The sequence below is a fragment of the Kitasatospora sp. NPDC001603 genome (genome assembly GCF_040298365.1).
Classification (GTDB): Bacteria; Actinomycetota; Actinomycetes; order Streptomycetales; family Streptomycetaceae; genus Kitasatospora.
The window spans coordinates 54754-112424 of the sequence record NZ_JBEPAA010000019.1; the positions used below are offsets into that span (position 1 = coordinate 54754).

Genomic DNA, 57671 nt, shown 5'->3' on the forward strand with positions numbered 1-57671 from the left:
CCGGCGCGAGGGCCGGCGACCCGCTGGTCGTCGGCCCTCGCGCCGTCACGCCGGGGGCGGGACGGGGACCGGGGTCACGGCAGCTGGACGGCGTTCCTGCCCCAGCCGGCGTTGGCGGGGACGGTGGAGGGGCCGGCCTGGAAGGCGGTGATGTGGCCGGTGGTGTCGGCGAGGCCGGGGGAGAGGCCGATGGCGCCCTCGTTGCGGTGGTAGAGCACGCCGAGGTCGCACCGTTCTCGCGCCGGCGGTGGGTCAGGGGACCAGGACGAGCCGGCCGCGCAGGCCGCCGCCGGCCAGTCGGCGGTGGGCGTCGGCGGCCCGGGCCAGCGGGTGGGTGGCGGCCACCCGGAGGGTGAGCCGGCCCGCGGCGGCGAGGGCGGACAGCTCGGCGAGCGCCGGGCCGTCGGCGGCGATCCAGACGTTGGCGACCCGGATGCCGCGCAGGCCCTGGGGCGCGCCCCCGGACACGGTGACGAAGCTGCCACGGTTGCGGACGGCGCCGAGTGCGACCACCCCGAGCAGGGCGGCGTCCAGGGCGCCGTCCACCCCGCCCGGGACGAGCGCCCGGACGGCGGCGGCCGGATCGGCGCTGCCGCGCGGCACGAACCACTCGGCCCCCAGACCCCGGACCAGCGCCTCGTCCGCCGCACCGGCCAGGGCCACGACCCGTAGGCCGCGCAGGGCGGCGAGTTCGACGGCGAAGCCGCCCACCGCGCCGGCCGCGCCGGTCACCAGCAGCGAGGCGCCGGCCGGGAGGCCGAGCAGGTCCAGTGCCTGGGCGGCGGTCAGTCCGTTCAACGGCAGCGTCGCCGCCTCGACGGCCGGCACCCCCGCCGGGGCCGGGGCGAGCGCCGAGGCGTCCAGCACCACGTACTCGGCGTAGGTGCCGAGCGGGACGTCCAGACGGTCGCGCAGACCGATCACCGGGTCGCCCGGGCCGAAGCCGGACACTCCCGGGCCCACCCGGTCGACCGTGCCCGCCACGTCCCAGCCCAGCCCGGTCACCTCGCGCGGTGCCATCAGCCCCGCCGCCACCAGGGCCCCGGAGCGGGTCACGGCGTCCACCGGATTGACCCCGGCGGCGGACACCCGGACCCGCACCTGGCCAGGGCCGGCCTCGGGGACGGGCACCTCGACCAGCTCCAGGGCTTCCGGACCGGCATGGCTGCGGACGACGACGGCGCGCACGGGGCACTCCTCGGGGAGGGGACGGCGGGACCCGGCGGTCCCGGGGCGATCGGACTTGCCAACGGCACCCACGCTAGGGAGAGTTGCTCTCCGGTCGGAAGCACGCACCGCGAAGTGCGTACCGTACGGGGAGGGAAGCCCATGGCCACCATGACCGCCGCCCAGCGCCGCTCGGCCGAGCGCGCGAGCTTCGACGCCTACCTCGCGCAGTGCCCGGCGCGGCAGTTGCTCGACCGGATCGGCGACAAGTGGGTCAGCCTCCTCGTCAACGCACTGGCCGACGGCCCGCAGCGGTACAGCGAGCTGCGCCGCCGACTGGCCGGGGTCAGCGAGAAGATGCTCACCCAGACCCTGCGCGCCCTGGAGCGGGACGGCCTGCTCACCCGCACCGTCACGCCCTCGGTGCCCGCCCGGGTCGACTACGCGCTGACGCCGCTGGGGACCGGACTGCTGCCGGTGGTGCGGGCGATCAAGGCCTGGGCGGAGGAGAACATGCCCGAGGTGCTCGCCGCCCGGGACGCCTACGACACCCGGCCGGACGTACGAGGCGCGGGGGGCTGAGGGCCCGGCCGGCCCGAGGGAGTGCGGAGCGCCTCGTCGAGGCGGACCGCGAGGGTGTCCCAGGGGCGGCAGTCGACCACCGGGAGGCCGTACCGGTCCGCCTGCTCGGCGAGCCAGTGCGAGTACCGGGCGCCGACCTCGGCCCGCCGCACCTGCGGGCCGCACCCGGGCTCGCGGGCGGCGTAGTTGGCGGTGATCCGGGCCGCGTCCGGCTCGTGCAGGAACACCGCCCGGACGCGGCGCCCGGCCGCCCGCCCCGCCTCGACGGCCCGGGCGGCGGCGGCCGGGGTGAGGTAGTCGCCCTCGACGACGGCGGGCACGTCCACCGTCAGGCGGTTGCGGACGACACCGAGGACGGCGGGCTCCAGCGCCCGGGCGGTCGCGATCTGCAGCTCCAACTCCTGCTCCGCTGTGCGGGGTTCGGCAGGGTCAGGGCCGTCGAAGTGGTGCAGCCCCGGGTGCTGGGCGGCTGTGGTGATCTCCTGGACGGCGCTGACCACGTCGTCGAACTCCACCACGAACGCGCCCGTCTCCCGGGCCAGTCGCGCGGCTGCCCGGCTCTTCCCGATGCCCGAGGCTCCGCCGATCAGCACGATGTCCCACCACAAGGTCGCCATGCGCCGGACCGTATCGCGGGCCGAGGGGCGGGATCACCCGCATTCCACCGGGCCGGCCCGCCGCCGCACCGCGGCGGTGCCCGGCGGGCTCGGGCGGCGTCCACTAGCGTGGGGTGGATGACAGGCAGTGAGCACACCGTGCTGATCGTCCTGCGGGGCAACAGCGGATCCGGCAAGTCGAGCATCGCGGCCGAGCTGCGGGCCCGGTGCGGGCGGGGGAAGCTCGCGCTGGTCGGCCAGGACAACCTGCGCCGGACCGTGCTGCAGGAGCGGGACACGGACGGTTGCGCCTCGATCGGCCTGATCGACACCGTCGCCCGTTACGCCCTCGACCACGGCTTCCACGTCGTCGTCGAAGGCATCCTGACCGCCGCGCGGTACGGCCCGATGCTCGGGCGGCTGGCCGCGGACCACCGCGGCCGCACCCTGCTGTACTACCTCGACGTCGACCTGGCGGAGACTCTGCGCCGGCACTCGCTGCGGCCGCAGGCCGCCGAGTTCGGCTCCGAGGAGATGACCGGCTGGTACGTCGGGGGCGATCTGCTGCCCGGTGGTGCGGAGCAGGTCATCGGCGAGGACAGCACCCTGGAGCAGACCGTGGCGCGGATCCTGGCGGACGCCGGTCTGACGCCGGTCTGACGCCGCCGGCGTCCGGAGCCGGCGGGCCCTGAGCTGCCGATTCCTCGGCTGCCGAGCCCTGGACCGTCGGAGTTCTGGCCCGTCGCGGCTTCCCGGGGAGGGCGGGCGGATCCTCGTCAGGCCTCGGTGGACTTCGGGGGGTGGTCCAGGCGGTACTGCCAGCTGGTCAGCAGGCCCTCCAGGGCGGTGGCCTCCTGGGGAGTGAGCAGCTCCAGCAGGCGGTGCTCGTTGCGCATGTGGGCGGTGAACGCCTCGTCGATCAATCGCCGGCCGGCCGGGGTGAGTGCGACGACGCGCCCGCGCCCGTCCTCGTCGCTGCGACGGCGGGTGACCAGCCCGGCCCGCTCCAGGCGATCGACCCGCTTCGTCATGGCGCCGGTGGTGACCATCGTGTGGGCGGCGAGTTCACCGGGGGCCCGTTCGAAGGGGGTGCCGGCGCGGCGCAGCGCGGCGAGCACGTCGAACTCGCCCTCGCCGAGGCCGTAGCGGGCGTACACCAGGCCGAGCTCGTCGGTGAGGCGGGCGGCGAGGCGGTGCAGCCGGCCGATCACCGCCTGCGGCGAGACGTCGAGATCGGGCCGCTCCCGCCGCCATTCGGCCTGGATGGCGGCCACGTGGTCCGGGGCTCCGGGCGGCGGTCCGAGCGGGTCGCGCTGCTGTTCCATGGCGCCATCCTAGCCGGGTAGCTTCCTCGGAAGCTATATTGCTTCCATGGAAGCGAATATTCGGTGGATCCTGGTGACCGCCGTCGCGCCGGTCGCCTGGGGTGCCAACTACTACGTCACCCGCGAGTTCCTCCCGGCGGACCGCCCGCTCTGGGGCGCCGCCCTGCGGGCCCTGCCGGCCGGCCTGATCCTGCTCGCCCTCGGCCGGCGGCTGCCGCGCGGGGCCTGGTGGTGGCGCTCGGCGGTGCTCGGACTGCTCAACACAGGGGTCTTCTTCGTCCTGCTCTACGTCGCCTCGCAACTGCTCGCCACCAGCGTCGCCTCGACCGTCATGGCGGCCTCCCCGCTGGCGATGATCCTGATCGCCTGGGCCCTGGTGGCCGAGCGGCCGGCCCGCGCGCACCTGGTCGGCGCGCTGGTGGGGCTGGGCGGGGTCGGGCTGATGGTGCTCGGCCGGGCGGGTGCGGTGAGCCCGGCCGGGCTGGCCGCCTCGATGGCCGCCATGCTGGTCTCCTCCTTCGGGTACGTCCTGGCCGGCCGCTGGCGCGACGGTGCGGACGTCCTGGCCTCGACCTCCTGGCAGCTGATCGCGGGCGGGCTCGTCCTGCTCCCGGTGGCCGCGGTCGCCGAGGGGGCGCCGCCGGTGCCCGCCCTGGCGGAGCTGCTGGCGTTCGGGTACGTCGCCGTGGTGGCCACGGCGCTGGCGTTCGTCGCGTGGTTCGCCGGTCTGCGGCACCTTCCGGCCGGGACGGTCGGCCTGGTCGGCCTGCTCAACCCGATGACCGGTGTCCTGCTCGGTACGGCGGTGGCGGGAGAGGAGCTGGGGCCGGTCCAGGCGGGCGGGTTGCTGCTGGTGCTGGTGGGTGTGCTGCTCGGGCGGCCGCGTGCGGCGGGGCGGCGTGCGGAACGTCCGCGGCCGGGGGCGCCGGTGGAGGGGGTCGCGGCGGTCGAGACGGTCGAGGGTGGGGCCCGCCGGGGTGCGGGGCGCGGTGCGGGCGGGGCGTTCCGGGCCCGGCGACGTGGGTGAGCCGGCTCAGCTGGATCACCCCGGCGGCCGGGTGCGGCAGACCCGTTCTGGCCTGCGCGTCCTGCCCCGGCCGGGGTGGCCCGGCGGGCTACCGTGGCCGGGCGGCCGCACCCGGGTCGCGGCGGGTGCGACGGACGGAGGGACATGCAGTTCGACGAGCAGGGGGACCTCGACACCTCGCAGGTGGACGACCGGCGCGGCCGCCCGGGTGGCCGGGTCGCCATCGGCGGTGGCGCGGCGGGCCTGCTGATCGCGCTGGTCGCGGTGCTCTTCGGGGTCGACCCGAGCCTGCTCGGTCTCTCCGAAGGAGGCGGTCCCGGTGCGGACGCGCGCCCCAGTACCGCCGGCGAGGTGCAGCAGGTCTGCCGGAGCGGCGCGGACGCGAACCGCCGTCAGGACTGCCGGATCGTCGCCGTCACCAACAGCCTCCAGGAGTACTGGCGGGGCGAACTGCCCCGGCACGGCACGCCCTACCGCCCCGCCGAGACCGTCCTGTTCACCGACCGCGTCTCCACCGCCTGTGGCGCGGCGACGTCCGCCGTCGGCCCGTTCTACTGTCCGGGCGATCGTCAGGCCTACTTCGACCTCGGCTTCTTCGACGAGCTCTCCACCCGCTTCGGCGCCCGCGGCGGCCCCTTCGCCGAGGCGTACGTGGTGGCCCATGAGTACGGGCACCACATCCAGAACCTGACCGGCACGACCCAGCGGGTCGGCGGGGACCGGCAGGGCCGGAACAGCGCCTCGGTGAAGCTCGAACTCCAGGCGGACTGCTACGCGGGGGTGTGGGCGCACCACGCCACCACCACCCCGCAGGCCTCCACCGGCCGGCCACTGATCAGCACCCTCACCGACCAGGACATCGCCCAGGGTCTGGACGCCGCGGCCGCCGTCGGCGACGACCGGATCCAGCAGCAGGCGACCGGCCGGATCGACCCGGAGGTCTGGACGCACGGCTCCTCGGCGCAGCGCCAGGCCTGGTTCACCGCCGGCTACCGCACGGGCTCGATGAGCGACTGCGACACCTTCGCGACCCCGCGCTGACCCTGTTCGGACTTCACGCCGACCGGTACTCGTATCGGCCGCCCGGCTGCTCCCGGGGCTGCTCGGTGGGTGTCGTTCCGCGCGCCCCGCCGCCCGCCACACCCTGTCATCCGTCAGGGACCGTGGCCGCCGCACCGCTCCTACGCTGCTGATCAGTGGCCGGATCACTCACCGCCGGCCCCGCGACCCCAGAGGGAGAACCACATGCGCAGGATCCTGCACGCCGCCGCCGCGCTCGCCCTGGCGACCGCCGCCGTCACCACCCTGGGTGCCACCGGCGCCCGGGCCGCCGGCAGCTGGGACGGCTGCCCGTCCGGAGCGGTCTGCATCTACGGCGAGGGCGCCCCCACCTCCACCCCGCCGACCGATGTCTTCTACAGCTACGGAGCCCACAACCTGAGCAACAAGACGGGCTGGCACTGGGTCCTCAACAACCAGACCGGTGGCGCCCACGCCCGCCTGTGCCTCGGTTACAACGGCACCAACTGCAACTACGACATGGCCGCCCAGAACGGCGTCTGGGCCGACCTGGGACCGGTCAACTCCATCACCCTCGACCGCCCCTGAGCTCCGCCGGCTCCGATCCGCCGAGGATGCGGGGGTGGCCACCGGGCCCGGCGGCCACCCCCGTACTCCCGGCAGGCCGGGGCCACCACCCGTCCGGCCGGACCGCACCCGGCGCCGGGGGGCGCCTGGGCGCCGGTCAACCCGACTGCGGGGAGGGGCAGCTGAGATCAGGGGCAGCTGAGATCACGGGCGGGGACGCGGCCGTCGAGCAGGTAGGACTCGACCACCTCGCGGACGCAGGCGTTGGACCCCGGGTACTGGCCGTGGTCGCCGCTGCCGGTCACCGTCACCAGCCGGGAGCCGCGCAAGGCCCGGTGGGCCGAGCGGGCCGCCTCGTAGTAGGTGGCCGGGTCGTGCACCGAGTTGAGCATCAGCGTGGGCGGCAGGCCCGCCCCCGTCACCCGCACCCGGGGGGCGGTCGGCGCCGGCCAGGTGGCGCAGACGGCGGCGAAGGCCAGCGTCCGGGCGCCCGCCAGCGGCCAACGGGCGGTGAGTTCGCGGCCCCGCGCGACCCAGGTGTCCAGATCACCCGTCCAGGGCGTGTCGTTGCAGGTCACGGCGAAGTACTCGGCGAGGAACCCGGGGCTCAGGTACTGGCCGAAGACCTGTCGCGCCGTCTCCCGGGCGGTCGGGCTCGCGCCCGGCCAGTCGTCCAGTGCGGTCAGGGCGGTGGCCAGCGCGGGGAATCCGTCGCTCGCCCGGTAGACGGCCTGGACGGTGCCGTTGTCCAGCTGGTTGGGGCCGACCGTCAGGGCGCCGTCGACGAGCGGGCCGTCGTGCAGGGCCGCGCGCCGCCGCTCCCAGTGGGCCCCGGCCTCGGCGACGGTGGCGCCGTAGTGGTACGTGTCGTCCCGGGCCGCCAACCAGGGCAGGAAGTCCTCCTCGAAGCGGCGCTGGAAGCTCATCGGCTGCCCCAGCTGGAACCGCTCCCAGCTGCCGTCGAAGCCGACGTTGCTGTCCAGCACCATCCGCTCCACCCGCCGCGGGAAGAGCGTCGCGTAGTACGCGCCGATCATGGTCGCGTAGGACGGGCCGTAGTAGGTGATCCGCCGCTCGCCGAGCAGGGCGCGGAAGAGGTCGAGGTCGCGGACGGTCTGCTCGGTGGTCAGGAACGGCAGCAGACCGCCGCTGCGCCGCGCGCAGTCGGCGCCGAGGCGACGGGAGTCGTCGATCACGCGGGCGCGGGCGGCCGGGTCGTCGTCGCGGAAGTCCCCGGCGAAGAAGTCCTGGAACTCCTCCGGTGTCTGGCAGACGGGCCGGGTGCTCCGGCCCACCCCGCGCTGGTCGAAGCCCACCACGTCGTACGCGGCTCCGACGGCCGGCGCCGCGCGCACGAAGCTGCCCGGCCGCAGCAGCCCCGCCCCGCCGGGGCCGCCGGCGGCCATCAGCAGGGTGCCGCGCCGCTTCGCCGGGTCGTCCGCCCGGTGCCGGGACACCGCGACGGAGAGGTCCGGACCGCGCTTCGGGTGGTGCCAGTCGCGCGGGACGGCCATCGTGGCGCACTCCAGCTCGGGCGCCTCCGCACAGGGCTGCCAGGCGAGTCGCTGCTGGGTGTAGCGGGAGGGGACGGGCGGTACCGGGGTGCCGGTGGCCGCGGCGGCCCCGGTGACGGGCAGGGACAGGGCGGCGAGGAGCGTGGCCACCGCGGTGGCGAGCGCCCCCCGGCGCCGGCGGGTGCTGGGTACGGATTCGTTCACGTCTTGATCCTCGGGGCCCGGAGCGGGTGCGGTCGATCCGGCACGCACCACTTTTCGGGGTGGTGCGGACGACACCCGCCGAACGGCGGGGGCGCCGAGGGCGCAGGGCTCCTCCGGGTCGCCCGGGCAGCACTGTTGACGGGCCGTCGGCCGGGCGACCGGCGGGCGCGCGAGGGGGACGGCCGGTCGCGTGTCGGGGTCGCGCCGCCCGGAGGAGCGATTGTCGGTGCGGGTCGTTAGGCTGCGGTCCGCAGTGATCGGAACGGAACCAGCACGGGCACGGGGCAGGCGGTAGCGGTATGACGACGACGGACGACGGGGTGGGCGGGGCCCGCGAGGCGCTGGCCGCGCTGCGCGCACTGGCGCAGGAACCGTCCGGTGGGATCGAGCTGCTGGGCGGCTTCACGGACGAACAGATGGACGCCTGGCCGGTCTTCGTGCCGGCGGCCTGCCGCGCGGTGCTGCGCGAGGTCGGCGGGGTCGAGAGCGAGGAGTGGGGCACCTACGCCTTCGGTCCGGTCGGCGGGGAGGCACCGGGCGAGGGCTACCTGGTCGTCGGTGAGACCGGCTACGAGGGCGGGCAGCTGGTGGTCGGTGTCGGGGCGGCGGCGCGTGCCGACTGGGGCCCGGTGCTGCGCCTCGAACCCTGGGGTGACGAGGAGAGCGTCGTCGAGGCGCCCGGATTCGTCGGCTGGCTGCCGGAGTTCGCCGGCCGGCTGGCCGAGGGCGAGGACGCCTGGCAGCAGCCGGCCGGTGCCTCGACGGTGCTCGCCGTGCCCTCGCTGCGGGCGGCGGCCGCCGATCCCGGGCTCGCCCGGCTGGCGGGCCCCGGCGACAGTCTGACCGACGTCGTCGACCTGCGGGAACTGCCCGGCTACCCGTGCACGCTCGGCTGGGAGCCGTACTACTCGACCGCGCACGCCACCGCGGACACCAGCGGCAGCGAGGTCTCGTTCACCCTGGTCGGCGACGGGCGGGCGCTGCTGGTCCGGAGCCTGGTCAGCGGGGACTTCCTGGGCCGCCCGGTCGAGCGGCCCGCCGTCCCCGCCGACGCTCCCGAGCGGGCGGTGGCCGAACTGCGCGCCCTGGCGGCGGAGCTGCCCGGCCTGGTGGTCCTGGAGGGGGGCTGCACCGAGGCGGAGCTGGACGACTGGCCGGTGCCGCTGCCCGGCGAGGTGCGCGCCGTGCTGCGGGAGCTCACCGGCGTCCGGATCGCCGGTCTGGAGCCGGTCGAACTGCGCCCCGGTGCGGTGGCCGACCGGCACTCGCCGACGCTGGTGGACATGGTCGGCGGCCCGGGCTCGTTCTGGCCGGTGGCCTGGCTGGACCGGGGCCGCGACCCGGTCTCCGTGCAGGTGCGGATCGACCGGGAGACGGGGGAGTGGGGCCATGTCGTCTCCGTCCCGGGGGACGCGGAGCGGCTCGCCGAATGGCCGGAGGTGTCCCTGCTCGCCGAATCGCTGCCGCACCTGCTGCTCGTCCTCGCCCGGGCCGCCCGCGGTGCGGCGCGCCGGGCGGCGACGGCGGACGGCGGTGTGGACGGCGCCCGGTTCGCGAGCCGGGTGCGGTCCGCCCTCCACCACTTCCTGCCCAACACGGGCGAGCCCTGGGTCTTCTCGGCCCCGGCGCGGGAGTGGGCCGCGGCCGGCGACGCACTGCGGGCCGCGGCGGCGGCCGCGCTCCCCGGGGACGCCCTGGTGGCGGACCTGCGGGAGGCGCCGATACCGGCCGACCTCTGCTTCCACCGGGTGCGGGCCTGGGGCTACCGGACCCGGGCCGAGCGGCTGTGCTTCCTGGCGGGCGGCCGGATCGTCGCCGTCGTCCCGGTCACCTAGTCGTGGAACGTCGTGGTCGCCGTCAGTGCCACGCGTCCGGTGCTGACGCGGTTCACCGGTGCGGCGGCTTCGGCGTAGCCGAACGAGACCCCGACGAGCAGCTTCCCTCCGCTGACGCCGAGTTCGCCGCGCACGGTGTCGGCTGTTCGCGGACCAGGGGATCACCGCGACCGGCATGGAGCGGATCGCGGAAGCGGCGCCGGTGTCCAAGCGCACCCTCTACGCCCACTTCCGGGCCAAGAGCGACCTCGTGATCGCCTACCTGCGGGCGCTCGCGGGGTCGGGGAACACGCTGGAGAGCGTGCTCACCCGTGAGACCTCGATCCCCGGGAGCGGATCCTTCGACTGTTCGACCCACCCGCGGCGGCGGCGGCCCCTGGTCGGGGCTGCCCGTTCATCGGTGCCGCGGCGGAGTTCCCCGACCCCCTGAGTCCGATCCACGCCTACGCCCGGGAACGGAAACTGCTGATGGCGCAGCTGGTCACCACGCTCGTGGCGGAGCTGGGGTGCGCCGAGCCCGCCGCGCTCGCCGAGCAGTTGGTGACCCTCGCGGACGGCGCGGCCAGTCGCGCCATGGTGTTGAACGAGGCGGACTACGGCCGGCACGCGCGCGCGGCCGCGGAGACCCTCCTCGCCCACGCCTTCGTGCCTCCCCTCCGCTGATCGCGCCCGGACGCGTTCCCCGGGCGCGGCGGGCGGGTCGACGGGTCGGGCTCGGGGGCCTCTGGGGCGGGACGGCGGTTCGAGGGGGCGGGCGGGTTCAGTAGCGTGGCGGGCATGACTACGCACAAGGCCGCACCGGTGAACGTCGACGAGATGCTCAAGGACCTCAGGACACTCGTCGAGGTCGAGTCCCCGTCACGTGACCTCGACGCGCTGAAGGCTTCGGCCGAGGCCGTGGCGGGTGTGATCGAGAGCCGCCTCGGCGGCCGCGCGGTGCTGGTCGGGACCGACGCCGGGCCGCACGTCCACTGGTCGGGCGGCGGCGAGCCCAAGGTCCTGATCCTCGGCCACCACGACACGGTGTTCCCGTTGGGCACCCTCCGGCGCCGCCCGTTCGCGGTCGAGGGCGGGCGCGCGACCGGTCCCGGGGTCTTCGACATGCTCGGCGGCCTGGTCCAGGCCGTGCACGGGCTGGCGGCCCTCGACGACCTGTCGGGCGTGGAGATCCTGGTGACCGCCGACGAGGAGGTCGGCTCGGGCTCGTCCCGGGCCCTCATCGAGGAACGTGCGCGGGCCTGCGGCGCCGTGCTGGTCTTCGAGGGGGCGGCCGACGGCGGGGCGCTGAAGACCGGCCGCAAGGGCTGCGGCACGTTCGAGGTCTCCGTCGTGGGCCGGGCCTCGCACGCGGGCCTCGAACCGGAGGCGGGCGTCAACGCGTTGGTCGAGGCGGCGCACCAGGTGCTCGACATCGCGGCGCTCGGCCGGCCGGAGGTCGGCACGACCGTGGTCCCGACCGTGGCCTCGGCGGGCACCCTGGACAACGTCGTGCCGGCCGGGGCGACCGTCACCGTCGACGTCCGGGTCGAGTCGGCCGGGGAGAAGGAGCGGATCGAGGCCGCCTTCGCGGCGCTCGCCCCGCATCTCGACGGGGCGCGGATCACGGTGCGGGGGAGCGTCGGCAGGCCGCCGATGCCCGCGTCGGCGTCGGCCGAACTCTTCGCGCTGGCGGAGCGGTTGCTGCCCGGTGTCGGGAGCATGAGGGTCGGCGGCGGGAGCGACGGCAACTTCACGGCCGCCCTGGGGATCCCGACACTCGACGGACTCGGAGCGGTCGGCGGGGGTGCCCACGCGGACCACGAGTACCTGGAGGTCGCGTCGATGGCCGAGCGGGCGGATCTCGTCGCCGGTCTGGTGACGGCGATCCGGAACGCGTAGGACGCCCCCGCGGCCGGCCCCGCCACCGACCCGCCCCCGCGGCCGCCCCGCCGCCCGCCACCGACCCGCCCGCGACGTGCGGGTGCCCGGTGCCGAGGGCACCGGGCACTCCCGGGGGCGGTGACGGCGGGGCTCAGTAGGCGACGGTGAAGCGGGTGCGGTGGTGGGCCGGCCGAGCGGCCTCGTCGAGGAGGGCGACGGCGAGGTCCTCCATGGAGATCGCCGAGACACCGGCCTCGTCGACCAGCAGCTCGTCGCGCCCGAGGCGGTAGTGGCCGGTGCGCCGGCCCGGTTCGAGCAGCGCGGCGGGGCTGAGGTAGGCCCAGTCGACCTCGGTCTCGGCGCGGTAGAGGGCGAGCTGCTCGCCGCAGGCGAGGGCGATGGGGAGCCAGGCGGCCGGGAAGTCGGGGTCGTCGATGACGGTGGCGCCGTCGCCGCCGGGCAGCGTCAGGCTGCCCGCGCCGCCGACGACGAGCAGGCGGACGTCCGTCCCGGCCAGGCCGGCCAGCAGGCCCTTGGTGGCGAGCGCCAGGTCGGGCTCGCTGCCGGGGGCGGGGCGGGTGGCGCTGATCACCACGGACCGGCCGGCGGCGAGACGGGCGACGTCCTCCGGGTTGCGGGCGTCGCCGGTGGCGATCGTGGCGGCGGTCGGCAGGGCGTGCGGCCGGGACGGGTCGCGGAGGACGGCGGTGACCTCGTGGCCCCGGGCGAGGGCCTCGGTCACCACCCGGCTGCCGACGTTGCCGGTCGCGCCGAAGACGGTGATGCGCATGGGATGGCTCCGGTTCTCTGGTGGTGTTGGTGAGGGGTGGCGTGGGTGAGGGGTTCTGCGGGAGTGCCTGACGACGGTTCAGGCGCGTGCGGCGGCGGACTCGTTCGCGGGCCGCTCACCGTGCGGCGCGGGTTCCGGGCCGGTCGGGGCCGCCGGGTCGGCGGGCTCGGCCGGGGCCGCGGCGGTGCGGGGCCGCTGGGTCTGGGCGGCGACCAGCGAGCCGAGCACGATCACCGCGCCGAGCCCCTGGACGGGGGTGAGGTTCTGTCCGAGGACGAGCCAGCCGAGGGCGGTGGCGACCACCGGGCTGAGCAGTCCCAGGAAGGTGACCGAGGTGGCGGGCAGCGCCCGGATGCCGCGGAGCCAGAGCGCGTACGACAGGGCCGCGCCGATCAGGCCGAGGTAGCCGTAGCCGAGCAGGTTGTCGCCGGTGAGGTGGGACGGCGGGGCGCCCTCGACGACGAGGGCGACGGGCAGCAGCAGCAGTCCGCCCGCGGTGAGCTGCCATCCGGTGGTGGCGAGCAGTGGTGCCGGTGAGGTCCAGCGCTTGGACAGGACGACGCCGGTGGCCATCACGACCGCGCCGCCGAGCGCGGCCGCGACCCCGAGGGCGTCGAGCTGTGCGCCGGCGCGCAGGACCAGCAGGCTGACGCCGGCGATCCCGGCGATGCCGGAGAGGAGGGTGCGCAGTGAGAGCCGGTCACCGAGCAGACCGGCCGAGAGCCCGGCGGCGATCAGCGGCTGGACGGCGCCGACGGTGGCCGCGACCCCGCCCGGCAGTCGGTAGGCGGCGATGAAGAGCAGGGCGAAGAACGCGCCGATGTTGAGCGCGCCCAGGACCAGTGAGCGCCACCACCAACTGCCCTTCGGGAGCCGGCGGGTGAGGGCGATGAGCAGCAGTCCGGCGGGCAGGGCGCGGATCACCCCGGCGAGCAGCGGGCGGCCGGGCGGGAGCAGTTCGGTGGTGACGAGGTAGGTCGAACCCCAGATGGCGGGGGCCAGCGCGGTCAGCAGGACGATTCCGAGTCGTCGATTCCTTAGCACTAAGCCAATGTATCTCATCGCTAAGGCATCTCGGGTCGGCGTCGGCCGTTCGGTCGTGTGAGGTATCTCACCGCTAAGGCATCGTTTAGGCTGGGGGCGTGGCAGATCATGTGGACCGGCTGGTCAAGCAGTGGGGCGCCGAGCGTCCCGACCTCGACGTCTCCCCGATGGAGGTGATCGGCCGGCTGAAACGACTCACCTACCTGGTGGAGGCCGAGCTCAAGCGGAACTTCGCCACCCACGGCCTGGACGCCCCCTCCTTCGACGTCCTCGCCACCCTGCGCCGCAGCGGCCCGCCCTACCGCCTCACCCCGACCGGCCTGATGCGGACCGCGATGGTCACCTCCGGTGCCATCAGCCAGCGGCTCGACCGGCTGGAGGCCCGCGGTCTGGTCACCCGCACCCCCAGCGGCTCCGACGGGCGGAGCCGGGACGTCGAACTGACCCCCGAGGGCCGCGCCCTGGTCGACCGGGCGCTCCCGGACCACCTGGTCACCGAACGGCGGCTGCTGGCCGGCCTGGACGAGCCGCAGACCGAGGCGCTGATCGACGCCCTGCGCACCCTCCTCGCCTCCCTCGGGGACAGCCCGGAGTAGCACAACCGAGGCCGGGGCGGGACCGGGACGGGGTGGGACCGGGGCGCCACCGGCCCCGGGCGGCAACGGCAGCCGGACGGTCAGGGGTTGACGGCCACCGCCTTGAAGAAGGTGTAGTGGAACGTCCCGCCCTCCTCCGCCGTGCGACGCAGGTCGGCGATGCCGCGGTCGAACGCGGCCGCGGTGCTGAGCCCCGCGGCGAGGGCGTCGGCGCGCACGGACTCGACCATCGCGACGAAGGTCCGCCGGGTGAACCCCTCCACCAGCGCCGGCCGGCTGTCGTCCACCGAGACGGTGAGCGGGCGGACGGCGATGTCCCGGAAGCCCGCGGCCGCCAGGACGGGGTGCAGCCGGCGGCCGAGGAGCGCGTCGCCGCCCGCGTCGGCCTGGAGCCGGACCAGGTGGTCCACGGTCGCCCGGGCGGCGGCGCTGTCCGGGTGGAAGAACGTCGACCCGTGGTCCCCCTCGATCACCGTGACGGTGCCGCCGGGACGCAGCACCCGCCGCAGCGCGGTCAGCGCGGCCGACGGATCCGCCAGGTGCTCCAGCACGAAGCAGACGAAGAGGTGGTCGAACGAGTCGTCCGGGAAGGGCAGTTCGTGCAGATCCCCGTGGTGCCAGGTCACCTGCGCGCCGGGCGCCTGCGCCGCCACCCGGGCGCGGGCCTGGGCGAGCGAGTCGGCCGAGATGTCGGCGGCCGTCAGCTCCGCGCCCGGGCTGGACGCCAGCAGGTGCACGGTCTGCGCCCCGACGCCGCAGCCCGCCTCCAGGACCCGGCTGCCCGCCGGGTAGGCCGTACCGGCGTGCAGCAGTTCGGCGAGGGTGTCCGCCTGGTCGCCCAGCCGCAGCGCCTCGGTGGGCGAGTAGCCGTGGACGTAGGAGTGCTCGCCGGCCTGTTCACCGCCCCGCTCGTGGGCGTGCGCGTGGGGCTGGAGGTCGTCGTGCGGGAGCGGGGTGCTCGCCGGTCCGGCGGTGGGGGCTGCTGCGGTGTCCGTCGTCTCCGTGGTCATGACCCCACCCTGGCCCGCACAATGGCCCGGTGAACAGGTCCAAAGTGACGCCCGCTCAGGGGTCCATAACCGCCGGTGCGGACTTCCTCCAGCTCGACGCCGCCGACGCGCCGCCCGGCGGCCTCGGCGACTGGCTGGCCCACCGCCTGCGCGAGGCGATCTCGGACGGCCGGCTCCCGGCGGGCAGCCGCGTGCCCGCGACCCGGGTGCTGGCGGCGGAGCTGCGGATCTCCCGGGGGGTCGTCACCGACGCGTACCGGCGCCTCACCGAGGAGGGCCGGCTCGCCGGTCGGGGGCGCGGCGGCACGGTCGTCCTCGCCGCGGCCGTCTCCGTACCACCGCCGCCGTTCGTGACCCCGGTGCCGGCCGCGCCGGAGCCCGCCCTGTTCGCGGCCGACCCCGTCCCCGCCAGCTTCGACGCGCTGCGGGCCGCGCCCGCCCGGATCGACCTCTCGCCCGGCGTGCCCGACCTCGCCGCCTTCCCCCGGGCCGCCTGGCTCCGGGCCGAACGCGCCGTCCTCGACGCCCTCCCCGCCCACGAGTTCGGCTACGGCGACCCGCGGGGCAGCGCCGCGCTGCGCCGGGCCGTCGCCCGCTGGCTGGCCCGCAACCGCGGCATCGGCGCCGACCCCGACGAGGTGCTGATCGTCGCGGGCGCCGCCCAGGCCCTCGCCCTGCTCGGCCAGGTCTTCGGCCGGGCGGGCATCAGCGAGGTCGCCGTCGAGGACCCGGGCTCGCTCGGCACCCGCCAGCACCTCGGCCACTGGCTCCGTGCCACCCCGCCCGTCCCGGTCGACGCGGAGGGCATCCGGGTCGACGCACTGCGCGCCACCGGCGCCCCGGCCGTGCTGCTCACCCCCGCCCACCAGTTCCCGACCGGCGTGGTGCTCGGTGGCCGGCGCCGCCGCGAGCTGCTGCACTGGGCCGGTGAGGGCGGCCTGGTGATCGAGGACGACTACGACGCCGAGCACCGGTACGACCGGCCGCCGGTGCCCGCCCTGCGCGCGGTCCTCCCCGAGCAGGTCTGCTACATGGGCAGCGTCTCCAAGCTGCTCGCCCCCGCGCTGCGGACGGGGTGGCTGCTCGTCCCGCCCCGCTACCGCGAGGCCGCCCTCGCGGCCAAGCGCTTCGCCGACCTCGGCAATCCCGTGCTGCCCCAGCTGGTGCTGGCCCGGCTGATGGACTCCGGCGAGCTGGAGCGGCACCTGCGCCTGCTGCGGCCCCGGCACCGGCGCCGCCGGGACGCGATGATCGCCGCGATCGGCGCGCACCTGCCGGGGGCCGTCGTGCACGGCGCCGCGGCCGGGCTGCACCTGACGGTCACCTTCCCGGCCGGGCTCGGCTGCGGGGACGCCGAACTCGCCACCGCGGCGCTCGCGCACGGCGTCAAGGTGCAGCCGCTCTCCTGGCACGCCCGGCTGCCGCACCCGCCCGGGCTCGTCCTCGGCTACGCGGCGGGCACGCCGGGCGGGATCGAGGAGGGCATCGCCGTCCTGGGCCGGCTGCTGCGCGGGCAGGGGTGACGGGCCGGGGTGACGGGCCGTGGAGGCGCCCGGGGCCGGGGGAGGGCGGGTGCCGTCCGCCGTGCCGGTCGGCCGCCGTCCCGGTAGCGTGGCGGACCGGGCGGGCACCTCGCCCGGTCCGCTCGAACCCGTCCGCCCGTACCCGTCCGCACTCGTCCCAGTCCCGGGGAGGCCCGATGCCGTCGCTGCCGCGGACCGCCGGTGCCGTGCTCCCGGTGCTGCTGCTGACCGCGGCGGCCCTGGTGCCGGCCTGTTCGGCGCAGGGCGGGCAGCGACCGCCGTCCGCGGCGGAGAGGACCTCGTCGATGGCCACCGGTCCGGATGCCGCGTCGCCCAGCACCGCGGGCTCCCCCTCGCCCACCGACCGGACAGCCGGCCTGGACTCCCGGCAGCTCGCCGGCCGGCGGATCGTCTACTCCTACCCCGGCCCGACGCCGTCGCCCACCGTGCTCCGGGCGATCCGCGAGGGCCGGGCGGCCGGTGTCATCCTGTTCGGCGAGAACGTCCTCTCGCCGGAGCAACTCAAGTCAGCCGTAGGCGAGTTGCGGCAGGCCGCGGCCGAGGCGCCGGACCCCCGCCCGCTCCTGCTGCTGACCGACCAGGAGGGCGGTCAGGTGCGCCGCCTGCCCGGCGCGCCCGTACTCTCCGCGCGCCGCACCGGGGCGTCGGCCGATCCCGTCGGCGAGGCCGCCCGGTCGGGAGCCGGGGCGGCCCGCACGGTCGCGGACGCCGGCCTGAACGTCAACCTCGCCCCCGTCCTCGACGTCTACGACGCCCCGGACAACTTCATCGACCACCGTGAGCGCTCCTACGGCCAGGACCCGGCTTATGTGGCCCGGCTGGGGAGCGCCTTCCTCACTGCCCAGCAGGACCTCGGCGTCGCCGCCACCGCCAAGCACTTCCCCGGCCTCGGCTCCGCCCCCGGGGGTCTGGACACCGACGAGGGCCCCGTCACCCTGCCCGTCCCCCTCGCGGACCTCCGGGCCCGGGGCGAGGAGCCGTACCGGGCCGCCATCGCCGCCGGGGTCCGGCTGGTGATGGCCTCCTGGGCGGTCTACCCCGCCCTCGACCCCGACCGTCCGGCGGGCTTCTCCCCGGCCGTGGTCCAGGGCGAACTCCGCGACCGGCTGGGCTTCCGGGGCGTCACCGTCACCGACGCCCTGGAGGCCGGGGCCCTCGCCCCCTACGGCGACACCGGCGCCCGCGCCCTGGCCTCCGCCGGGGCGGGCATGGACCTGTTGCTCTGCTCCGCCCGCGACGCCGAGCAGGGCGAGGCCGCCGCCACCGCTCTCGCGACCGCCCTCGATGCCGGCGGCCTGGACCGGACGGCCTTCCTGGAGTCCGTCCGGCGGATAGACGCCCTCCGGGACTCCGTCGGCGGGGGCTGAGCGGGAGCCGGGGGAGGACGGCTCAGCCGGCAAGGAGGGTGCGCAGGTCCAGGATGCGGTAGCCGCGGTCGCGGACGGCGTCGATGATCAGGGGGAGCGCCTCGGCGTCCAGGCAGCGCCGTTCGGCGCTCGCGTCGGACGCGCCGACGTGGAGTTGGAGGATGGCGCCGGGGGCGAGGGCGGCGAGGGCGCGGTCGACGGCCTTGGCGGTGGTCATGCCGCCGGCGGTGCCGAGGTAGCCGTTGGTGTCGGTGGTGAACTCGAGGTCGGCGAAGCCGAGCGCGTTGACGTCGGCGATCCGCTGCGGCGTCGTCTCGCTGTAGGGGAAGCGGAAGAACGGCAGGGGGTCCGTCCCGGCGGCCTCGCGGATCGCCGTGTCGGCGCGCAGCACCTCGGCCCCGGCCTGCCGGGCGTCGAGCTCGGTGAACAGTGGGTGGCTGTACGAGTGGTTGCCGAGCCCGTGCCCTGCGGCCGCCATCGCGCGGACCGCGTCCGGGTGCCGCTCGGCGTACTGGCCGGTGGGGAAGAAGGTGGCCGGCGCCCCGCGTTCCCGCAGGGTGCTCAGCACGGTGTCCAGACCGGTCTCGTCCCAGGCGGCGTTGAAGGTCAGGGCCAGGACGCGATCCCCGGTGGGGAGCAGGCGCACCTCCGCACCCATCAGCGGTGCGGGCACCGGCCGGGCGGCGACGAGGGCGAGGGCGGCGAGCACGGCGGCGAAGGTCGTGCGGAAGGGCTTCACGCCTGCCCAACGCGTCCGGACCGGGCGGGGCACGCGGCGCACCGCCGACCGGGTGTCCCGTGCGCAGGGACCCCGGGCGGCTCGGCCGGTCATGGTCGGGACGGGCGGGGCGGCACTGATCGCGCCATCGAAGGTCGATTTCTGGTCTGTTCAGGTTTTCCGGGGTGGATCACCACTCAGGCGTTCGAATCCCATGCCAGGGTTGAGGCATGGCACATGTGAAATGTCACATGTGAATGAGTCGATGTTTGAGAAGACGGAGAATCCGATGAACCGAATCGCTCTGCTCGCCGCCGGGGTCGCCGGTGCGGCGACCCTGCTGGCTGTTCCGGCCCAGGCCGGTGCCGCCACCACGACCGCCACCGGCACCGTCACCACCTGCGGTGCCTCCGGGCTGCAGGCCGGCCTGGCGACCAAGGTGTGCGTCGAGGTGACCGGTGACCAGGTCCAGCTGTACGGACAGGTCTCGCTGGCCGGTCCGCCGACCCCGGGCGGTCCCGCTCCGCAGACCAAGGAGCTGCTGACCACGCTGTCCGGTGAGGTCGTGGGCGGTGCCTCGCTCGGCTCGTCGAACGGGCGCACGCTGTTCACCGCCAGCACGGTGCAGGTCCGTGGCGTCGGCGGCACGGTGCCCTGCGGGTCCACCGTCCACGGCAGCTTCGGCGTGGCGTCCTTCCCGTGGAACCCGGCTCCGGTGACCGTGAACGTGGTCGTGGCCTGCTAGGCGACGCGTGCGCGGCGGCCGGGCCCGGGGGTGGTGCGAACCCCCGGGCCCGGCCACCGCGTTTCCCGGGGGCGCCCCGGGCTCGGCCCGGCGCGATCCCCGGGGTGCTCGGGCTCCGGATGATGATGACTTGAAGAAATCTTCATCTGCCAGGATGATGCTTCCCGGTCGTGGCGGCCGGGGCACGGCCCCGCCGGCGCGGGCGTGCACACCGGCACCACCGAGCAGCAGGGAGCGAGCGGACGATGGCGGTCCCGCTGTACCAGGCCAAGGCGGAGTTCTTCCGCACCCTCGGGCACCCCGTCCGGATCCGGGTCCTGGAGCTGCTCCAGGACGGGCCGCGGCCGGTGCGCGAACTGCTGGCCGAGATCGGGATCGAGCCGTCCAACCTCTCCCAGCAGCTCGCCGTGCTGCGCCGCACCCGGCTGGTCACGGCCACCCGTGAGGGCAACACCGTGGTGTACGCGCTGAGCACGCCGGACGTCGCCGAACTCCTGCGGGCCGCCCGGCGGATCCTCACCGACCTGATCACCGACCAGGGCGCGCTGCTCACGGAGCTCCGGGGGCCGGACGCCGCCGGGGCGCCGGGCCCCCGCGCCGAGCGGGTGACGAGCGGATGACGGCCGTCCGGCCCGACGCCGCCACCCGGCCGTCCGATCGCGCACCCGGCCCCCGACCGAAGGAGAACCCGGCCATGGCCAGCGGCACCAGCGACGAGAAGAGCAGGCGCAGGGCGATGCTGATCCGCGCGGGCATCTACATCTTCGCCACCCACCTCTTCGCCGGGTTCGTGCTCCTGCTGTTCACCCTCGGCGACCGTCACTGAGGTAGCGGCGACTGGTGCTGGTCCACGCGTAGACGCCGTCGACCAACTCCCGGCTGCCGTCGAGGTACCAGTGCCCGGCGGGGTGGCGGCGCCGCAGCCGGCGGCGCAGCGTCCGGCTCTCCTCCCGCAGCCGCGCGATCCGGGCGCGCACCGACAGCTCCGCCCGGCGGCGGGTGCAGCCGCGGACCCGCTGCAGGGTCAGCACGGTGTTGAAGGCGGCGGCCGGCTGGCGCTCCTCCCGCTCCAGCGAGTAGAGGTCGTTGATCAGCGTCGCGGCGTCGGCCGTGTGGGCGCGCAGCCGGTGCAGTTCGGGATCGGCGTGCAGCCCGGCGGGCGCGTCGGCGCCGTGGACGCGCTCCAGTATGTTCATGAACGGGTAGAGGCAGCTGGCGTGGCGGCGCAGCCGCATCGTCTCGGGGAGGCCGGGGGAGGTGCCCCGCGACCGGTGCACCGCCTCGGCGATGAAGGTGTCCAGGCAGGACCGCCACTCGGTGGCGCCGCGCGCGCGCCAGGCCGGTGACATGCCCTCGTTCTGCCGCAGCCACAGCTCCCGCCAGGCGCCCAGGAGCCGGTCGTCGCCGGGGGCCGGTCCGGCGGGCGCGGTCGCGCGGTCGGGGCCGGTGAGGACGGCGAGCAGCGGATCGACGAGGGCGCGGGCCCGGTCGGGGTGGCGGCCGGGAGCACCGTCGAAGCGGTCGTCGAGGATGGTGAACCAGCCCAGGACGTCGACGAGCAGGTCGAGTTCGGCGCCGCGGGCCCGGGGGTAGGCGTGGCCGATCAGCTCGGGGAGCGCGTAGGCCTGGTAGCGCGGCAGGTCGGCCGGGGTGAGCAGGCCGTGGCCGACCACCCAGTCGGCGTGCCGGGCGGTGGAGGCGCGCAGTTCGGCGGGCCGGCGCGGGCCTCCGGGGGCGGGCGGCCGGGCGGCGGGGTAGGCGGGCGGAGCCGGCCGGGGGCCGAGCGCGGCCCGGGCGGCGACCGCGGCGGGGCGGGGCGGCACCTCGTGCGGCGCCCGGTCGTCGGGCCGGCCGGCCGGTCGGTCCGGGGTGGGGGCGGTGCGCGGGGCGAGGCGGACGCGCAGGTCCTGGGCCTGGACGGTCGTCCAGACCACCTCGCGGGCCCGGGATCCGGCCACCGCCGTCGGCCGCCAGCGGCGCAGGATCGCGGCGGCGGCCACGGTCAGCTCCGCCCAGGCGAACGCCTCGCCGATGCACTTGTGCTTGCCCGCGCCGAACGGCAGGAACGCCTGCCGCCCGGCGGTCGCGGCCGCGCCGCCCTCGCGCCAGCGGCCGGGGTGGAAGCGCAGCGGCTCCGGGTAGAGGTGCGGGTCGCGGTGCAGCGCGGTGAGGCTGTACAGCAGCTCGGTGCCGGCCGGGATCCGGTACGGGCCGAGCTCGACCGGGACGGTCGCCGTCCGCATCAGGAAGGCGTTCGGCGCGTGCAGCCGGACCACCTCCTGGATGACGCTGCGGGTATAGCCGAGCCGGGCGAGCGCCTCGGGGGTCGGGACGGTGCCCGCCGGGAGGTGTTCGTCCAGCTCGGCCAGCACGCGGGCCTCCACCCCGGGGTGGCGCAGCAGTTCGTCGAGCAGCCAGGTGAGCGTGGTGGAGACGGTCTCGGTGCCCGCGCCGAACATGGTGATCGCCTCCGACCGGACGTCGGCCTCGGTGAGCGGCCGGCCGGTGGCGGGGTCGGTGGCCGCGCGCAGCAGCGCGGGGAGGGTGCGGTCCGCCGGGCCGGAGGGCCGCCCGCCGCCCGCGGAACCGCCGCCCGCGGAACCGCCGACCGGGCAGCCGCCCGCCGGCGCGCCGCCGGGCCGGGTACTGCCGTCGACGGCCTGGTCGACGACCTTGTTCAGCACCCGGACGGCGGCGTCGAACCGCCGGTTGACCGGCAGCGGCAGCCGGGCGAACGCCGGGTGCGGGTACAGCGACTGGACGATCTGGCCCTTCACCATGTCGGGCAGCGCCCGGTGGAAGGCGAGCGTGGCGTCCTCGCTCAGCCGGGCGTCGAACAGCGTGCTGGTGACGATCTCCAGCGCGAGGTGGTTCATCTCCTTCGCGACGTCGAGGACCTGGCCCTCCCGCCAGCTCCCGGCCCGCTCCTCGGCGACCCGGTGCATCACCGCGAGGTACTCGGCCGTCCGCTCCGGGCCGAAGGCGGGCTGGACGGTCCGGCGGCGGTCGCGGTGCGCCTGGCCCTCGGACATCAGCAGGCCGTCGCCGAACGCCGTCCTGAGGGTGTCCTGGACGGCGCCGCGCGGGCAGTCGTACGCGCGCGCGACCAGCAGGGTGTGGACCAGGCCGGCGTCGGTGACGACGCAGACGGTGCGCGGGCCGAGCCGGATCCGCACCACGCCGCCGTGGCGGGCGAGCGAGCCGAGGAAGCCGAGCGGGTCGCGCAGCAGGGCGGGGGCGTGGCCGAGGCCGGGCAGCGCGCCCGGCGCGAGCGGGGGAGGGGCCGCGGGGGTTCTCCGTGGGGTGCTTCTGGGGGGAACGGTCGATCTCCGGGTCTCAGTCGTCAGGACCATGACATTACCTCTCACCAGATGAACCGTCGCGGCGGCACCGCCGGTGTCGTCGCCGCGACCGGGGGGGAAACCGGGGGCTCCGCGGAGCGGACCCCGCGCGCACCACTGCCAGAGGGCGCACGACATGGGAAACGCGCCGGTCCGGCGGGCGTTGCGCCGTACTCCGGTGGATCACCCCATCGGTGGAGCGCGCGGCGTGCGGCCCGCGAGCGGCGCCCCGGCTGCCGGGGGCACGGCGGAGGCGCGTGACGGGGACGCCCGGAGGCCCGTGCGGCCGGTCCGGTGCGGTCCGGTGTGGTCCGGTGCGGCCAGGCCCGGTCGTCCGGCCCGGGCCGGGTGGTCCCGGGCCGCCGCACAGACCAGGTCTTTCGGCCCTCGGCGGGAGGGCCCCGGGCGGTCCAGCATGGTCCCGGACCGAGGAGGACCTGATGACCCGTCCGCACCACCCGCCGGCCCCCGACCTGCGGGTGGAGATCCGCGGCGAACTGCCGCGCGCGGATGCCGAGTACGCGCGGGCGCGGGCACTGGGGCTGGGCACGGCCCTCGGGCCGGGCGCGCACGCGGTCCGGATCCGGCTCACCCGGCTGCGCCACCGCTCGCTCACCCGGCCGGTCGTGGCGCAGGCCGCGGTCGAGCTGGACGGTGTCGGCCCGGTCCGGGTGCAACTGGCCGCCGCGGCCGGGACCGAGGCGGTGGACGTCGCGCTCGGCACGCTGGCCGGGCGCGCCACGCGGCTGCGCGAGCAGGGGGAGATCGGACTCGCCGCGGTGTACGAGAGCGCCTACCGGCCGCAGTACGCGCCGCGCCCGCTGTCCGAACGGCAGCTCGTCCGGCGGAAATCGGTCACGCCGGCCCGCTGCACCCCCGACGAGGCCGCCCGCGCGATGCTGGCCCTGGACCACCGCTTCCACCTCTTCGTCGACGCGCTCACCGGCCAGGACGCCATCGTCCACCGCGGTGCGGTGAGCGGCGGCCTCCGGGTGGTGCGCGCCCACGCCGGCGCGCGCGCCGGCGGCTCCGGGCTCCTCACGACCGAAAGCCCGCGTCCCGCGCCCACGTCGGACCTGGCCGAGGCGGCCCGCCGGCTCTGGCTCACCGGTCGGCCGTTCGTCTTCCACACCGATCCCGGCGATGCGCGGGGCCGGGTGCTCTACCGCCGCTACGACGGCCACTACGGCTTGATCACGGCGGTAGCGCGGGCCTGCTGAGGGGCAGGTATCGGACGGCACCGGTCGCCCGGGGCGGCCCCGGCCGGTCCGGTACCGCAGGACGCGGGAGGCGGGACGCAGCACGCAGGACGCAGGACGCAGGACGCAAGACGGCCCGCCCCGAACGAGTGACGAGCAGACGAGCACCCGACCGACCGGCACACCCCTAGCGCAAGACGGGAACTGGGACCATGGACTGCGAAGAAGTCATGTTGACCGTCCGGATCTCCGCGGCCGAGCGGGCCCTGCTGCGCGCACTGGCCCGCGGCCACCGCGGTGACGTGTCGGAGGTCGCGGTGGACGGCCTGCTGGACGTCATCCCCGCCCTGCACGACGACGCGGGCGTGCCGGGGCTGTTGCGCGTTCTCGCCCGGCCCGCGCCCTGCGCCGTCACCCTCTGGCTGCCCCTGCCGGTCGCGGACCTGCTCCCGCTGGTCGGTGAGCGGGTCACCCGGGCCGCCGGGCTGCCGGTCGGCCCCGCCAGTGCGGCGCTGGCGGCCGGGCTGCGGCTCTGGTTGGCGGGTGACCCGGACCGCCTGGCGGCCTCCCTCGCCGCCATGCACGCGCAGGGTGTCCACTCCTACGGCGTGGGACACCTGGGCGTCGCGGCCTGAGCAGCCCTGAGCCACCGTGAACTGCCCTGAGCCGCCGTGAACTGCCCTGGGCCCGTGCCCTTCGTGCGGAGGCCGCGGTTGTCGTACCCCTCTGGTACTCCTGACGGCATGACGGAACACGCCTCGGCCGCCGACCTCGGCCTGCTGCGCGCCGTGTTCGGTGCCGACCGGGCCGGGTCGGCCGTGCGGACACCACCACTCGGCCGCGGCGGGGTGCGCGCCTTCGAGGCCGAGCACGGCATCGTGCTGCCCGAGCCGTACCGGACGTTCGTGGCCGAGATCTGTGACGGCTTTTCGGACGGCCCGCCGCACCACGGGCTGATACCGGCCGCCGCGCTCCCGGCCGACTGGGGCGCCAGCCGTCCCGGGCAGGTCCTCGCCGAGCCGTTCCCGCTGTCGGCCGCCTGGCTGTGGGACGACGATCCACGGCCCGAGGAGGAGGTCGAGGCGCTCCTGGAGCGGGTCTTCCACCACGGCTCGATCGTGCTGGGCACCGACGGCTGCGGGATGTACTGGCACCTGGTGGTCTCCGGCCCCCGGCGCGGCGAGATCTGGCTGATCACGGGTGAGGGCGCCGTCCCCTACGGCGCCCCGGACGGCGGGTCGGCGGGGGAGCCGGGCTTCGGGGGCTGGGTCGCGCGCTGGGCGGCGGGCCTGCCGTGGTGGTCGGAGTGACAGCAGGGGCCGGGCGGGCCTGCCGGGGCGGTCCGAATGGCATGTCCTGGGCGGGAAGTTGGCTGGTCGGAGTTCTGGTCACGGCGCCGGCTCAGGTCTAGCATTCCGGTCACGGCAGCCGTGGTCCGGGCCTTCGGACCAGCCGGCCGGGTGGCCCCGCCGCCTCATGCCGGGGAGCGCGTACCCCCCGAGCGCGCTTCCCGGCGCCGCCGGCCGACCGTCGGCGGGGCCGTCGGCGACCGGGGCCGGGCGGTCGGTACGGGCCGGTCAGAACAGGTCGGTCGGTACGGGCCGGTCAGTACGGGCCGGTCAGTACGGGCCGGTCAGTTCGGCCACCCGCGGGAACCGGGCGATCGCCTCGCCGAGGGTCGGTGGGACGGTCCGGCGGGGCCGCAGCGTGGCGAGGGCCACCGCGGGCGAGGTCAGCCGGCCGGCGGGGGCGGCGAGCGAGAAGACGTCGAAGTAGGCCGCCGAGACGGCCGGGTCGGTGAGGGCGGCGCGCAGCAGCCGCTCGGTGTACCAGCGGCCGAGCCGCGCGGTCGGCCGCTGGGCGGGGGGTTCGTTCGACCGTGCGCCGGGGAAGCCCCGGTCCTGCTCCTCGGCCATCTTCCACGGGGTGTCGACGGCGCGGGCGATCCGCCGCTGCACGGTCGCGCTGACGTGCGGGTGGAGCCCTTCGGCGTCGAGGGTGGTCCGGATGGCGACGGCGCACTGCGCGGCGACGGCCATGCCGTGGCCGTAGACCGGGTTGAGGGCGGCCAGTGCGTCGCCCGTCGCGGCGAACCCCGCGGGCGTCCCGCTCTCGTAGCAGCGGCGGCGGTTCAGCGTGCCGCGACACGTGCGGATCGGGCCGACGGGGCGGGCGGCGCGGGCCAGGTCGTGCACGACCGGGTGGGTGAGGCCCTTGAGGAAGGTGTGGAACTCGGCCTCGGTGCGGGAGGGTTCGCCGGCCCGGGTGCCGGAGAGGGTGATGATCCAGCGGTCGTTCTCGATGGGGACGACGGTGGCGCCGCGCCCGGGGGTCCGCCGGCCGGGGACGGGGACGATGCTGACGACGGGGAAGCCCTGGTTGCCGCGCGGCGCGTCGAACAGGCGGGCGGCATAGGCGAGTCCGGCGTCCACGGTGACCTCCCGCGGACCTGCCGAGCCGAGTGCGCGCAGCCAGCGCGGGGCCTGGGAGCGGCGGCCGGTCGCGTCCACGACCAGGTCGGCCGGGAGGGTCTCGCGCGATCCGTCCGGGTTCCGCACCAGCGCCCCGCGGACCTGGGCCGCGTCGCCCGTCAGGCCGAGGACGGAGGTGCCCTCGCGGATCGTGACGGCGGCCCGGCCGCGCAGCCGCTGCCGGACGATGTGGTCGAGCAGGTGCCGGCTGCAGGCGATCAGATAGGCGGTCGACTCGAAGGCCTGGAGCCAGCCCGGGCCGAGGCGCATCAGCATGCCGGAGGGCATCGGCCGGCGGTGCGCTCCGGCGGCCAGCAGCGCGTCGACGGTTCCCGGCAGCAGCGCGTCCAAGGCGTCGGCTCCGCCACCGAGCAGGATGTGGCTGAAGTCGCCCTGCGGTAACCCCCGGCGCGGGTACGGCCCGTCGGGGAGGGTGTCCTGCTCGACGACGGTGACGCGGCGGGCGTGCGGTTCGAGGGCCGCGGCGGCCAGGAGTCCGGCGAGTCCGCCGCCGAGCACGACGGCGGTGCTCACCGCGCTCCGGCGGAGCGGTCGGACGCGCGGTGGTCGAACAAGCGGTGGGTGGGCGTGCGGTGGGCGGACGTGCGGTGGGCGGTGAGACGCTCGGAGTCGGGGCGCGCCGAGCCGCGGTGGGCCGTCGGGGGTGGGGCGTCCGGCGGGTCGTGCGGGAGTGGCACCAGGTGCCCGACGGGCGGCCGGGGGATCATCGAGGAGCCTCCGTGCGGTAGCGGACGGCGGGGCCGCCCAGTGGGCGAGGGCGCGGACGGCGGGGTGGGGCGCCCGGGCAGCCCGTGGCGGTGGCACCGGTGACGGCCGGACGGGCGTCCGCCCCGACCCCCCGGCCGGAGCCCGGCGAACCCGGCTCCATGCCCCCACCCCCGCTCTTCGATCCCCGGCCGCCGGTCACCGGACTCCGGCGGTCACCGGTCACCGGTCATCGGCCACCGGTCGGTCGGCCGAGGAAGCCCATTCTGGCCAGCGGCCGCAACTGTTCAAAGGGCAACCTTCGTTCTTCCCTCGCACGGGTGACCACGGCCCCCGTGCGAACGGCGCTCACGCGGGCGACCGGACCGGTCGGGGCGGGGCCGTCCGGGAACCGGTGCGGTGCGGGCCGGGCGGCCCCACCGCCGGCCCGTGCCGAGGGGTTCGCCGCGTGCTCGGTGGGCCCGTTCGCGCGCCGGTTCGAAGCCATCCGCAGATCTGCGCGAGTTTCGAAAGGAGGTTTCTGTTATCCGGCCCGGTCGGCCGTGATCTCCCTGGTGTCGGACGGTCCGGCCGCCGCGAGCAGCGGCAGGCGGACCGTCACACCGAGGAGAGGAGACGAACACATGGGAGACCGGAGCAGCGAGCGCCGGAGTACCGAGCGGCGTCGCCGCCGGAGCGGCAGGCCCGGGCGCCGGACGGCGCTCCTGGCCGCAGCCGTGGTGGCCGGGCTGGTCGCGGGTGCGCTGGGGATCCAGACCGCGTTCGAGCCGGCCGCGGACCGCAGCGTGTCGGTGGCGGCCGACGCCGCGGCCGACCGGGCGGCGGGTGGCATGGCCGGAGTGGTCGCCGACGGCGACGACCCGGGGGAGACCGGCACCGCCGAGGGGGCCACCCAGGCGCCCGCTCCGCAGCGGGAGAAGAAGGCCGCCCCACTGCAGGAGATACCCAAGGACCAGCCGGAGCGCGGTCTCGTCTACGCCGGTCTGGCCCTGCCGAGCGGCGACCGGTGCGCCGGCTCGCTGGAGGTCTCGGGCGGGCAGCTCTGCAGCCACGGGCCGGACGCGCCGCCCAAGGACGTGGACATCCGCAAGGACATCCCGCCGGTGGCCGCCGCGGCCGACCGGGCGCCGGTGCTCACCCCGGCCCCGGACGCCCAACCGCCCGCCGCCGCCGACCTGTTGAAGGGTGCGGCGCCCGTCCTGAACGCCGGGCAGAAGGCCCTGCTGGGTGACGCCGCCGCCGGAGCGCCCGCGCCCCAGCAGGCCGCGGCCGCCGCCGGCTCCGCGCTCGTCTGCGAGGGCGACGGCAGCACCGGCAACCGGGTCCAGGCGGTGTACGTCCACGCCCCCGGCAACGACCGGTTCGCCCAGTACCTGGCCTCGTTCAAGAAGTGGGCCGCGGACGTCGACGTCATCTACAACGCCAGCGCCCAGGAGACCGGCGGCGTGCGGCACGTCCGCTTCGTCACCGAACCCGACTGCACCGCCTCGGTGCTGAACGTGCAGATCTCGGACTCCGAGATCAAGGACTTCAACGCGAGCAACCGCGCGCTCGCGGCGCAGGGGTTCAACCGCAAGGACCGCAAGTACATGATGTTCACCGACGCCAAGGTCTACTGCGGCATCGGCACCTTCGCGGGCGACGAGCGCCCCGGGCAGGACAACCTGAGCAACTTCGGCCCGTCGTACGGCCGGACCGACTCCGGCTGCTGGGGCGGCTCCACGGCGGCGCACGAACTCGGCCACAACCTGGGTGCGGTGAGCAACAGCGCACCCAACTCCAGCAAGGGCGGCCACTGCGTCGACGAGTGGGACCTGATGTGCTACTCGGACACCCCGTACTACCCGGCGATGAAGACGGTCTGCCCGGACAACGCCAGTGACAACCGGCTCGACTGCCACCACGACGACTACTACAACACCGCTCCCGCGCCGGGCAGTTACCTGGCCACGCACTGGAACGTCGCGAACAACCGGTTCCTGATCCCCGGGGGCGGCACCGGCCCGAACCCCAACCCGAGCCCCACCGCCACCCCGACGGCCACGCCGACCCGGACCACCACGCCGAGCCCGACCGGCACGCCGACCAAGACGCCGGCGCCGACCCCGACCGGGAGCCCGACGGCGACCACCACCCCGTCGCCCACCGGTACGCCGACCCGGACCGCCTCGCCCACGCCGACCCCGACCGCCTCGCCCACCGGTGGCACCGCGCCTGATGTGACGACCAGTCAGCTCACCCAGAACTCGGTCATGCTGAGCTGGACGGCTGTGCCGGCGGCCGCCGGGTACGACGTCCTGCTGAACGGCCAGACCATCGGCACCGTCCGCTCCACCGTCGTCGGTGTCGTCGGGCTGGCGCCCAACACCTCGTACACCGTCGCCGTCGCCGTCCGCGACAGCGCGGGCAGCGTCTCCAAGCCCGGTCGCTCCGCCACCTTCCGCACCCTCGCCGACGCCGGCCAGCCGCAGCCGGGCACCCGCTACACGATGGTCAACGGGCTGACCGGTCAGGCCGCCGACCTCTGGGGCAGCTCGCTCAACGACGGCACGGTGGCCATCGCGTACCAGCGCACCGGCTACGCCAACCAGAAGTGGAGCTTCGAGGACGCCGGTTCGGGCACCGTGCGGATCAAGTCGGCGCGTTCCGACAAGTGCCTCCAGCTGGGCGGCACCCCGGTGGCCGGCCAGTACCTCGCGCAGCAGCCCTGCTCCGACTCCGGCGCGCAGAAGTGGCGGCTCACCCAGTCGGGCGGTGGGGTCACCCTGACGGCCGAGGGTTCGAGCCTCGTCCTCGGGGTCAGCAGCCGCTGGTACTACGGCGGTTGGCTGCTGGAGCTGCAGAAGCCCAACGGTCAGGCCTACCAGTCCTGGACGCTCCAGAAGACCAGCTGACGGCGGCCCCGCCGAGGACCGTCCGACGGCGGGTCGCCCCGCCGTACCCGTTCCCCCGCCCGTCCCGATGACCCCGGGTGCGGCCGCCACCGTTCGACAGCGGTGGCGGCCGCACCCGGTTACCCCCGAGGATGCCCCACCATGCGTACCCGAACGTTCGCCACCGCCCTCGCCCTCGCGGGGGCGGTCGTTCTCGCACCCGCCGCGCTGCCCGCCGCCGCCCACGGCGACACCGTCCACCTGGAGGTCACCGGGCAGGACAGCGGACACGTCACCACCGTGGCCACCTGGGAGAACGACCACGACCCGGTCACCGAGGAGTTCGCCGGGTCGCTCGCCGCGACCTCCGCCGACGGCCGCTCGGCCGGGCCCTGGCGTCTGGTCGCCGTGCCCGGGCACCCCGGCTCCTACACCACCCGGGAGATGCTGCCGGCCGGCCACTGGCGGATCACGGTGGACTGCGCGTTCCCCTCGCTCGGGCACGGCGAGCGGGAGCTCGACATCGAACCGGCGGTCATCTCCGACCCGCCCCTGCCGACCCCCAGCGGGACGTCCGGCGCGCAGCCCACCACCGCCGGGCCCACGGCGGGGCCCACCGCCGTGCCCACGCCCACGCTCACGTCCGGAGCCACGCCCGCACCGACCCCTCCGGCGGGGTCCCCCTCCGCCGGACCGACGGCCGGCCCGACAGCCGGCCCGACCGCCGGGCAGACCGTGCCCCCCGCGCAGGACACCGCCGCCGGGAGCGACGGTTCGTCCACGGCGGTCCGGGTGGCCGTCGGCACCGCCGTGGCCGCCGTCGTCCTGGCCGCCACCGGCTTCGCGCTCCGCCGCCGGGCCCGCCGGCGCTGACTCCCGGTCGAAGGATCCGCAGGTCAGCGGAACCGGCGGGCCCGAACCCACCGTCCCCCCTCTCAACCGGACGCCGCCACGGCGTCCGACGGGAGCAAGGGAGCGTCCGCGCATGAAGAAGGTCCTGATCACCGGTGGCGCGGGATACATCGGCAGCACCGTCGCGTCCGCACTGCTCGACCAGGGCATCACGCCGGTCGTGCTCGACGACCTCTCCGCCGGCCGGCCGGAGTTCGTCGAGGGCCGGGTGTTCTACCGGGGTGACATCGCCGACGCGGACCTCCTGGACCGCGTCTTCGCCGAGCACCCCGACATCGGCGCCACCCTGCACTGCGCGGCCCGGATCGTGGTGCCGGAGTCGGTCGCCAAGCCGCTGTTCTACTACCGGGAGAACGTCGCCAAGACGGTCGAGCTGCTGGAGGGCCTCCAGCGCAACGGCTGTACCCGGGTCGTCTTCAGCAGCTCCGGCTCCATCTACGCGCCCACCCCGGACGCCCGGGTCGACGAGAGCTGCCCCGTCGCCGCCGGCAGCCCGTACGCGCGGACCAAGCAGATGATGGAGCTGGTCCTCCAGGACTGGACCCGGGGCGAGGGCGCCGAGGACCTCCGGGTCGTCGCGCTGCGCTACTTCAACCCGGTCGGCGCCGACCCGCGGCTGCGCACCGGGCTGCAGGACCTCCGGCCGACCCACGCCCTCGGCAAGCTGATCGAGGCCCATGCCGACGGCGTGCCGTTCACCGTCACCGGCGGGGACTGGGCGACCCGGGACGGTTCCGGCATCCGGGACTACATCCACGTGCAGGACGTCGCCGAGGCCCACGTCGCCGCGCTCACCCGGTTCGACGAGGTGATCAAGCCCGCCGCCGAGGACCGCTACCGGGTGATCAACATCGGCACCGGTGAGGGCACCACCGTCCGCGAGCTGATCGCGGCCTTCGAGGCCGCCGTCGGCGCCGAGGTCGAGGTCCGGGAGGCGGACCCCCGCCCCGGCGACGTGATCGGCTGCTACGCCGCCGTCGACACCGCCCGCGAACTGCTCGGCTGGACCGCGCGGCGCACCATCGCCGAGGCCGTCGCCGACGCCCTCGCCTGGCGCGCCAAGTGGACGGCGCACCTCGCCTCCGCCTGACGGGCGGTCGGCGCCTGACGGGCCCGCGCCCACCGCGTCCTCCGGCGAAGGCGAAGGGCGAAGGGCGAAGGCGAGAACCGGGCTGACGGCCGCGCGGGCGAGCCACCGGGCAACCCGCCGACCGGCACCGGACCGTGGGGAGCGGAGTGGAGTGCCCGGCGGGGGAGCGGGTGGCCGGAATCAGCCGGTGGACGTGGACGTGGACGCGCAGGGCGCTGATCGGACTCTGCGGGGCGGTCCTGCTGCTTCCGGCGGCGCTGGTCGCGATCCGGCTCGGCGGCCGGGACGACCGCACCCCGCCGGCGCTCCCGATGGTGCTGCTGTCCTACGCGGCGGTCGCCGGCCTGGTGGTGCTGGGTGTGCTGCTCGCCCTGCGCCCCTGGTGGGCGGCGGCCCTGGCCGGGCTGCTCGCCACCGGTCTGACGGAGACCCACGCCGAACTCGGCCGGGGCGGTTCGCCCCCCTGGCCGGAGGACAATGCGGACTTCCCGCACCTACCGTTGGTGATCCAGATCGGCCATGTCCTCCATGGTGAAGGTTTGACCGCCGTGGCGGTGTCCGGGCACCGCGTGCCGGGTACGGATCACCGTGCGGTGGTGGCCGAACTCGCCGTGACGGGCTGAACGTCGAGCGGCCGGTGCGGCCTGCGCCGCGCCGGTCGTCGGCATGGCTCGGACCGGTCGGCCGCCCTGTGTGCACACGGAGAGCGACATGCCACAGGCGTCACTCCGGTCACAGAAATGATCACGATCATCACCCGATCGTGTTCGACATGACGTAGAGTCTGAATCGGCATGGACAGGCCAGGGGGCGCGTCCGAGTGCGTCTTCCGGCGGGGGCCGGGGGGGGGCGACGGCCCGCGGTGCGGGCGGGGACGGGTCTTTCCGGCATGTCGCACAGCGGGCGAGGCTGCGGGCCGAGGGGGTGGATGCTGCGTGCGGATCGAGTCGGTGGTCGTGGTGGGTCGCGACGTGTCTGAACAGCTGCGGCGGCGAGACGATCTGTTCCACGATGTGGCCAGCCCTTTCCAAGGCCTCGGTGTTCTGGGCATGCTCGTGGGGGGCCGCCGGGGGGGCGCCGCCTTCGCCGGTCACGGCGACCGGGGTCGCTGTCGCAGTCCGGGTCACCGGCCGGCGGGACATCAGGGTGCCTGCGGCGAAAGCCTCTTACAGATCGGACGGTGTTCGCTGCCCTACCGTTCGCGGATGACCGACGACCCGGTCATCGCGCATTCCTCTCCCCGTCTCCTCCCGCCGGCCCCGTCCGGTGGTCGGGCGGCTGTTCAGGGCCCCGTCGACATGGTGGTCGCACCCGGCACCTCGTGACCGGAGCGGGCTCTTCCGGCTCATCGGCTGCGGGCCGCCGCGCGTTCGGCGGCCGACGCACCGTCGCGCAGTGGTCAATCTCACGTCAGCGCCCCAGGCGGCCCCGGCAGGCCTTCCTGGAGCCGAACGACGGCTCTGTGGAAGGGGGTTGCCGAATGTTGTCCAGACGTTCCGGAGCTCCGGAACCGGCCCTTCCGTCCTGCGGACCGGGCCCGGCCCGCAGGTCGACGGGCTCGGGGCACGGGGGCCCGACCATGCGTCGCGGACCGCCGGGCCGCCGCTCGTCCGCGACCGACCAGGCACCACCGGCACGATCGTGTTGCAGGCCCCACATTCCCATGTCGAATCGAGTGGCGTCCGACGATGCCCGCCGAGCAGCCGGGCAGGACAGGGCGGTACCGATTCCGAGTCGGAGGATACAGTGTCATTTCGGACTTACACGGCGCCCGGTCCTTCCCTGCAGTTATCCGACGAAGTCGTCCAGTTGGCGGCGCGTTCCGCCCAGTCGTGGCTCGACGGCCAGCTCGGTAGGAGTATGGATCTGGCCGCCGCCGCCACGGGCCGGGCGCAGGCCGGAGCGCCGGGCTCCTGCTCGCTGAAGGCGAGGATCTGGCACGCGACGCTGTTGACCCGCGTCCGCGGTCTGGGGGCGGCTACCAACATGCTCGCCGACGACACGTCACCTGTCCACGGATCGAACCAAGTTGAGAAGCGGGCCGCTCATTTGCTGTGCGAGGCGGAGCTGAGCCTGGCCAAGGGCGAGCTCGACCGGGCGGTCGCCTCGGCCCAGGCCGGTCTCCGGCTGGCCCAGCAGGCCGGCAACCGATCGCTGAACCCGAGCGGGTTCCTCGTCATGGCGGTCAGTACGACCCGGCAGCTGGACCTCACCACCGCCCTCCAGTACGCGAACCGGCTGCGGGACCACGCCCTGCTCGGACGCGCGAACCTGATGGCCGGGCAGTGCGCCTGGGCCGTCGCCCAGGTGCTGGAGGCCCGGGACGGGACGGAGAGCATCGCCCACCTCCTGAAGGGGCTGGTGCACGACGGTGCGCTGGCCCGGGAGTTGCTGGTCTCGCAGCCGGCCGCGGCGGCCTGGCTGGTCCGCGCCGCGCAGCGGCTGTCGGACGACGAGATCGCCGTCCGGACGGTCACCCAGGTCAACGAACTGGCGGCGCGCAACCCCAGCTTCCGCACCGTCCAGGCGGCGTCCGCGCACGCCATCGGCCTGTTCGAGCGGAACGCCGCGGCCCTGGAGCGGGCCGCCGGCCTGCACCTGGACCGGTGGGCGCAGGCCTCCGCGCTGGAGGACGCGAGTGCGGTGCGGTTCGCCCGCCGCTCCGAGCAGGACCAGGCCGTCGAGCTGCTGAAACGGGCGGCGGACGGCTACGGGGCGGTCGGTGCCTCCCGCGACGTCCTGCGGGTGCGCAGCAAGCTCAGGGAACTGGAGGGCAACAGCGGGCAGTTCTCGCGCCGCCCGAGCCGGACCAGAACGATGGCCAGCCAGTTGACCGACACCGAGTACGCGGTGGCGGAGCTGGTGAGCCAGGGACTCACCAACGGGCGGGTGGGGCGACAGCTCTTCATGTCCCCGCACACGGTGGCGTTCCATCTCAAGAAGATCTTCCGCAAGCTCGACGTCGCCTCCCGGGTGGAGCTGGCAGGCACCTGGAACCGGCTCGTGGAGGAGCGGACGACCGAATTGGGCGCGGAGTCCGCGTTCGTGCCCGAGGTACCGGCCGGGCGGTTGGCCGTGTGAGGCCCGCGCGCCGGTGCGACGGTGTGCGGACGTTCGCGGAACGGGCCCTTCCGATGGGCCGCCGCGGCGTGCCGCCCGGCCGTCCGGGCCGGCGCGTGGGCCCGCCGCGCGGCTCCTCACGGGCCGGTGGCCACCCGCGCTACCAGACTGAGGGATGCCCGTCCGGGGCGCTTCTCCTTAGACTCGAAGAGCGTTGGAAAAGCAGTTCTCGGTGAATCGCTCAGGACAATCCAGGGGCCCTTTGTGTCTTCTCTTCTCCACATTGATTCGAGCATCCGCGCCACCGGCTCCGTGACGAGGCAGTTGTCGTCGTATTTCGCCACCCAGTGGCGCCAGAACCACCCCGGTGACGGTTACACCTACCGGGACCTGGCGGCCCAGCCGGTCCCGCACATCACCCACGCGGTGCGCGAGTCGCTCCTGGACCCCAGCCGTGACCACGGGCTGGCGCCGGCGGAGAAGGCGCTCACCGAGGCCGTGGTGGCCGAGGTCCGCGAGGCGAGCACGATCGTGCTCGGCGTCCCGATGTACAACTACGCCGTGCCGTCGACGATCAAGTCGTGGATCGACCTGCTGGTCAGCCCGGCCCACATGGTGCCCCCGGGTGCCGAGTCGGGCCCGCTGAGCGGCAAGACGGTCGTCGTGGTCACCGCCCGCGGCGGCTCGTACGCGCCGGGCACGCCGCGGGAGGGCTGGGACCACCAGGAGCCCTACCTGCGCGCGGTGCTGAGCTCGATCGGCCTCGCCGACGACCTGAAGTTCGTGCACGCCGAGCTGACCCTCGCGGCGATCGTGCCGGCGATGGCGGCGCTCAAGCCGCTGGGCGAGCAGTCCCTGGCGAACGCCCACGAGACGCTCAAGAAGCTGGCTCTCTGATTCCACGGAACGGCCCGGCCGTCATTCGCGGCCGGCGGGAACATCGCGGCGGGCTCGTGCCGGATTCGCCGCGTGATTCGCCGTGCCCGCACACCGGTGCGGGCCCGGTGAATCCTCCGGGAAACGGCTCCGTACCGAACCGGCGGGGCTGCCGTTTTCGTGCGCAGGGATATTTCGACCCGAAACGGAGAAGGTGCGTCATGAGCGAGGCGATCTCTTACGAGGATGCCTGGGCGCGGACTGACAAGTTCGACCCGCCGGCGATTTTCGACGAGCTGCGGAAGGAGCGCCCGCTGGCGCGGATGGTCTACCCCGACGGGCACGTCGGGTGGATCGCCACCAGCCACGAGCTCGCCCGGCAGGTCCTGAGCGACCCGAAGTTCAGCCACAACCTGGAGATCGGGCACTTCCCGGTCACCAAGTACGGTGGTCCGGTACCGCAGTTCCCGGCCATGCCGGGGATGTTCATCCACATGGACCCGCCGGAGCAGACCCGGTTCCGCAAGCTGCTGACGCGCGAGTTCACCGGGCGCACGATCAACCAGCTGACGCCGCAGGTCGAGGCGGTGGCCGCCGAGCAGATCAAGGTCATGCGCGAGCACGGCAACTCCGCCGACCTGCTGGAGACCTTCGCCAACCCGCTGGTCCTGCGGGTGCTGTCGGACCTGATCGGCCTGCCCTACAGCGAGCGGGACCGCTACGCCGAGGCGCCGGCGGTCATGAACAACCCGTTCGGTGACGCGCAGGAGTCGATGGCCGCGTTCGCCCAGGTGGGCGCGTTCATCCACGAGACCATCGCGCGCAAGAAGGCGGAGCCCGGGGACGACATCCTGAGCCGGCTGATCGCCACCGGGGAGCTCAGCGACGAGGAGCTGGGCAACATCACCGCCCTGCTGCTGTTCGCGGGTTACGAGACCACGGAGGGCGCGCTGACGGTCGGCGTGTTCGCGCTGCTGCACCACCCGGAGCAGCTGGCCGCCCTGCGGGCCGACCCCTCGAAGATCGATGACGCGGTGGAGGAGATCCTCCGCTACATCACCGTCAACCAGTACGAGATCTTCCGGACCGCCCTGGAGGACCTCGAACTCGGCGGCCACGCCGTGAAGAAGGGCGAGACGGTCACCGTCTCGCTGCCGGCCGCCAATCGCGACCCGGCGAAGTTCGGCTGCCCCGCCGACCTCGACCTCTCCCGGGACACCGCGGGCCACGTGGCCTTCGGCTACGGCGTCCACCAGTGCATCGGCCAGAACCTGGCCCGGCTGCAGCTGCGGGTCGGCCTGCGGGCCCTGCTGGAGGCCTTCCCCGACCTGCGCCTGGCGGTGCCGGCGGACGACGTCCCGCTGCGGACCCACGGGTCCGTCTTCGCTGTGAAGTCCCTGCCCGTTTCCTGGTAACTCCCTGCTCTCCGGAAGGAGTTCGCGGCAAGGTGCGCCCCGATCTGATCACCCCGATCCCGGTCATCCTCCGGGAGAACGCGGTCCGTTTCACGGACAAGATCGCTTTCGAGGACGACCGGCACGCGGTCACCTACGGAGAGCTCGAAGCACGGACGCGGAGGCTGGCCGGTCACCTGGCCGGCCTCGGCGTCCGGCGCGGGGACCGGGTGGCACTCTGCCTCGGCAACTCCGTCGCCATGGTGGAGGGCTATCTCGCCGTCGTGCGGGCCGGCGGCATCGGTGTGCCGGTGAACCCGCGGGCCACGGCGGCCGAGACCGAGTACCTGCTGACCGACAGCGGCGCGGTCTTCGCGCTGACCGACACCGGTCACGCAGAAACGTTCCTGCGATTGCTGCCGGCCCCGGCCGGCGCGTCCGGCGTGCTGGTGGCCGGCCCGGCCCCGGCACCGGCGGGCACCCTCTCCTTCGACGAACTCGCCGTCACCGAACCCGTCACCGAGGCCCCCGACGACCTCGGACTGGACGAGGTGGCCTGGATGTTCTACACCTCGGGCACCACCGGCCGGCCCAAGGGCGTCCTGTCCACCCAGCGCAACTGCCTCTGGTCCGTGGCCTCCTGCTACGTGCCCGTGCCGGGCCTGTCCGAGCACGACCGGGTGCTGTGGCCGCTGCCGCTCTTCCACAGCCTCTCGCACATCGCCTGCGTGCTCTCCGTCCCGGTGGCCGGCGCCACCGCCCGGATCATGGACGGCAGTTCCGCGGACGACATCCTGACCGCGCTCCGCGAGGACCGCTCCACCTTCCTCGCCGGCGTCCCCACCACCTACCACCACCTGGTCACCACCGCCCGGCGGACCGGTCTGTCGCTGCCCGACCTGCGGATCGGGCTGGTCGGCGGCGCCGTCACCGGCTCCGAACTGCGCCGCTCCTTCGAGGAGGGCTTCGGGGTGCCGCTGGTCGACGCCTACGGGAGCACCGAGACCTGCGGCGCGATCACCATCAACCCGCCGGACGCCGCCCGCGTCGAGGGCTCCTGCGGCCTGCCCGTGCCGGGCGTCGGCGTGCGGATCGTCGACCCGCGCACCGGCCTCGACGTCGCGGCCGGCGAGGAGGGCGAGGTCTGGGTCAGCGGACCGAACGTCATGGTCGGCTACCACAACAGCCCGGAGGCCACCGCCGCGGCGGTGCGGGACGGCTGGTTCCACACCGGCGACCTGGCCCGGCGGGACGAGGCCGGGTACTTCACCATCTGCGGCCGCCTCAAGGACCTGGTCATCCGCGGCGGCGAGAACATCCACCCCGACGAGGTCGAAGCCGTCCTGCGCACCGTCGAGGGCGTGGCCGACGCCGGGGTCGCCGGGGTGGCGCACGACACGCTCGGCGAGGTGCCCGTCGCCTGGGTGGTCCCCGGGCCGGCCGGCCTCGACACCGCCGCGCTGATCGACCGCTGCCGCGAGCGGCTCTCCGCGTACAAGCTGCCCGAGCGGGTCTACGAGGTCGCCGGGATCCCCCGGACGGCCTCCGGGAAGATCGTCCGGCGCCTGCTGGCCGAGCAGCCCGCCCGGCTGCGCTACGCCGCGGACGGACACCATGACGCCCTGCTGGCACCGGCCTGGGTGCCGGCGCCGCCCGCACCCCCGGCGGCCGCCGGAACAGCCGCACCGGGCTGGGCGGTGGTCGGGCCGGCCGACGCGCTCGTCACCGCCCTGCGGGCCGCCGGTCTCGACGTCCGGCACCACCCCGACCTCGCGGCCCTGGACGCCGCCGTGGCCGCCGGCGAGCCGGCTCCCGGCGTGACCCTGCTCGACCCGGTGGCCACCGCCGCCGAGGGCCGTGCCTCGGCCACCCGGCCGGTCCCGGCCGGGGCCCGGCTGGTCCTGCTCACCCGCGGCGCGGTGACCGCCACCGAGGGGGACGCCGCGCCCGACCCCGCGGGCGTCCCGCTCTGGGCCGTCGCGCGCTCCGTCCAGGCCGGCAGTGACCGCCCCGAGGCCGTGACCGTCCTCGATCTCGACGCCCGGCCCGACGCCGAGGTGTCCGCCCCGGAGCTGCTGGCCGCCGTCGCCTCCGGTGAACCCCAACTCGCCTTGCGGGACGGGCAACCACTGGTGCCGCGACTGCTCCCGGTGCCGGTCGCCGACCGTCCGCTCGGCGCCGGCCCGGCCGGACTCGGCGCGACCGTGGTGGTCACCGGGGCCGACACCCCGGCCGGCGCCGCTCTGGTGCGCCACCTGACCACCGCGTACGGGGTGGAGCGGTTGCTGCTGGTCGACGCGCCGGATGCGGGGGAGCCGCTGGACGCCGGTCTCCCCACCGGGGTGGAGCTCGCCCGGGTGAGCGCCGACGGCACGGACCGGGCCGCACTGCGGACGGCGCTGGCCGATCTCGGTCACCCGGTCACGGCCGTCGTGCACGCCGCCGGGGACCAGGCCCTCGCCCGGGCCCTCGACGAGCTCACGGCCGACACCGGCCTCACCGCCTTCGTCGCCGTCACCGGCACCGCCGCCGTGCTCGGCTCCCCCGGGGCCCCGGACACCGCCGTCGCCGAGGCGCTGACGGAGGCACTGGCGCACAGCCGCCGGCTGCGCGGGCAGGCCGGCTCGGCCCTCGCCTGGAGCACCGGCTACCCGGTGGCCGACGCCACCGAGGAGGCCGGGGCCCGGCACCTGCGGGACGGGCTCGCCGCCTTCGACCTGCTGATCGAGACCGGCGCCCCGGCGCTGGTGGCGCTGCGGACCGGCCCGCTCGACCCGGACGGCCGGGTGCCGGCGGTCCTGCGCGCCCTCGCGGCCACCCCGCCGCCCGCCGCCCGGCCCGACGAGACCGTCACCGCCGACCTGCGCGCCCGCCTGTCGGGCCTGGACGAGCGGGCGCAGCTCGCCCTGCTCGAAGAGCTGGTCCGCACCCAGGCCGCCGCCGTGCTGAACCGGCCCGGCACCGGCGCCGTCCCGGCCGGGCAGGCCTTCCGCGACCTGGGCCTCACCTCGCTCGCCGTCGTCGAACTGCGCAACCGGCTGACCGGGAGCACCGGGCTGCGCCTGCCCGCCACCGTGAGCTTCGACCACCCGACGCCGGAGGCGCTGGCGGCCCACCTGCGGGCCCGCGTCCTCGGCCTGCGCGAGGCCCCGGAGCCGGCCGGCCGGGCGGTGCCCGCCGATCCGGACGAACCGATCGCGATCGTCGGCATGGCCTGCCGCCTGCCGGGCGGTGTGACCGGCCCGGAGGAGCTGTGGCGGCTGGTCCGCGAGGGTCGGGAGGCCCTGTCCGGCTTCCCGGAGGACCGTGGCTGGGACTTGGACGCCCTGTTCTCCGGCGATCCGGAGCAGGCCGGCACCTCCACCGCCGACCGCGGCGGGTTCCTGCGCGACGCCGGTCTGTTCGACGCCGGGTTCTTCGGCATCAGCCCGCGGGAGGCGCTGGCGATGGACCCGCAGCAGCGGCTGCTGCTGGAGGCGTCCTGGGAGGCGATGGAGCGGGCCGGTATCGACCCGGCCGGTCTGAAGGGCGCGGACGTCGGGGTGTTCTCCGGCGTCATGGGCCAGAGCTACGGCGCGGGCAGCGCGGCGCCGGCGGAGCTGGAGGGCTTCACCGCCACCGGTACGGCGTCGAGCGTGGCCTCGGGCCGGGTGTCCTACGTGTTCGGGTTCGAGGGCCCGGCGGTGACGGTGGACACGGCGTGCTCCTCCTCGCTGGTGGCGATGCACCTGGCCGCGCAGGCGCTGCGGCGCGGGGAGTGCTCGCTGGCGCTGGCCGGCGGCGCGACCGTGATGGCGACCCCGGACACCTTCGTGGAGTTCTCGCGGCAGCGGGCGCTGGCGACGGACGGCCGCTGCAAGTCCTACGCGGACGCGGCGGACGGCACGGGCTGGGCCGAGGGCGCGGGCGTCGTGGTGCTGGAGCGGCTCTCCGAGGCGCGGGCCAACGGGCACCATGTCCTGGCGGTGCTGCGCGGCAGCGCGGTGAACCAGGACGGCGCGTCGAACGGTCTGACCGCGCCCAACGGGCTCTCCCAGCAGCGGGTGATCCGCAAGGCGCTGGCCAACGCGGGCCTGTCCACCGCCGAGGTGGACGTCGTCGAGGGCCATGGCACCGGCACGGTGCTGGGTGACCCGATCGAGGCGCAGGCCCTGCTGGCCACCTACGGTCAGGACCGGCCCGCCGAGCGGCCGCTGCGGCTCGGCTCGCTGAAGTCGAACATCGGCCACACCCAGGCCGCCGCCGGGGTCGCCGGTGTGATCAAGATGGTCCAGGCGCTGCGGCACGGCGTCATGCCGCCCACCCTGCACGTGGACGCGCCGTCCACCCAGGTGGACTGGTCGCTCGGCGCGGTGGAGCTGCTGACCGAGGCCCGGGACTGGCCGGAGACCGGGCGCCCCCGGCGGGCCGCCGTCTCCTCCTTCGGCGTCAGCGGCACCAACGCGCACCTGATCCTGGAGCAGGCCCCCGAGGAGGAGCCGGCCGAGGTCGAGGCCGGCCCCGCGGGTGTGCTGCCGCTGGTGGTCTCGGCGAAGAGCGCGGCCTCGCTGGCGGGCCAGGCCGGGCGGCTGGCGCCGTTGGTGACGGCCGGTGACCGGGCGGCCCTGGCCGGTGCGCTGGTCACCCGGCGGGCGCTGCTGGACGAGCGTGCCGTGGTGGTGGCCGGCACCTCGGAGGAGGCGCTGGCGGGGCTGGCCGCGTTGGCGCGCGGGGAGTCCGCGCCGGGGTTGGTGACGGGCAGTGTGTCCGGTGCGGGCCGGACGGTGCTGGTGTTCCCGGGGCAGGGTTCGCAGTGGGTCGGGATGGGGCGTGAACTGCTGGACTCCTCCCCGGTGTTCGCCGAGCGGGTCGCCGCGTGCGCGGCGGCGCTGGAGCGCTGGGTGGACTGGTCGCTGGAGGACGTGCTGCGCGGTGAGGCCCCGGCCGAGCTGCTGGAGCGCGTCGACGTGCTCCAGCCGGCCAGTTTCGCGGTGATGGTCGGTCTGGCCGCCGTCTGGGCGTCCGTGGGCGTCCTGCCGGACGCCGTGGTCGGCCACTCGCAGGGCGAGATCGCGGCGGCCTGCGTGGCCGGTGCGCTCTCCCTGGAGGACGCGGCGCGGATCGTGGCGGTGCGCAGCCAGGTGATCGCGGGCAGCCTGGCCGGGCGCGGCGGGATGGCGTCGGTGGCGCTGTCCGAGAGCGAGGCCGTCGAGCGGCTGGTGCGCTGGGCGGACCGCGTCGAGGTGGCGGCCGTCAACGGCCCGGCCTCCGTGGTCATCGCGGGTGACGCCGAGGCTTTGGACGAGGCGCTGGAGGTGCTGGCGGCCGACGGTGTGCGGGTGCGCCGGGTGGCGGTGGACTACGCCTCCCACACCCGTCATGTCGAGTCGATCGAGGAGACCCTGGCGGAGGCCTTCGCGGACATCCGCAGCCAGGCCCCGCTGGTGCCGTTCCTCTCCACCGTCACCGGTGAGTGGATCGACAAGGCGGGCGTGCTGGACGGCGGGTACTGGTACCGCAACCTGCGCGGTCAGGTCCGGTTCGGCCCGGCGATCGCGACGCTGCTGGACCAGGGCCACACGGTGTTCGTGGAGTCGAGCGCGCACCCGGTGCTGGTGCAGCCGGTGAGCGAGATCGTGGACGAGGCCGGGGCCGAGGCCCTGGTCACCGGCTCGCTGCGGCGGGACGAGGGCGGTCCGCGCCGCCTGCTGGCCTCGATGGCCGAACTCTTCGTCCGCGGCGTGGCCGTGGACTGGACGGGCGTGCTGCCGACCGGCACCGCCCGCGTCGAGCTGCCGACCTACGCCTTCGACCACCGGCACTACTGGCTGCGGACCACCCGGGCCACCGACGCGGCCTCGCTCGGCCAGGCCGCCGCCGACCACCCGCTGATCGGCGCGATCGTCGGTGTGCCCGGCTCTGGCGGTTTCATGACCACCGCGCGGTGGTCGCTCGGTGCGCACCCGTGGCTCTCCGAGCACGTGGTCGGCGACACCGTCCCGGTACCCAGCGCGGCGCTGGTCGAGCTGGCCGTCCGGTTCGGCGACGAGGTCGGCACCCCGACCGTCGCGGAACTGACCGTCGACCGGCCGGTGGTGCTCCCGCTGCGCGGGGGGCGCGCCGTCCAGATGACCGTGGGAGCGGCAGACGACACCGGGCGGCGCGCCGTCGAGGTGTACTCCCGCGCGGACGACGCGCCGCTGGACGCGGAGTGGACGCGCCACGCCCACGGCACCCTGGCACCCGCCCCGGCGGACACCCGGGCCGCCCGGCCCGCCGACGGCCCGGTGACCGAGGTCTCGCTGGACGACGCGGCCGGCCCCGCCGACCGTTTCGGCCTGCACCCGGCGCTGCTGGACGCCGCCGTGCGCACCGCCCTCCCGGAGGGCGCGTTCGCCGCCGAGTGGCGCGGGGTGACCCTGCTGGCCTCGGGCGCCACCGAGCTGCTGGTCCGCACCTCCGGGACGACGGACGAGGGGGCCCGGCTGGAGCTGAGCGACCCGACCGGTGCGCCGGTGCTGATCGCCGATGCCGTCCTCGCCCGGCCCTACGCGCCGGAACAGAACGGTGTCGCAGGGGAGTTGACGCAGGACGCGCTGTTCCGGCTGGAGTGGTCCGAACTGCCGCTGCCCGCCGTGGCGGACGCCGCCCCCGGTACCGCGGCGATCGCGACCGCCGGGGACGTCGAGATCCTCGCCGCGTCCGACGGTCCGGCCCCGGAGGTGCTGCGGTACGCCGTGGAGCACCCGGGGGGTGACCCCCGGGCCGCCGTGGCCGCCGCGCTGGCCGTGCTCCAGGCCTGGCTGTCCGCCCCCGCGCTGGGGCAGTCCCGGCTGGTCGTGTCGGTGGGCGGGGACGGGACCGACCTCGCGACCGCCGCCGTGTCCGGTCTGCTGCGCTCGGCGCAGTCCGAGCACCCGGACCGCATCGTGATCGCCGAACTCGACGACTCCGCCGCCGCGTTGCTGCCGGCCGTGCTGGCCAGTGGCGAACCGCGGGTGCGGGTCCGGGCGGGTCTGGCCGAGGTACCCCGCCTGGTCCGGGCCACCGTCCCGGAGCGCACCGCGGGGACGCCCGGAGCCGAGGCGCCCGGAGCCGGGACCGCCGCGGGTCTCGACCCCGCCGGGACCGTCCTGGTCACCGGCGGGACCGGGACGCTCGGCGCCCTGGTCGCCCGGCACCTGGTCACCGCGCACGCCGCCCGCCACCTGCTGCTGGTCAGCCGCCGCGGCCCCGCCGCCGAGGGCGCGCAGGCGCTGCGCGAGGAACTCGCCGCGCTGGGCGCCACCGTCACCGTCGCCGCCTGCGACACCGCCGACCGCGCCCAGCTCGCCGCGCTCCTCGCGGCGGTACCGGCCGAGCACCCGCTGACCGCCGTCGTGCACACCGCCGGCGTCCTGGACGACGGCGTGGTCACCGCGCTGACCCCGGACCGGGTCGACACCGTGCTGCGGCCCAAGCTGGACGCCGCGCTCCACCTGCACGAGCTCACCCGGGGCCTGGACCTCGCGGCCTTCGTGCTGTTCTCCTCGGCCGCCGGCGTCCTGGGCAACCCCGGCCAGGGCAACTACGCGGCGGCCAACGCCTGCCTGGACGCCCTGGCCGAGCTGCGCCGCGGGCTCGGCCTGCCCGGCGTCTCGCTCGCCTGGGGCTACTGGAGCCAGGCCAGCGGCATGACCCGCCACCTCGGCACCGCCGACCTCCGGCGCACCAGGCGGCTGGGCATGGCCGGGCTGTCCGACGCCGAGGGGATGGCCCTGCTGGACGCCGCCCTGCGCGCCGGCGCCGGGACGCCCGCCGCCCTGGTGGCCGCCAGGTTCGACCTGCCCGCCCTGCGCGCGGCCGCCCGCAGCGGCCCCGTGGCACCGCTGCTGCGCGGCCTGGCGCCGGCCGGACGGCGGACCGTCCGCGCCGCCGCCGGCCCCGACACCGGCTCCCTGCGGGACCGGCTCGCCCGGCTGGGCGAGGCCGAGCGGACCGAGCAACTGGTGGCCCTGGTGCGCCGGCACGCCGCCGAGGTGCTCGGCCACGCCGCCCCCGACGCCGTCCGGGCCGACCGGGCCTTCAAGGAGGCCGGCTTCGACTCGCTGACCGCCGTGGAGCTGCGGAACCGGCTGGCCTCCGCGAGCGGACTCACGCTCTCCTCGACCATCGTCTTCGACTACCCGAAGCCGGTCGCCCTCGCCGAGCACCTGCGCGCCAGGCTGTTCGGCACCACCGCCCCGGACGGCGCCGGGACGGGCCGCGCGAGCGCCGCGGCCGTCGACCCCGACGAGCCGATCGCGATCGTGGCGATGTCCTGCCGCCTCCCGGGCGGGGTGCACAGCCCCGAGGACCTCTGGCGGCTGGTGGCCGACGGGGTCGACGCCGTCACCGAGTTCCCCGAGGACCGCGGCTGGGACATCGAGCGGCACTACGACGCCGACCCGGACAGCGCGGGCAAGACCTACGTCCGCCACGCCGCCTTCCTCGACGACGCCACCGGGTTCGACGCCGGCTTCTTCGGCATCTCGCCGAACGAGGCGCTGGCGATGGACCCGCAGCAGCGGCTGCTGCTGGAGACCTCCTGGGAGGCCTTCGAACGCGCCGCGATCGACCCCACCGGGCTGGGCGGCCAGGACATCGGCGTCTTCGTCGGCGTCAACAGCCACGACTACACCGTGCGGATGCACCAGGCGGCCGGCGTCGAGGGCTTCCGGCTCACCGGCGGCTCCGGCAGCGTCCTGTCGGGCCGTGTCGCCTACCAGTTCGGCTTCGAGGGCCCGGCCGTCACGGTCGACACCGCCTGCTCCTCCTCGCTGGTCGCCCTGCACCTCGCGGCCCAGGCGCTGCGCCGGGGCGAGTGCTCCATGGCGCTGGCCGGCGGCGTGATGGTGATGGGCAACCTGGAGACCTTCGTGGAGTTCTCCCGGCAGCGCGGGCTGGCCCCGGACGGCCGCTGCAAGGCCTTCGCGGACGGCGCGGACGGTACCGGCTGGGCCGAGGGCGTCGGCGTGCTGCTCGTCGAGCGGCTCTCCGAGGCGCGCCGGCGCGGCCACCAGGTCCTGGCGGTGATCAGCGGCAGCGCGGTCAACCAGGACGGCGCGTCCAACGGTCTGACCGCGCCGAACGGACTCTCCCAGCAGCGGGTGATCCGCACGGCGCTGGCGAACGCGGGCCTCTCGCCGGCCGAGGTGGACGCGGTCGAGGCGCACGGCACCGGCACGGTGCTGGGCGACCCGATCGAGGCGCAGGCCCTGCTGGCCACGTACGGGCAGGACCGCGTGGACGGGCAGGAGCCGCTCTGGCTCGGCTCGGTCAAGTCGAACATCGGCCACACCCAGGCCGCGGCCGGGGTGGCCGGGGTGATCAAGATGGTGATGGCCATCCGGCACGGCGTCCTGCCCCGGACGCTGCACGTGGACCGGCCCTCGACCCATGTGGACTGGTCGGTGGGCGCGGTCGAGCTGCTGACCGAGGCCCGGGACTGGCCGGAGACCGGCCGCCCGCGCCGCGCGGGGGTGTCCTCCTTCGGCATCGGCGGGACCAACGCGCACGTCCTGGTGCAGGAGGCGCCGGCCGACGCCGCCGCCGTGCCGGAGCCCGCGCCGCCGCAGGACCCGGCCGACGCCGCCCAGGCGCCGCCGGTGCCCGTCCCGGTGCCGGTCTCGGCCAGGTCGGCGGCCGCGCTGCGCGGCCAGGCGGGGCGGCTCGCCCGCTTCGTCGACGACCGGTCCGACGTCCCGCTGGCCGGGACGGCCCACGCGCTCGCCACCGCCCGGGCCGGGCTCGACCACCGCGCGGTGCTGCTGGCGGGTGACCGCCGGCAGCTGGCCGACGCCCTGCGCGCCCTCGAAGCGGGCACGCCCGACGCCACGACCGTGGTCGGCAACGCCGCCGCCGCCGACGGCAGGCTGGCCTTCCTCTTCACCGGGCAGGGCAGCCAGTGGGCCGGGATGGGCCGCCGCCTCGCCGAGGCCTTCCCGGTCTTCCGGGACGCCTTCGCCGCCGCCTGCGCCGCCGTCGAGCGGCACCTGGACGGCGCGTCGACGCGCCCGCTGCACGAGATCGTCTTCGCCGACCCCGGTACGGCGGAGGCCGCGCTGCTCGACGAGACCCTGTACACCCAGGCCGGTCTCTTCGCCCTGGAGACGGCGCTGTTCCGGCTCTTCACCTCCTGGGGCGTACGGCCCGACCTGCTGGCCGGGCACTCGATCGGCGAGCTCGCCGCCGCCCACGCCGCCGGCATCCTCGACCTCGCCTCGGCGGGCGAACTGGTCGCCGCCCGAGGGCGGTTGATGCAGGCACTGCCGGCCGGCGGCGCGATGGTCGCGGTGCGGGCGACCGAGGCCGACGTCGCGCCGCTGCTGGCCGGCGGGGCGGGCGTGGTCGGTGTCGCGGCGGTCAACGGCCCCGACTCGCTGGTGCTCTCCGGTGCCGAGGACGCGGTGCTCGCCGTCGCGGCCGAGCTGGCCCGGACCGGTCACAAGACCCGGCGGCTCACCGTCAGCCACGCCTTCCACTCGGCCCTGATGGAGCCGATGCTGGCGGAGTTCGAGGCGGTCGCGGCCAAGTTGAGGTACCGGCCGGGCAGCATCCCCGTGGTCTCCACCGTCACCGGCCGGCTCGCCGAGGAGGGGCACTTCGGGACGGCGGCGTACTGGGTCGACCAGGTGCGCGACGCCGTCCGGTTCGGCGACGCGGTCACCGCGCTGCGCGACCAGGGCGCCACGACCTACCTCGAACTGGGCCCGGGCGGGGTGCTGACCGCGATGGCGCTCGGCACGCTCGGCGAGCGGCAGGCCGGCGGCTGCGTCGCCACCCTGCGCGGCGACACCCCCGACGACACCGCCGTCCTCACCGCGCTCGCCGAACTGCACGTGCGCGGCGTGGACGTGGACTGGCCCGCCGTCCTCGGCCGGCCGGTCACGGCGGTCGGCGCCGAACTGCCCACCTACGCCTTCCAGCACGAGCGGTACTGGGTCGAGAGCGGCGCCGCCGCGGACGCCGAGGCGCTCGGCGCCCGCAGCACCGGGCACCCGCTGCTCGGCACCGTCGTCGACGTCCCCGGCGAGGACGGCGGCACCGGCGTGGTGCTCACCGGGCGGCTGACCCGGCGCAGCCGCGGCCTGCTGGTCGACCCGGCCGGCCCCGGTGACACCGCCGTCCCGGCGGCCGTGCTGCTGGACCTGTTCGTCCTGGCCGGCAGCGAGGCCGCCAGCGGCGCCGTCCGGCAGCTCACCGTGGTGACGCCGCTGGTCCTGCCCGGCCACGGGGACCTCCAGCTGCGGGTCTCGGTGGAGGCCCCGGGCACGGACGGCCTGCGCCGCGCCGGCGTGCACTCCCGGACGGCCGGTCCGGAGCAGGGCCCCTGGGTCTGCCACGCCCGCGCCCTGCTGGCCCCCGGGCTGCCGCAGCCCGGCTTCGACCTGCGGGACTGGCCGTCCGCCGAGGACGCGGCGGACACCGCGGACGCCGGCGAGGCGGCGGACACCGTGTCCCCGGCCGCGAAGGTGGCCGGCGTCCGCAGGCTCTGGCAGCGCGACGGCGGGCTCCTCGCCGACATCGAGCTGCCCGCCGAACTCCTGGCCGAGGCCGAGGCGTTCACGCTCCACCCGGCGCTCGTCGACACCGCGCTGAAGGTCCTCGCCGCGCACACCGGAGGCGACGCCGACGGGCGCGACCGCGAGCCGGCCGCCTGCGCCGAGCTCGCCGTGTACGCGGAGGGCGCCGCCGCCCTGCGGCTGCGGATCACCCCGGCCGAGGGCGGGCGCCACCTGCTGGAGCTGGCCGACGCGGAGGGCGAACCGGTCGCCACCATCGGGCCGTTGACGCCGGCGGGCACCGACGGGGCCACCCGTGCCGACGCCGCTCCCATGGCGGTTCCGGCGGCCCCGGCGGACGCCCCGCTGGCCCGGCGCGTGGTGCGGCGCGGTGCGGCGGCCGGCGGTTCGGCGGCCGCCCGCCTCGCCGACCTCGCCCCGGCGGAACAGCACCGCCGGCTGATGGCGCTGGTGCAGGAGAGCGCCGCCGCCGTCCTGGGCCACCAGGGCGCCGACTCCTTCGACGCCGGCCAGCCGTTCCGCGAGCTCGGCTTCGACTCGCTCAGCGCCGTCAAACTCCGCAACCGGCTGCAGGACTTCACCGGCCTGTCCCTGCCGACCAGCCTGGTCTTCGACTACCCGACCCCGGCCGCACTGGCCGACCACCTGCGCGCCGAACTGCTCGGCGAGCGGCCGGCGGACGGGCAGGCGCCCACGGCGGCCGCGACCGACCCGGACGAGCCGATCGCCATCATCGCCATGAGCACCCGGCTGCCGGGCGGCGTGAACACCCCCGAAGAGCTCTGGACCATGGTCGCCGAGGGGCGGGACGGTCTCTCCGCCTTCCCCACCGACCGGGACTGGGACGTCGACAAGCTGTACCACCCGGACCCGGCCCACCCGGGCACCAGCTACACCCGGGTCGGCGGATTCCTGCACGACGCGGCCCAGTTCGACGCCGGGCTGTTCGGCATCTCGCCGCGTGAGGCGCTCGCCATGGACCCGCAGCAGCGGCTGCTGCTGGAGACCTCCTGGGAGGCACTGGAGCGGGCCGGGATCGACCCGCTCTCCACCCGGGGCCGCGACATCGGCGTCTTCACCGGCATCGTCCACCACGACTACGTGACCCGGCTGCGGCAGGTGCCCGACGACGTGCAGGGCTACGTGATGACCGGGACGTCCTCCAGCGTCGCCTCGGGCCGGGTGTCCTACGTGTTCGGCTTCGAGGGCCCGGCGGTCACCGTGGACACGGCCTGCTCGTCGTCCCTGGTGGCGATGCACCTGGCCGCGCAGGCGCTGCGGCGCGGCGAGTGCTCGATGGCACTGGCCGGCGGCGCGACCGTGATGTCCAGCCCGGACGCCTTCCTGGAGTTCTCGCGGCAGCGCGGCCTCTCCGCCGACGGGCGCTGCAAGGCCTACTCGGCGACGGCCGACGGCACCGGCTGGGCCGAGGGCGTGGGCGTCGTGGTGCTGGAGCGGCTCTCCGAGGCGCGGCGCAACGGGCACCGGATCCTGGCCGTACTGCGCGGCAGCGCGGTGAACCAGGACGGCGCGTCGAACGGTCTGACCGCGCCCAACGGCCCCTCGCAGCAGCGGGTGATCCGCCGGGCGCTGGCGAACGCGGGCCTGAGCGCCGCCGAGGTGGACGTGGTCGAGGGCCACGGCACCGGCACGTCGCTGGGCGACCCGATCGAGGTCCAGGCGCTGCTGGCCACCTACGGCCAGGACCGGCCCGCCGACCGGCCGCTGCGGCTCGGCTCGCTGAAGTCCAACATCGGCCACACCCAGGCGGCGGCGGGTGTCTCCGGCGTGATCAAGATGGTGGAGGCGATGCGGCACGGCGTGATGCCCGCGACCCTGCACGTCACCGAGCCGACCCCGCAGGTGGACTGGGCGGCGGGCGCCGTCGAACTGCTCACCGAGGCGCGGGAGTGGCCGCGCGACGGCCGGCCGCGCCGCGCGGCGGTCTCGTCGTTCGGTGCGAGCGGGACCAACGCGCACGTGATCCTGGAGGAGGGCCCCGAGCCGGTCCCCGCGGAGCCGGCCGACGGGCCCGCGCCCGACGCGGTGGTGCCGCTGGTGGTGTCGGCGCGGAGCGCCGCCTCGCTGGCGGGCCAGGCCGGCCGGCTGGTGGCCTTCGTGGAGTCGGCGCAGGCCGCGCCGCTCACCGGAGTCGCCGGGGCACTGATCGCGCGACGGGCGGTGCTCGCCGAGCGCGCGGTGGTGGTGGCCGGTTCGCGGTCCGAGGCGCTGGCCGGGCTGGCCGCGCTGGCCCGGGGCGAGCGCAGCCCCGCCGTGGTGACCGGGACCGCCGCGTCCTCCGGCGGACCGGGCCGCACTGTGCTGGTCTTCCCGGGGCAGGGTTCGCAGTGGGTCGGGATGGGGCGTGAACTGCTGGACGCCTCGCCGGTGTTCGCCGAGCGAGTGGCGGCGTGCGCCCGGGCGCTGGACCCGTGGGTGGACTGGTCGCTGGTGGACGTGCTGCGCGGGGACGCGCCGGCCGAGCTGCTGGACCGGGTGGACGTGCTCCAGCCGGCGAGCTTCGCGGTGATGGTCGGCCTGGCCGCCGTCTGGGCCTCGGTCGGCCTGGTGCCCGACGCCGTGCTGGGCCACTCCCAGGGCGAGATCGCGGCGGCCTGCGTGGCCGGTGCGCTGTCCCTGGAGGACGCCGCGCGGATCGTCGCGGTGCGCAGCCAGGTGATCGCCGGCAGCCTCGCCGGGCGCGGCGGGATGGCCTCGGCGGCGCTCTCCGAGGCCGACGCGCTGGTCCGGCTGGCGCCGTGGGCGGACCGGGTGGAGGTCGCCGCGGTCAACAGTCCGACCTCCGTGGTGGTGGCCGGTGACGCCGAGGCGCTGGACGAGGCGCTGGAGGTCCTGGCGGCCGACGGTGTCCGGGTGCGCCGGGTGGCGGTGGACTACGCCTCCCACACCCGCCACGTCGAGGCGATCGAGGACACCCTGGCGAAGGCCTTCGCGGACATCCGCAGCCAGGCCCCGCTGGTCCCGTTCCTCTCCACCGTCACGGGCGAGTGGATCGACGGGGCGGGCGTGCTGGACGGCGGCTACTGGTACCGCAACCTGCGCGGCCAGGTCCGCTTCGGGCCGGCCGTCGCCGCCCTGCTCGGCCAGGGCCACACCGTCTTCGTCGAGGCGAGTGCGCACCCCGTACTGGTCCAGCCGGTCAACGAGATCTTCGACACCGCCGAGGACGACAGCGTCCGGCTGCGCGCCGTCGTCGGCGGCACGCTCCGCCGCGAGGAGGGCGGGCCGCGCCGGCTGCTGGCCTCGATGGCCGAACTCTTCGTCCGGGGCGTCGCCCTGGACTGGACCGGCATCCTGCCGGCCGGGGCCGACGCCCCGCTGGCGGAGCTGCCGACCTACGCCTTCGACCGCCGGCACTTCTGGCTCCAGGAGGGCGAGACGCCCGACGACGCCGCCTCGGCGGCCGAGGGCGCGGACGCCGACTTCTGGGCGGCCGTGGAGCAGACCGACCCCGACTCGCTCGCCCGACTGCTCGACCTGGCCGCGGCCGACCAGCGCGAGGCGCTGCGCACGCTGACCCCCGTCCTGGCCGACTGGCGGGGCCGGCGGCGGCGCCGGTCCAGCGCCGAGAAGCTGCGCTACAACGTCACCTGGCGGCCGCTCGAACGCGAGGCCGTCGGTGTGCCGGGCGGCCGGTGGCTGGTGGTCGTCCCGTCCGGGCGACCGGCGGACGCACCCGTCGACGGCCTGCCGGCCGCGCTGGCCGCGCAGGGCCTCGACCTCGTCACCCTGGAGGTCGCGGCCGAGGAGACCACCCGCGCGCGCCTCACCGAACGGCTGACCGCCGTGCTGGCCGAGCAGGACGTGACCGGCGTGCTCTCGCTGCTCGCGCTCGACCCCGGGACCACCGGGCCGGACGTGAGCGCCACGGTGGCCACCCTCGCGCTCATCCAGGCGCTCGGCGACGCCGCGCCCGGCCGCCCGCTCTGGTGCCTCACCCGGGGCGCCGTGAACATCGGGATCCAGGACACCCTCACCGCGCCGGCGCAGGCCGCGCTGTGGGGCCTGGGCCGGGCCGCCGCGCTGGAGTTCCCCGACCGCTGGGGCGGTCTGATCGACCTGCCCGCCGCGCACGACGCCCGGACGGCGCAGTACCTGCTCGGCGCGCTGAACGGCGCCGCCGGCGACGACCAGCTCGCCGTCCGCCGCTCCGGCGTCTACAGCCGCCGGCTGGTCCGCAAGGCCGCGCCGGAGCCCACCACGGGCGGCTGGCAGCCGAGTGGCACCGTGCTGGTGACCGGCGGCGCCGAGGGGCTCGGCCGCAACGCCTCGCTCTGGCTGGCGGAGTCCGGCGCGAGCCGGCTGATCGTCACCACCGGCCCCCGGACGGCCGAGGAGGACCTGGCCGGGCTGCGGGCGGAACTCGCCGCACTGGGCACCGGCACCACCGTGGTGGCCTGCGCCGACGCCGACCGGGACGCACTCACCCGGCTGGTCGCCGAGGCGCCCGCGGACCAGCCGCTCACCGCCGTGCTGCACGCGGCCGACATGGCCTGGACCGGCTCCGTCACCGACACCGGCGCGGCGGACCTCGCCGAGGTCTTCGCCGCCAAGGTGGACACCGCCTTCTGGCTCGACGAGCTGTTCGCCGACACCCCGCTCGACGCGTTCGTCGTCTTCTCCTCGATCGCCAGCGTCTGGGGCGGCGGCGGGCAGGGCGTCTCCGGCGCGGCCAACACCGTGCTGGACGCGCTGGTCGAGTGGCGTCGCGGACGCGGCCTGCGGGCGACCTCGATCGCCTGGGGCGCCCTCGACCAGGTCGGCGCCGGGATGGACGAGGCGACCCTCGCCCAGCTGCGCCGCCGGGGTGTCCTGCCGATGGCCCCGCAGGTCGCGATGACCGCCTTCGAGCAGGCGGTGCGGGCGCACGAGAAGTTCGTCACGGTGGCCGACATGGACTGGGACGCCTTCATCCCGGCGTTCACCTCCGTCCGGGCCAGCCCGCTCTTCGCCGACCTCCCCGAGGCCGACGCCGCGCTGCGGGCCTCCCAGCCGGACAGCGGGAACAGCGACACCACCTCCTCGCTGGTGGACTCGCTGCGGGCCGTCCCGGAGGCGGAGCAGGGCCGGATCCTGCTGAAGCTGGTCTGCGGCCACGCCGCGACCGTCCTCGGCCACAGCGGCGCCGAGAGCATCGGCCCGCTGCAGGCCTTCCAGGAGGTCGGCTTCGACTCGCTGGCCGCCGTCAACCTGCGCAACAGCCTCCACGTCGCCACCGGCCTGCGGCTGCCCGCGACCCTGATCTTCGACTACCCCACCCCGGACGCCCTCGTCGGCTACCTGCGCGCCGAACTCCTGCGGGACACCGGCGACGACCTCGACGGGCGGGAGGACGACCTGCGGCGCGCGCTCGCGGACGTCCCGTTCGCCCGCTTCAAGGAGGCCGGCCTCCTGGACACCCTGCTCGCCCTCGTCGAGACCGAGGACGCCCCCGCACCCGACGCGGCGGCCGAACCGGCCGAGGACGACGCCGACCTGATCGATGCCATGGACGTCGCCGACCTGGTGCAGCGCGCCCTCGGCCGGAACTGACCCGGACGCCCGGCGACCACCCGTTCCACCCCGAACCGCCCCGAACCGCCCCGATGACCCGGTACGACCAGCTGACCACTGACAGCGGACTGACACGGAGGACGTAGGAACATGACGACGCCGGACGAGCAGATCGTCAACGCACTTCGTGCCTCGCTGAAGGAGAACGCGCGGCTCCAGCAGGAGAACCAGAAGCTCCTGGAGGCCCCTGCCGAGCCCATCGCCATCGTGTCGATGGCCTGCCGGTACGCGGGCGGGATCCGTACCCCCGAAGACCTCTGGCGGGTCGTCACCGACGGCACCGACGTGTACACCGCGTTCCCCGAGGACCGGGGCTGGGACCTCGAAGGCCTCTACCACCCGGACCCGGACAACCCCGGCACCACCTACGTCCGCGAGGGCGCGTTCCTGCACGACGCCGGCCAGTTCGACGCCGGGTTCTTCGGCATCTCGCCGCGCGAGGCGCTCGCCATGGACCCGCAGCAGCGGCAGCTGTTGGAGGTGTCCTGGGAGGCCCTGGAGCGGGCCGGCATCGCCCCGCACTCCGTCCGGGGCACCGACATCGGCGTGTTCGCCGGCATCGTGCACCAGGACTACGCCCCGGACCTCAGCGGCTACGAGGGCTTCCTCAGCCTGGAGCGAGCCCTGGGCACCGCCGGCGGTGTCGCCTCCGGCCGGGTCGCCTACTCGCTCGGGCTGGAGGGCCCGGCGGTCACCGTCGACACCATGTGCTCCTCCTCGCTGGTCGCCATCCACCTGGCCGCCCAGGCGCTGCGCCGCGGCGAGTGCTCGATGGCGCTGGCCGGCGGTGCGACCGTGATGTCCACCCCGGGCGGCTTCGTGGGCTTCGCCCGCCAGCGCGGCCTGGCCTTCGACGGCCGCTGCAAGTCCTACGCGGCCTGCGCCGACGGCTCCAGCTGGGCCGAGGGCGCCGGTGTCGTCCTGCTGGAGAAGCTCTCCCGGGCCAGGGAGCTCGGCCACCGCGTGCTGGCGGTCGTCCGGGGCTCCGCGCTCAACCAGGACGGCGCCTCCAACGGCCTGACCGCGCCCAACGGCCCCGCCCAGCAGCGGGTCATCCGCAAGGCGCTGGACAGCGCCAACCTGTCCACGGGCGACATCGACATGGTCGAGGGCCACGGCACCGGCACCGTCCTCGGCGACCCGATCGAGGCACAGGCGCTGCTGGCCACGTACGGGCAGGACCGCGTGGACGGCCGGGAACCGCTGCGGCTCGGCTCGGTCAAGTCGGTGATCGGCCACACCCAGGCGGCCTCCGGGGTCGCCGGTGTGATCAACATGGTGCAGGCGCTGCGACACGGCGTGATGCCGGCCACCCGGCACGTCGACGCGCCCACCCCGCAGGTGGACTGGACGGCGGGCGCCGTCGAGCTGCTGACCGAGACCCGGCCCTGGCCGGAGACCGGGCGGCCGCGCCGGGCCGGGGTCTCCTCCTTCGGCGCCAGCGGCACCAACGCGCACCTGATCCTGGAGCAGGTGCCCGAGGAGGAGCCCGCCCAGGCCGCGGCCGCGCCCGACGCCGTGGTGCCGCTGGTGGTCTCGGCGGCCTCCGAGGGCTCCCTGACGGGCCAGGCCGAGCGGCTGGTCTCCTTCCTCGACGCCGCGGAGGGGGTCTCCCTCGCCGGGGTGGCGGGGACGCTGGCCACCCGGCGCGCGGTGCTCGGCGAGCGGGCGGTGCTGGTGGCCGGTTCGCGGGACGAGGCGCTGGCCGGGCTGGCCGCGCTGGCCCGGGGCGAATCCGCCGCCGGGCTGGTGACGGGGAGCGCGACCGGGGCGGGCAAGCTCGTCCTGGTCTTCCCGGGGCAGGGTTCGCAGTGGGTCGGCATGGGCCGTGAACTGCTGGACTCCTCCCCGGTGTTCGCCGCGCGCGTCGCGGAGTGCGCGGCGGCGCTGGAGCGCTGGGTGGACTGGTCGCTGGAGGACGTGCTGCGCGGTGAGGCCCCGGCCGAGCTGCTGGAGCGCGTCGACGTGCTCCAGCCGGCCAGCTTCGCGGTGATGGTCGGTCTGGCGGCGGTCTGGGCGTCCGTGGGCGTGGTGCCGGACGCGGTGGTCGGGCACTCCCAGGGCGAGATCGCGGCGGCCTGCGTGGCCGGTGCGCTGTCGCTGGAGGACGCCGCGCGGATCGTGGCGGTGCGCAGCCAGGTGATCGCGGGCAGCCTCGCCGGGCGCGGCGGGATGGCCTCGGTGGCGCTCTCCGAGACCGACGCCGTCGAGCGGCTGGAGCGCTGGGCGGACCGCGTCGAGGTCGCCGCCGTCAACGGCCCGGCGTCCGTGGTGGTCGCCGGTGACGCGGAGGCCCTCGACGAGGCCCTCGACGCGCTGGAGGACCAGGGCGTGCGGGTGCGGCGGATCGCGGTGGACTACGCCTCCCACTCCCGGCACGTCGAGGCGATCCAGGAGACCCTCGGCGAGGCCTTCGCGGACATCCGCAGCCAGGCCCCGCTGGTCCCGTTCTTCTCCACCGTCACCGGCGAGTGGATCGACGGGGCGGGCGTGCTGGACGGCGGCTACTGGTACCGCAACCTGCGCGGCCAGGTCCGCTTCGGCCCGGCGATCACCGCGCTGCTCGGCGCCGGCCACACCGTCTTCGTCGAGTCCAGCGCCCACCCGGTCCTGGTCCAGCCGATCAGCGAGCTGGTGGACGCCGCCGACGCCTCGGCCGTGGTCACCGGCTCGCTGCGGCGCGACGAGGGCGGCCCGCGCCGCCTGCTGACCTCGATGGCCGAACTCTTCGTCCGGGGCGTCGCCGTGGACTGGACCGGCCAGCTGCCGGCCGGGGCCGACACCGCCCTGGTCGACCTGCCGACCTACGCCTTCGACCACCAGCACTACTGGCTCCAGCTGACCGGATCGGCCACCGACGCCGCCTCGCTGGGCCTCACCGGCACCGACCACCCGCTGCTCGGCGCGGTGGTGCGGCTGCCGCAGTCGGACGGGCTGGTCTTCACCTCCCGGCTGTCGCTGCGCACCCACCCCTGGCTCGCCGACCACGCCATGCAGGGCGTGGTGATCGTCCCCGGCACCGTCTACGTCGACCTGGCGGTGCGCGCGGGCGACGAGTTCGGCTGCGGCATCCTCGAAGAGCTGGTCATCGAGGCCCCGCTGGTGCTGCCCGAGCAGGGCGG

The 57671-nt window shown here is 75.7% G+C and carries 39 protein-coding genes (1 of these 39 running past the window's edge); 27 read left to right on the forward strand and 12 right to left on the reverse strand.

All coding sequences use genetic code 11. The features are described 5' to 3' along the window. Window positions 1-74: 74 nt before the first annotated feature. Window positions 75-218, reverse strand: a complete 144-nt coding sequence (locus ABT263_RS15025; RefSeq protein WP_352290908.1) for a hypothetical protein — start codon at window positions 216-218, stop codon at window positions 75-77. Between the two features lie 34 nt (window positions 219-252). After that, the gene (locus tag ABT263_RS15030) at window positions 253-1188 is read right to left on the reverse strand and encodes an NADP-dependent oxidoreductase (RefSeq protein WP_352290909.1); all 936 of its coding nucleotides are present in this window, start codon (window positions 1186-1188) and stop codon (window positions 253-255) included. A 141-nt stretch (window positions 1189-1329) separates the two neighbouring features. On the opposite strand from ABT263_RS15030, the gene ABT263_RS15035 reads away from it, so the two are divergent. Continuing rightward, the gene (locus tag ABT263_RS15035; RefSeq protein WP_329491229.1) at window positions 1330-1749 is read left to right on the forward strand and encodes a winged helix-turn-helix transcriptional regulator; all 420 of its coding nucleotides are present in this window, start codon (window positions 1330-1332) and stop codon (window positions 1747-1749) included. On the opposite strand, the gene ABT263_RS15040 is transcribed toward ABT263_RS15035, so the two are convergent. Then, complete coding sequence (locus ABT263_RS15040) at window positions 1710-2366, reverse strand: AAA family ATPase (protein WP_352290910.1); 657 nt, start codon at window positions 2364-2366, stop codon at window positions 1710-1712. The two genes, ABT263_RS15035 and ABT263_RS15040, sit on opposite strands and share 40 nt — an antisense overlap. Window positions 2367-2483: 117 nt before the next feature. On the opposite strand from ABT263_RS15040, the gene ABT263_RS15045 reads away from it, so the two are divergent. Then, window positions 2484-3005, forward strand: a complete 522-nt coding sequence (locus ABT263_RS15045; RefSeq protein WP_352290911.1) for an AAA family ATPase — start codon at window positions 2484-2486, stop codon at window positions 3003-3005. A 116-nt stretch (window positions 3006-3121) separates the two neighbouring features. Here the strand turns inward: ABT263_RS15045 and ABT263_RS15050 are convergent, their stop codons facing one another. Continuing rightward, window positions 3122-3670: a MarR family winged helix-turn-helix transcriptional regulator gene (locus ABT263_RS15050; RefSeq protein WP_352290912.1), complete on the reverse strand. Its 549-nt coding sequence runs from the start codon at window positions 3668-3670 to the stop codon at window positions 3122-3124. Between the two features lie 46 nt (window positions 3671-3716). On the opposite strand from ABT263_RS15050, the gene ABT263_RS15055 reads away from it, so the two are divergent. The 3 genes from ABT263_RS15055 to ABT263_RS15065 all read left to right on the forward strand — a co-directional run bounded on the left by ABT263_RS15055 (window position 3717) and on the right by ABT263_RS15065 (window position 6305). Then, window positions 3717-4697 carry an EamA family transporter gene (locus ABT263_RS15055; protein ID WP_352290913.1) on the forward strand — a complete coding sequence of 327 codons (981 nt, stop codon included), beginning with the start codon at window positions 3717-3719 and terminating at the stop codon, window positions 4695-4697. A gap of 144 nt (window positions 4698-4841) precedes the next feature. Next, window positions 4842-5738 (forward strand): KPN_02809 family neutral zinc metallopeptidase, encoded by an 897-nt coding sequence (ypfJ, locus tag ABT263_RS15060; protein WP_352290914.1) that lies wholly within the window; start codon window positions 4842-4844, stop codon window positions 5736-5738. A 204-nt stretch (window positions 5739-5942) separates the two neighbouring features. Further along, window positions 5943-6305: a hypothetical protein gene (locus tag ABT263_RS15065; RefSeq protein WP_352290915.1), complete on the forward strand. Its 363-nt coding sequence runs from the start codon at window positions 5943-5945 to the stop codon at window positions 6303-6305. Window positions 6306-6472: 167 nt separating this feature from the next. On the opposite strand, the gene ABT263_RS15070 is transcribed toward ABT263_RS15065, so the two are convergent. Beyond that, window positions 6473-8002 carry an alpha/beta hydrolase gene (locus tag ABT263_RS15070; RefSeq protein WP_352290916.1) on the reverse strand — a complete coding sequence of 510 codons (1530 nt, stop codon included), beginning with the start codon at window positions 8000-8002 and terminating at the stop codon, window positions 6473-6475. Between the two features lie 299 nt (window positions 8003-8301). Here ABT263_RS15070 and ABT263_RS15075 point away from each other — a divergent pair, with 299 nt between their 5' ends. Beyond that, window positions 8302-9837 carry a hypothetical protein gene (locus ABT263_RS15075; RefSeq protein WP_352290917.1) on the forward strand — a complete coding sequence of 512 codons (1536 nt, stop codon included), beginning with the start codon at window positions 8302-8304 and terminating at the stop codon, window positions 9835-9837. Here ABT263_RS15075 and ABT263_RS15080 read toward each other — a convergent pair. Further along, entirely contained in the window at window positions 9834-9971 is a 138-nt protein-coding gene (locus tag ABT263_RS15080) for a nitroreductase family protein (protein WP_352290918.1), read from the reverse strand. The two genes, ABT263_RS15075 and ABT263_RS15080, sit on opposite strands and share 4 nt — an antisense overlap. A gap of 41 nt (window positions 9972-10012) precedes the next feature. Here ABT263_RS15080 and ABT263_RS15085 point away from each other — a divergent pair, with 41 nt between their 5' ends. The 3 genes from ABT263_RS15085 to ABT263_RS15095 all read left to right on the forward strand — a co-directional run bounded on the left by ABT263_RS15085 (window position 10013) and on the right by ABT263_RS15095 (window position 11715). Further along, window positions 10013-10267 carry a helix-turn-helix domain-containing protein gene (locus tag ABT263_RS15085; protein WP_352290919.1) on the forward strand — a complete coding sequence of 85 codons (255 nt, stop codon included), beginning with the start codon at window positions 10013-10015 and terminating at the stop codon, window positions 10265-10267. A 38-nt stretch (window positions 10268-10305) separates the two neighbouring features. Next, complete coding sequence (locus ABT263_RS15090) at window positions 10306-10500, forward strand: hypothetical protein (protein ID WP_352290920.1); 195 nt, start codon at window positions 10306-10308, stop codon at window positions 10498-10500. Window positions 10501-10614: 114 nt separating this feature from the next. Then, on the forward strand, window positions 10615-11715 hold the full coding sequence (locus tag ABT263_RS15095) for a M20 family metallopeptidase (RefSeq protein WP_352290921.1): 1101 nt from the start codon (window positions 10615-10617) through the stop codon (window positions 11713-11715). Between the two features lie 133 nt (window positions 11716-11848). On the opposite strand, the gene ABT263_RS15100 is transcribed toward ABT263_RS15095, so the two are convergent. Together ABT263_RS15100 and ABT263_RS15105 are read right to left on the reverse strand one after the other, a co-directional pair. Next, window positions 11849-12487 (reverse strand): NAD(P)-dependent oxidoreductase, encoded by a 639-nt coding sequence (locus ABT263_RS15100; protein ID WP_352290922.1) that lies wholly within the window; start codon window positions 12485-12487, stop codon window positions 11849-11851. A 78-nt stretch (window positions 12488-12565) separates the two neighbouring features. Further along, complete coding sequence (locus ABT263_RS15105) at window positions 12566-13531, reverse strand: EamA family transporter (protein WP_352290923.1); 966 nt, start codon at window positions 13529-13531, stop codon at window positions 12566-12568. Window positions 13532-13629: 98 nt separating this feature from the next. Between ABT263_RS15105 and ABT263_RS15110 the strand changes: the two genes are divergently transcribed. Next, window positions 13630-14127, forward strand: a complete 498-nt coding sequence (locus tag ABT263_RS15110) for a MarR family winged helix-turn-helix transcriptional regulator (protein WP_352290924.1) — start codon at window positions 13630-13632, stop codon at window positions 14125-14127. A gap of 80 nt (window positions 14128-14207) precedes the next feature. Here ABT263_RS15110 and ABT263_RS15115 read toward each other — a convergent pair whose 3' ends face one another. After that, the gene (locus ABT263_RS15115) at window positions 14208-15137 is read right to left on the reverse strand and encodes a methyltransferase domain-containing protein (RefSeq protein WP_352290925.1); all 930 of its coding nucleotides are present in this window, start codon (window positions 15135-15137) and stop codon (window positions 14208-14210) included. A gap of 29 nt (window positions 15138-15166) precedes the next feature. On the opposite strand from ABT263_RS15115, the gene pdxR reads away from it, so the two are divergent. Both pdxR and ABT263_RS15125 read left to right on the forward strand, forming a co-directional pair. Beyond that, a complete protein-coding gene (gene pdxR, locus ABT263_RS15120) occupies window positions 15167-16660 on the forward strand; it encodes a MocR-like pyridoxine biosynthesis transcription factor PdxR (RefSeq protein ID WP_352290926.1) in 1494 nt (497 codons plus the stop codon). Between the two features lie 176 nt (window positions 16661-16836). Continuing rightward, on the forward strand, window positions 16837-18048 hold the full coding sequence (locus tag ABT263_RS15125) for a glycoside hydrolase family 3 N-terminal domain-containing protein (RefSeq protein WP_352290927.1): 1212 nt from the start codon (window positions 16837-16839) through the stop codon (window positions 18046-18048). Window positions 18049-18070: 22 nt separating this feature from the next. Here ABT263_RS15125 and ABT263_RS15130 read toward each other — a convergent pair whose 3' ends face one another. Continuing rightward, window positions 18071-18787 (reverse strand): polysaccharide deacetylase family protein, encoded by a 717-nt coding sequence (locus ABT263_RS15130; RefSeq protein ID WP_352290928.1) that lies wholly within the window; start codon window positions 18785-18787, stop codon window positions 18071-18073. A gap of 268 nt (window positions 18788-19055) precedes the next feature. Here ABT263_RS15130 and ABT263_RS15135 point away from each other — a divergent pair, with 268 nt between their 5' ends. The 3 genes from ABT263_RS15135 to ABT263_RS15145 all read left to right on the forward strand — a co-directional run bounded on the left by ABT263_RS15135 (window position 19056) and on the right by ABT263_RS15145 (window position 20337). After that, a complete protein-coding gene (locus ABT263_RS15135; RefSeq protein WP_352290929.1) occupies window positions 19056-19511 on the forward strand; it encodes a hypothetical protein in 456 nt (151 codons plus the stop codon). A gap of 245 nt (window positions 19512-19756) precedes the next feature. After that, a complete protein-coding gene (locus tag ABT263_RS15140; protein ID WP_329491247.1) occupies window positions 19757-20131 on the forward strand; it encodes an ArsR/SmtB family transcription factor in 375 nt (124 codons plus the stop codon). Window positions 20132-20205: 74 nt separating this feature from the next. After that, entirely contained in the window at window positions 20206-20337 is a 132-nt protein-coding gene (locus ABT263_RS15145) for a DUF6126 family protein (protein WP_329491248.1), read from the forward strand. Here ABT263_RS15145 and ABT263_RS15150 read toward each other — a convergent pair. Beyond that, the gene (locus tag ABT263_RS15150; protein ID WP_352290930.1) at window positions 20315-22864 is read right to left on the reverse strand and encodes a cytochrome P450; all 2550 of its coding nucleotides are present in this window, start codon (window positions 22862-22864) and stop codon (window positions 20315-20317) included. The two genes, ABT263_RS15145 and ABT263_RS15150, sit on opposite strands and share 23 nt — an antisense overlap. A 428-nt stretch (window positions 22865-23292) precedes the next feature. On the opposite strand from ABT263_RS15150, the gene ABT263_RS15155 reads away from it, so the two are divergent. The 3 genes from ABT263_RS15155 (at window position 23293) to ABT263_RS15165 (ending at window position 25361) form a co-directional block, all read left to right on the forward strand. Continuing rightward, a complete protein-coding gene (locus tag ABT263_RS15155; RefSeq protein ID WP_352290931.1) occupies window positions 23293-24072 on the forward strand; it encodes a sigma 54 modulation/S30EA ribosomal C-terminal domain-containing protein in 780 nt (259 codons plus the stop codon). A 191-nt stretch (window positions 24073-24263) separates the two neighbouring features. Beyond that, the gene (locus ABT263_RS15160; RefSeq protein WP_329491251.1) at window positions 24264-24686 is read left to right on the forward strand and encodes a hypothetical protein; all 423 of its coding nucleotides are present in this window, start codon (window positions 24264-24266) and stop codon (window positions 24684-24686) included. A gap of 108 nt (window positions 24687-24794) precedes the next feature. Then, the gene (locus tag ABT263_RS15165; protein ID WP_352290932.1) at window positions 24795-25361 is read left to right on the forward strand and encodes an SMI1/KNR4 family protein; all 567 of its coding nucleotides are present in this window, start codon (window positions 24795-24797) and stop codon (window positions 25359-25361) included. Window positions 25362-25670: 309 nt separating this feature from the next. On the opposite strand, the gene ABT263_RS15170 is transcribed toward ABT263_RS15165, so the two are convergent. After that, complete coding sequence (locus tag ABT263_RS15170; protein WP_352290933.1) at window positions 25671-27056, reverse strand: NAD(P)/FAD-dependent oxidoreductase; 1386 nt, start codon at window positions 27054-27056, stop codon at window positions 25671-25673. An 815-nt stretch (window positions 27057-27871) separates the two neighbouring features. On the opposite strand from ABT263_RS15170, the gene ABT263_RS15175 reads away from it, so the two are divergent. From ABT263_RS15175 to ABT263_RS15215, 9 genes are all read left to right on the forward strand, one after another. Further along, the gene (locus ABT263_RS15175; protein ID WP_352290934.1) at window positions 27872-30142 is read left to right on the forward strand and encodes an RICIN domain-containing protein; all 2271 of its coding nucleotides are present in this window, start codon (window positions 27872-27874) and stop codon (window positions 30140-30142) included. 141 nt (window positions 30143-30283) lie between these two features. Next, window positions 30284-30994 carry a hypothetical protein gene (locus ABT263_RS15180; protein ID WP_352290935.1) on the forward strand — a complete coding sequence of 237 codons (711 nt, stop codon included), beginning with the start codon at window positions 30284-30286 and terminating at the stop codon, window positions 30992-30994. Window positions 30995-31106: 112 nt separating this feature from the next. Beyond that, window positions 31107-32123 (forward strand): UDP-glucose 4-epimerase GalE, encoded by a 1017-nt coding sequence (galE, locus tag ABT263_RS15185; RefSeq protein ID WP_352290936.1) that lies wholly within the window; start codon window positions 31107-31109, stop codon window positions 32121-32123. Window positions 32124-32293: 170 nt separating this feature from the next. Further along, window positions 32294-32746 (forward strand): hypothetical protein, encoded by a 453-nt coding sequence (locus ABT263_RS15190; RefSeq protein WP_352290937.1) that lies wholly within the window; start codon window positions 32294-32296, stop codon window positions 32744-32746. 1237 nt (window positions 32747-33983) lie between these two features. Next, window positions 33984-35204, forward strand: a complete 1221-nt coding sequence (locus tag ABT263_RS15195) for a helix-turn-helix transcriptional regulator (protein ID WP_329491258.1) — start codon at window positions 33984-33986, stop codon at window positions 35202-35204. Between the two features lie 243 nt (window positions 35205-35447). Continuing rightward, the gene (locus ABT263_RS15200; RefSeq protein WP_352290938.1) at window positions 35448-36080 is read left to right on the forward strand and encodes an FMN-dependent NADH-azoreductase; all 633 of its coding nucleotides are present in this window, start codon (window positions 35448-35450) and stop codon (window positions 36078-36080) included. A 200-nt stretch (window positions 36081-36280) separates the two neighbouring features. Then, a complete protein-coding gene (locus ABT263_RS15205; protein ID WP_329491260.1) occupies window positions 36281-37474 on the forward strand; it encodes a cytochrome P450 in 1194 nt (397 codons plus the stop codon). A gap of 32 nt (window positions 37475-37506) precedes the next feature. Continuing rightward, window positions 37507-54528 (forward strand): type I polyketide synthase, encoded by a 17022-nt coding sequence (locus ABT263_RS15210; RefSeq protein ID WP_352290939.1) that lies wholly within the window; start codon window positions 37507-37509, stop codon window positions 54526-54528. A 111-nt stretch (window positions 54529-54639) separates the two neighbouring features. Then, the coding region annotated (locus ABT263_RS15215; RefSeq protein WP_352290940.1) for an SDR family NAD(P)-dependent oxidoreductase crosses the window boundary (this coding region is incomplete at its 3' end): on the forward strand, window positions 54640-57671 show 3032 of its 12761 nt. 9729 nt of the annotated region lie beyond the right edge of the window.

Coding starts and splice junctions, on each gene's coding strand:
- ABT263_RS15035 (WP_329491229.1), top strand. CDS start 1,330: ATGGCCACCATGACCGCCGCCCAGCGCCGCTCGGCCGAGCGCGCGAGC.
- ABT263_RS15040 (WP_352290910.1), bottom strand. CDS start 2,366: ATGGCGACCTTGTGGTGGGACATCGTGCTGATCGGCGGAGCCTCGGGC.
- ABT263_RS15045 (WP_352290911.1), top strand. CDS start 2,484: ATGACAGGCAGTGAGCACACCGTGCTGATCGTCCTGCGGGGCAACAGC.
- ABT263_RS15050 (WP_352290912.1), bottom strand. CDS start 3,670: ATGGAACAGCAGCGCGACCCGCTCGGACCGCCGCCCGGAGCCCCGGAC.
- ABT263_RS15055 (WP_352290913.1), top strand. CDS start 3,717: ATGGAAGCGAATATTCGGTGGATCCTGGTGACCGCCGTCGCGCCGGTC.
- ypfJ (WP_352290914.1), top strand. CDS start 4,842: ATGCAGTTCGACGAGCAGGGGGACCTCGACACCTCGCAGGTGGACGAC.
- ABT263_RS15065 (WP_352290915.1), top strand. CDS start 5,943: ATGCGCAGGATCCTGCACGCCGCCGCCGCGCTCGCCCTGGCGACCGCC.
- ABT263_RS15075 (WP_352290917.1), top strand. CDS start 8,302: ATGACGACGACGGACGACGGGGTGGGCGGGGCCCGCGAGGCGCTGGCC.
- ABT263_RS15085 (WP_352290919.1), top strand. CDS start 10,013: ATGGAGCGGATCGCGGAAGCGGCGCCGGTGTCCAAGCGCACCCTCTAC.
- ABT263_RS15090 (WP_352290920.1), top strand. CDS start 10,306: ATGGCGCAGCTGGTCACCACGCTCGTGGCGGAGCTGGGGTGCGCCGAG.
- ABT263_RS15095 (WP_352290921.1), top strand. CDS start 10,615: ATGACTACGCACAAGGCCGCACCGGTGAACGTCGACGAGATGCTCAAG.
- ABT263_RS15100 (WP_352290922.1), bottom strand. CDS start 12,487: ATGCGCATCACCGTCTTCGGCGCGACCGGCAACGTCGGCAGCCGGGTG.
- ABT263_RS15115 (WP_352290925.1), bottom strand. CDS start 15,137: ATGACCACGGAGACGACGGACACCGCAGCAGCCCCCACCGCCGGACCG.
- ABT263_RS15125 (WP_352290927.1), top strand. CDS start 16,837: ATGCCGTCGCTGCCGCGGACCGCCGGTGCCGTGCTCCCGGTGCTGCTG.
- ABT263_RS15135 (WP_352290929.1), top strand. CDS start 19,056: ATGAACCGAATCGCTCTGCTCGCCGCCGGGGTCGCCGGTGCGGCGACC.
- ABT263_RS15140 (WP_329491247.1), top strand. CDS start 19,757: ATGGCGGTCCCGCTGTACCAGGCCAAGGCGGAGTTCTTCCGCACCCTC.
- ABT263_RS15145 (WP_329491248.1), top strand. CDS start 20,206: ATGGCCAGCGGCACCAGCGACGAGAAGAGCAGGCGCAGGGCGATGCTG.
- ABT263_RS15150 (WP_352290930.1), bottom strand. CDS start 22,864: ATGGTCCTGACGACTGAGACCCGGAGATCGACCGTTCCCCCCAGAAGC.
- ABT263_RS15155 (WP_352290931.1), top strand. CDS start 23,293: ATGACCCGTCCGCACCACCCGCCGGCCCCCGACCTGCGGGTGGAGATC.
- ABT263_RS15160 (WP_329491251.1), top strand. CDS start 24,264: ATGGACTGCGAAGAAGTCATGTTGACCGTCCGGATCTCCGCGGCCGAG.
- ABT263_RS15165 (WP_352290932.1), top strand. CDS start 24,795: ATGACGGAACACGCCTCGGCCGCCGACCTCGGCCTGCTGCGCGCCGTG.
- ABT263_RS15175 (WP_352290934.1), top strand. CDS start 27,872: ATGGGAGACCGGAGCAGCGAGCGCCGGAGTACCGAGCGGCGTCGCCGC.
- ABT263_RS15180 (WP_352290935.1), top strand. CDS start 30,284: ATGCGTACCCGAACGTTCGCCACCGCCCTCGCCCTCGCGGGGGCGGTC.
- galE (WP_352290936.1), top strand. CDS start 31,107: ATGAAGAAGGTCCTGATCACCGGTGGCGCGGGATACATCGGCAGCACC.
- ABT263_RS15195 (WP_329491258.1), top strand. CDS start 33,984: ATGGATCTGGCCGCCGCCGCCACGGGCCGGGCGCAGGCCGGAGCGCCG.
- ABT263_RS15205 (WP_329491260.1), top strand. CDS start 36,281: ATGAGCGAGGCGATCTCTTACGAGGATGCCTGGGCGCGGACTGACAAG.